The following is a 57,671-nucleotide window of genomic DNA, read 5'->3' on the forward strand; positions in this document are numbered from 1 at the left end:
AATGATTGGTAATAAGAACCTTAATGCCTACATTCTTAAGTTCAAAATCACTAAACAGGATATGGACGCTGTTCAGTTTGTACCGATACCCATTGATAAGTCGTGAACTCATCGAAGGTAATGTGACGACCGAAGCGGCCCACCCCTGATGCTTTTTCACCACCAAAGGCAACGCGCGGCTCATCATTGACACTTTGATCATTAATATGAACCATGCCTGTGCGCCATCCTGCCGCAAACCTTTGTGCTCGGGAGATATCTGCAGAATGCACAGCACCGCTCAATCCAGCATCGGTATCGTTTGCTAAGCGTAAAGCATCAGCATCGCCTTTGTGTGAAATCAAGGTCACTACAGGGCCAAACATTTCTGTACGTGCAGAATAAACGTCATTACTGCCCTTTAGGACATATGGATAAACGAACGCACCGTCACGCTTACCTTCAAGAAGTAACTCAGCACCTTCTTGTACTGCTTGTTGTACGGCCTGCTCAACCCGCACAGCTTCGCGCTCATCAATCAAAGGCCCCACCAACACATCAGGTCTTGATGGGTCACCAACGTTCAGTCCTTTTGTATATTCGACGAACTTTTCGGCAAACGCATCAAAGATAGACTCATGAACAATGATACGGTTCACTGACATACAAATCTGACCACTATGTAAGAAACGACCAAAGACTGCAGAACGTGCCGCATAATCAATATCGGCATCGTCAAGCACTACAAAGGCATTATTGCCACCAAGCTCTAAAATAGAACGCTTAATTTCGCGGCCCGTCATCTCTCCTATGCGCTGACCAACCTCAGTAGATCCAGTGAACGAAATCACACGAGGAATCGGGTGTGTATATAGCGCATCGCCAATCTCAGAGGTTATTGGCACAACCACTGTCAACACACCTGGGGGCAAACCTGCCTCTTCGAAGATTTTGGCCAGCAAGATACCGCCAGTAATGGGTGTGGTAGAGGCAGGCTTTAATAATACGGTGTTGCCACTTGCCAAGGCCGTGACTACTGATCGCATGGCTAAAAACATTGGAAAATTAAAGGGGCCAATAACCGTTACCACACCTACTGGTTTACGAATAATGTGATTTAACTTATTGGGAATGGCTGAGCGTGCAACCGTAGTTTCTAATAAAAACGGGTACTCGGCGGCCACTTTAATAACCCCAATACAGGCATCAATCTCAATATTGGCTTTCATCACGGTAGAACCAGACTCACGCACCAGCAAATCAACCAACTCGTCTCGACGGTTACTCATTACTTTTGCCGCTTGCTCAACAATCTGGCTTACAGCATAAGGGTTGGTATGACGCCAGTCCTGTTGTGCTTGCTCTAGTGCCTCATAAGACTTGTTAATATCATCTAGGCTGGCAGCTTTAAACGTGGCGATATCTTCACCAGTAAACGGATTACTTGTTACGATTTCATGACTCGATGTACCATCACGCCATTCGCCTGCTATGTAATTATGATGTAAATTTGTGTAGTTAGACATATCAATTCCTTGTTAAAAACTATTTATCTAAGGGGTACTACTATTTTCTTACGAATATTCTTTTACATGATGTTGCGTATATCAATACGCGGCATCATGAATAATACGGTGCACTTCAACGATGAGACTTGTAATAGAGCGTGTTATTAACTGTCTGACAAACACTACCCGAGCAGCACAAGTGAGATCGCAGGGAACATCACCAAGATAACCAAACGAATCACATCAGAGACAATGAATGGTGCCACCCCTCGGAACATATCGGACAGCTTAATGTGCGGTGCCATCGCCTTAATCACAAAGATATTCATGCCCATCGGCGGCGTAATCAAACCCAGCTCCACCGTCAATACCGCAATGATGCCAAACCATACCGGATCAAACCCTAACGCTAGAATGATGGGATATACCACAGGTATGGTGATTACCAGCATTGCTAAGGCATCCATGAACAATCCTAATAGGAAGTACATGAACAAGATACAGATCAGTACAATCATTGGACTGACTGCCAACCCACCGATCCAAGATGCCAAGGTATAAGACAAGCGTGAGACTGAGATAAAATACCCTAATGCCTCTGCACCCAGTAGCATAAAGAACACCACTGCAGAGAGTGCTAGTGTCTCAATCAATGACTGCTTGAGTCCATTTAAACGCATACCTTTAGCAAAGGCATAAGCCCATGAGACAAACGCCCCTACTGCGGCGCCTTCTGTTGGAGTAAATAGCCCAAAGAAGATACCAGCAATAATCACAATAAAGATAAAGCTAAACGGTATCAGACCAGTTAGTGACAGTAGCTTGGCTTTCCACGTGGTTTTCTCACCACGTTTCGCTAAATGTGGTTTCCAGCGTACCATCACCATGACGGTGAGTGAGTACATCACCATACCGAGCATACCGGGTAGGAACCCAGCGATAAACATGTCACCCACTGACTGCTGGGTTAAGATGGCATAGACTAGTAGCGCAATACTGGGCGGAATCATAATACCAAGCGTACCGCCAGCGGCTAAGATACCGCAGGCAAAGCCAGGCTGATAACCGTACTTCTCCATTTGCGGTAGCGCCACTTTGGTCATGGTAGAGGCAGTGGCAAGCGATGATCCTGAGATAGAGGCAAAGATACCCGATGAACCAATACCGGCAATACCAAGACTACCCCGTACCCCGCCAAATATGGTTCGGGTGGCTTCAAAGAGTTTACCTGCCATGCCCGAGTGAGTGGCAAACACGCCCATCAGAATAAATAAGGGAATGGCACTAAAGTCATACTTTGCTAAGACATCGACTGGGATGTCTTTGAGCATTTGCAGCGCACCACTGGGGGCTGTGACCGCACCGAAACCGACTAAGCCTACCCCTAACATGGCAAGTGCAACGGGTACTCGTAAGACGACAAGCAGGATCATGACCACTAGGCCAATCGCACCGATGATTTCTGGACTCATGCGCCTGTCTCCTCGGCGTCAAAGAATTCGCCTGTCTTAAAGATGTTGATAGATTCGATCAATGAGCGAATGGCTAGTAGGATGCTTAAGAATGCACTAACGATATAGATAGGCATCATAGATATTCGAAGATCTTGGGTGACTTTGCCATACTCTAAGGCGTCAATGGCGCTCTCGTAGAGTCCCCATGAAAAGACAATGCCGATGACAAAGAAGCCCATCATAAAGATACCCATGAGGTAGCCTTTGATAGACTGTGGCATTTTCTGGGTGAAGACGTCGACGATGATTTGTGAGCGTTCGACAAATGCGGCAAAGGCAGCGAGTAATGCAAATAGCATAAAGTAGGAGACGATCTCTACACTGCCTTTGACGGTAAAGCCAAACTCACCGCCGGTGAGTTTGAATATGTAGCGTGCGACGACGTCGAGCATGGTGGTTAGTACGATGATAATGAGACTCACCCCACCGATAAACTGGCATAATCTAGAGATTAAAACACTGAGCTTGACTAAAAATGTCATATAGCACCTGCCTTGTTATTAGAGGCTGATGCAATCTCATTAGTATCATCATTTATAACAGGCCAAATAGCCTGTATGACTGCTAGAGATAAGTGTTTTTTCATCATGAAATCCCTTCTTGATGGTTAAGCGCTGTACTGATAATAGCGTGTCACGAGTTGTTTTAGGTTATGGCTGTCGCAATGTCGCGCCCGTTTTTGATTGCAATTCATCAAAGGTCAACCCATCAACCATTTCACGTACCACCAACCCTTGCTCAGTGATATCAATCACCGCTAAATCCGTATAAATTCGATTGACACACTTTTCGCCAGTAATAGGGAGATTGAGACTTTCAACGATTTTGGGTTCACCATTTTTGCTAACGTGATCCATAATGACGTAAACTTTTTTGGCCCCAACCGCCAAATCCATCGCTCCGCCAACGGCTGGAATGTCTTTTGGACGACCCAAAAACCAGTTAGCAATATCGCCATTTTTAGCGACTTCAAATGCTCCAAGAACACATAGATCGATATGCCCACCACGAATCATGGCAAAAGAGTCACCATGGTGAAAGTAACTACCACCTTTGAGTAGCGTGATATATTGTTTGCCAGCATTGATCAGGTCGCCATCTCTATCAGCTTCTTCAGGAGCGGGCCCCATGCCTAAAACACCATTTTCACTATGCAAAAAAATGTCTTTATCTTTTGGTAGAAAGTCAGCGACCTTGGTAGGCTGTCCGATGCCCAAGTTGACATACATGCCTTCTTCGATGTCTTGAGCAACACACTTGGCAATCTCATCAACTGAACGTGGAGTATAATTACTCATTATTTATCTCCTTCAATACAAACAACTTCATGCACAAAGATACCTGGTGTAATGATGTGTTCAGGATCCAACGCGCCCAATTCGACTACTTCACTCACTTGAGCAATAGTATGCTTCGATGCTGCCGCCATAATTGGACCAAAATTGCGAGCAGCTTTACGATAGGTTAGGTTGCCCCAACGATCGCCCTGAAAAGCTTTGATAAGGGCAAAATCTGCTTTGATTGGATATTCCAATACATAGTTTACGCCATCGATAGTCCGTGTCTCCTTGCCTTCAGCAAGCAGCGTACCATAAGCGGTCGGCGTATAAATCGCGCCAAGACCACTACCGCCAGCTTGCATACGAGCAGCCAACGTGCCTTGTGGTACCACTTCGAGCTCAATCTTGCCTGAACGATAAAGATCATCAAAAATATACGAGTCATGCTGACGCGGAAACGAACAAATGATTTTGCGCACACAGCCTGATTTTAGTAATAGCGCCAATCCTGTCTCGCCATTACCTGCATTATTACTTACGATTGTTAAATCTTTAGCATTACGCTCAATCAATGCGTCGATCAGCTCTGCTGGCTGACCTGCCAAGCCAAACCCACCTATCAAGATAGTTGCCCCATCATTGATATGATTCATGGCGTCGATGGCAGATTCTGTCACTTTATTTAACATGGAATCATCCTATATAAAAAGTTGAGTAGCTAGGTCTAAATAATTGAAACTCAACTATTTACTCTAGTGCTTCAAACGGTAAGCCCACATAGTTTTCAGCAATCGTTGCTTTTCCAGCATCTGAATGAATAAAGTAATCAAACTCAGCTTGCTGTACCCGAAAATCGAAACGACCTGCACTCTGAAAACGATGTAATAGCATGGTCATCCACCATGAGAAGCGTACGGCTTTCCAAGCGCGTGCCAAGCAGATTTCTTGATAGCGAGGGATCAAGTCTATACGTTCTTCCTCATATATTTTCACAAACAAACGAAACGCTGTTTCTACATCACTAGCGGCTAGGTTCAATCCCTTAGCGCCAGTCGGCGGAACAATATGTGCCGCATCTCCCAATAAGAATACTTTGCCATATTGCATCGTTTCACAAACATAAGAGCGTAGCGGTGCAATGCTCATCTCTATAGCAGGCCCAGTCACTAGTCGTTCAGCCATTTCTGGTGGAATACGGCGTTTTAACTCCGCCCAAAACTTTTCTTCATCCCAGTTTTCGATCTTGTCTGTATCAGGCACTTGGATGTAGTAGCGGCTTCTGGTTGGAGAACGCATCGAGCAAAGTGCAAAGCCACGCTCATGAGCACAGTAGACCAGCTCTTCATTGACTGGTGGCGTGTCACTCATCAACCCTAACCAACCAAACGGATAGACTTTCTCATATTCTTCTAACTTATTAGACGGAATAGACTTACGCGAGACACCATGGAAACCATCACATCCAGCTATGTAATCACAGTCTAGATGGAACGACTCACCGTTATGCTGATAAGTGACGTAAGGTTTGTCTGATTCAATATCGTGTAGCTCAACGTTCTCTGCCTGATAGACAGTGACACCGCCTACTTTTTTACGCGCTTCCATCAAATCTCGAGTGACTTCTGTTTGACCGTATACCACGACATGTTTGCCGCCACTATATTTTTCTAGGTCTATATGATAGTGCTCACCTTGAAAACTAAAGTCAGTGCCAGTATGAACCAGTCCTTCTTTGTCCATTCGCTCACCAGCGCCTGACTCGCGAATCAGATTCACAGTGCCCTGCTCCAAAACACCTGCACGGATACGCCCTAGGACATACTCTCCTGTTTGACGCTCTAAAATAATGTTGTCGATACCCGCTTTGGTCAGTAGTTGACCGAGCAATAAACCTGATGGGCCAGCACCAATGATGGCCACCTGAGTTTTATAATTCATGAAATCCCTCTCATTACTTGATAAATTCCTATTTGCACTACATTTTTATCAATCGCTTCTTTACGAAAGCCATTAGCTATCCGTAAAAGTATTCATTTAAAAATCGAAAAAGACAGTCTCTCCATCACCTTGTAAGTAGATGTCAAATCGGTAGCGAGGTTTGCCATCGCCTTGCTCTTTTTTGGCTATCAATGTTTTTCGACGTTCTGCTGAAGGCACACTGTTCAATATTGGACACTGCTCATTGGCTTCTTGCTCATCATCGAAATAGGCTCTGGTTTGCAGATGTAAATTAATACCACGTGCAAAAATGGCGATATTGACGTGCGGCGCCATGGGCTTACCATAAAAATCCACCTGTCCAGGTTTGACGGTATGGAAATGAAAATCTCCATCTAAAGCACAAGCACTACGTCCAAACCCGCTAAACGGTTCTTTGTTATCAAAGTTACTAATATAATTACCTTGGCTGTCTGCTTGCCATATCTCGATCAATGCATCATGTACCGCTTCGCCATTACCGTCGTATACATGACCGACCAATTCTATGTGCTCACCTTCAGCACCCTCTTTGGCCAAATCTTGCCAAATCTCATCAGATCGTGACTCGAAACCAGCAATTTCTAATGCCAAGCCGATATGTACAAAAGGACCTGACGTTTGAGATGCCGTTTCACGCAACAGACCACTGTCGTCTTGTAATTTGTATTGGCTGTACATGATTTACTCCTCAAAATAGGTTTGTAATGCGCCGCGCACCACGATGTCAAAACGATAGGCCAAACAGTCCATTGGCTTGCTTCTAGTCATATCTAAGCGTGCAATCATTGTTTCAACAGCTTCTGGATCTTTTAGCACTTGTACAATTGGGCAAAGTGGAATAAGCGGATCCCCTTCAAAATACATTTGGGTAATCAGACGCGTAGAGATTGAAGGACCCATGACAGATACATGAATGTGCGCAGGTCGCCAAGTGTTAACCCCATTCGGCCACGGATAAGGCCCTGGACGCACTGTACGGAAACGATAGCGACCTTCAGCATCAGTGATACATCGCCCAACACCGCCAAAGTTAGGATCTAGTGGTGTCAGATAGCCATCTTTTTTGTGACGATATTTACCACCAGCGTTTGCTTGCCACATCTCAACCAACGTATTGGGCACAGGCTTACCGAACTGATCGATTACCTGACCATGCATAATGATACGTTCGCCAATAGGCAGGCCTGCTTGCTCACCATCTGCTCGAAAATTCATCAATAAGTCATTGTCATACTGACCGATTTCTAAACCATCAAATACAGGACCACTACGCTCTGAATCGCTCGCTCTTTGGAGACTGACCAACGCTTGACGCGGTGAACGCGCCACCGAAGTTTTGTAACCTGGTGTGTAGGGTTCTGGCTGCCAAGTGCGATCACGTGATAGAAAAGAGGGGTATTTATGGCTCATTACATTGCTCTCCATTTTTATAAAGCAAACTTTATCAATATCGGGTACTAACTAGCTGCTGTGCTAATTAACTACTGTGCTGACTCATTACTGCCTTAACTGATGGGATTACCCCATCCATTATCTTTGGCTAAAGAAAACGCATGATTGGCCGCTGGTACGCCAGCATAAATCGATACATGCATCAGCACCTGACGTAACTGATCTTCATTGATACCTAAACGATGCGCGGTACGTAAATGCAAGCCCAGCTCACCATCGCGTCCAAGGGCAGCCAATATGGCAGTGGTAATCATGCTTCTTTGTTGCACGGTCAAGCTAGGATCTCCCCACAGCTCTCCCCAAGCATTACGTGTGATGAATTGCTGAAAAGGTCCATCTAATGTTGTGGCATTCTTGGAGGCTTTGGTAACATGGTCTTCACCAAGGATTCGCTTACGTTGTATAAGACCTTGCTCATAACCAATACCCGTCTGCCCAATAGAATCACGCATAGGGTTGTTTTGTATGTACTCGGCTAGCTGTTTGGGCATTTCAACTGCTGGCACGTGCGCCAACCCGTCAAATACGGTTAATTCAGCATCGGTAAAAGCTTCTTGGAGTCCGGCTAGCGTCGCAGGCGGTGTAGAGACATCTTCTCTACCTGCCAGTAAGGCAACCTTGCCTGTATAACTTGCTAAGTGTTCACGATTATCAACTTGCGCAATGGCTTCACAAAGCTTGGCATAGCTCTCATCATCGTTGCGTGATAACTGTACTTGCCATCCAAGTAGTGCATCAGGGTTTTGTTTAATATACGCAGGTGCAAACCAGCGCGGGACAATCCCTTCAGCCATTTGAGCCAAGCCCAAACTGCGAACGTTGGCAGCGCGTTCAGTCCACGCCTCTGCTGTACCAATCACAGCACCTGTGTTGGTGAGCCAAACCTGCTCTAAAGATTCTGGCGAAATTTGGCACAGGCTTTGTCCAATCATGCCGCCAATAGAAGTACCAATGAAACTAAAGCTTTTAATATCTAAAGCGATTGCTAAGCTGAGTACATCATAAGCCAACTGCTCTATCGTCAAATCTACACAGGCAGCGCCACTGCTGCCATGGCCCGGCAAGTCCCAACGTATGCAGCGATAATGACCATGTAGCTCATCACATACTTTGTCCCATACGTTACGGCTCATGCCTAACGGATGCGCCATAAACAATGCTGGCAAGTAGGTTTCACCACTATCTTGATAAGCAATAAGGTGTGTGTCTGTTGTCAAAAATGCCATTATTATTCTCCTGCTCTTGAAACCACCAAGGCAATACCTTGACCAACGCCGATACACATCGTACAAAGTGCGCGGTCCTTTTTGGTACGTTGTAACTCATGAATAGCTGAAATCAGAATACGTGCACCAGAAGCGCCAAGTGGATGACCTAAAGCAATAGAGCCACCTTTAGGATTCAGTCTTGGATCGCGATCCTCTAATCCTAGCTCTCTTGAACAGGCCAGTACTTGGGCAGAAAAAGCTTCGTTGAGCTCGATGATGTCGATATCGTCTAAACTAAGATTAAGACGCTTTAATAGTTTTTGAGTAGCTGGTACCGGACCGATACCCATAATAGTTGGTTCCACGCCAGCAGTTGCCATCCCTTCGATTTTTGCCATTGGTGTTAGACCATATTTTTTTACGGCCGCTTCACTAGCGATTAACATGGCAGCAGCACCATCATTGATGCCAGAAGCATTACCAGCGGTAATCGTCCCTCCTTCGTAGATAGGGCGCAGCTTTTCTAGAGCAGTTATATCGGTATTCGGACGTGGATGCTCGTCTGTATCGACGATCAACGCTTCTTTTTTGCGTCTCTCGATTGTGATAGGAGTAATTTCGGCCGCTAGACGTCCATCATCTTGTGCTTGAGCGGCTTTTTGTTGTGACCATACCGCAAAAGAATCTTGGTCTTCACGAGAGATATTATATTTTTCCGCTAGGTTTTCTGCGGTGCGTGGCATCGCTTCTGTGCCATACATGGCATCCAGTTTTTTATTAATAAAACGCCAACCCATGGTTGTGTCTTGTAACGTTTGACGACGATCATAAGCACCCTCAGGCTTACCGATTACAAATGGTGCGCGGGTCATTGATTCAACACCGCCAGCGAGTGCCAGTTCCATCTCACCACTGACTATCGCCCGAAACGCCGTTCCTACTGCATCGAGGCCTGAGCCACATAGTCGATTAATAGTTGTCGCTGGTACATTTTCTGAGAGGCCTGATAACAAGCCACTCATGCGTGCAACGTTACGATTGTCTTCACCGCTTTGATTGGCACACCCCATAAAGCTGTCTTCTATCGCACTATGGTCAAAGTCAGGTGCATCATCGAGCACTGCCTTTATTACTTGTGCTAATAGATCATCAGGACGAATATCAGCCAATGCGCCGCCATACCGACCTACTGCTGATCTTTTTGGATGACAAATATAGACTGCTGTCATATCTTGCTCCTAGATTATTTAATGATATACTGTATTTGTTCTTAATTAGAATTATTGTTCGTATAGTGAATTAAACTATACGTTTTATTGGCTTTTGTCAACAAGATTTGCTTTTTTTCCAAAATAAAAAACCCACGCTAATTCGTGGGTTTTCATTGCTAAAAATTCTACTAATCTATGTAAGCAAACTGACAAAACATCAGGAAGAACAAGTAGTTTATCTTATCCAGTTAGGATCAATCCGATTCATCAACCGATAGTATGCTGGCCATTCAGGTAGCCTAACTTGGGCACCAGCTTGCGCCTCACCGCCCTCGAACTGCTCTCTGGTTTTAATCATTGCTTCATCACTGGCTTGAAGTAATTTACCACCAGAAGCCATTGCTTTTAGCTGAACCTCACAGCCTTGTATAATTTGGTACATTCGCATGAATGCCCATGACACATCAGGGCCAGTGGTAATAACACCGTGGTTGTTGAGCATGAGCGTGTGATTGTCAATACCAATTGACTCAACAAGTCGCTCTTGTTCTGTTGCATCCAATACAATGCCTTCAAAAGGATGATAACCAATACGGTCATGGAACATATACGCTTCCTGGAATAAAGGTATAAAACCACACTCCAAAGCACTAACTGCCTGTAAATCTGTATTGTGAGTGTGCATCACACAGTGAATATCAGGGCGACCTTTATGGATGGCAGTATGAATGACGTTGCCCGCTTTATTGATCGGAAACGGTGAGTCATCAAGTTTATTACCATCAAAATCTATTTTTACCAGATTTGAGGGGGTGATTTCGCTATATAAAAGCCCGAATGCATTAATCAGTAAATGATCTGTACCCGGAATTCGATATGAGATATGGTTATAAACTTGTGTGGTCCAGCCATAGTAGTCAACCATTCTATAGCATAATGCCAGCTCAATTCTCGCCTGCCACTCATGTTCACTATAGCCAGGCGGCGTTACTATTGATTCAAAAATATCTTTCATTAAGCCATCCTTTTTTATTCTGGTTTTTCGCCCATGACGACTGCCCGATACATCTCTCTTCTGTAACCATCATAGTCATTAAACGCCTGATGCAAGCAGATTCGGTTATCCCACATGATAACCGTATTGTTATACCACTTAAGTCTGCAAACAAAAGACTCTTGGGTCACAAAACCTGCTAAGAAATCCAGTAGAGGACGTGACTCTTCTTCTGTCATACCTTCGATACCGCAGGCATAGGTTTTGTCTACATACAGTGATTTTTCGCCCGATACAGGATGTGTTCTAACCAGCGGATGATAAGATCCTTCAATCATTTTTTGTGTATCGACATCAAGCTCTAAACTACCTAATTCACCAGATTTTCTTTGCTGTGATTGTTTTTCAGCTTGCATAGAGCTCACAACGTGTTTAGCACTCATCCACACTTTAAGAGGGGCTATCATCTCTTTCATTGCTGGACTTAAGCTATTGTATGCGAGTACAGAGTTTGCAAATAAGGTATCACCGCCATATGGAGGCATATCTTTACCATAGTTGATCGCGATTGCAGGCGGGCAGTCTAAAAAAGCGGAATCTGTGTGCCAGCCACTGCCAAACACCATTTTTGTTTCAACAGTTGCTTCTTTGATGACCGGCTGGATGTTCTTATGCCCCTCTACACCTTTGGTATAGGCATCTGTTCCAAAATCACCAAATCTGAGCGTTATATTTTCATGATCCGTAAAAGAGATATCTTGCTCCCTAAAGAAGATAAGCTTATGCCTATACAAGGCCGCTTCGATCTCAGCAAAAGCGTAGTCGCTCACATTACTGAGATCTACGCCTTGTATCTCTGCTCCCATAGCTGCCGCTAAAGGAATAGCGGTAATATGCTTATAGTCTTTTGCGCCATTGTCAAACAGTCCGGTTGGATGTGTAATACTCTTCATAATTTTAATCCTTTAAAATTTTTTGTTGATTTTTATCAACTGTCGAATAGGAGACCAAAAAATACTTTTTTAGAGATAATCCCTTGTCAATCTTGAAAGTCACGCTTAGGCTCACCGCTTACAGCTAGTAAAAGGCTACATATTGGACAATCATTATGATTATCTACAATAATGTTGACTGTATACATGAGGACTACCTGACATTGTTTAAGCTTTACAGCCTGCACTGACCGTTTGTACCTTTTCGTAGATACCATCAGCATCTAAACCTAATGCTTTAACATCACTCAGATATTTCTGAGTGCCTTGCAACAAAGGTCCTTTCCAATCAGGATTATTGAGCGGATCAGGAATGTCAACCATGATATGTCCAGCAGCACGCGCTTCTGCCATATATTTAGCATCTTCTCTATCTGTTACTTCGCCTACCAAATCAGACATCACTCTTCCTGAATTGTCATCTAGGACTTTTTTAAGGTCATCAGGTAAATTCTCATATTTATTTTTGTTCATGGTCACGAGCAATGCTGAATTATAAAAAGGTATGTTGGTGTGTGCTTTAGTTAACTCGACCAGTCTAAAGTCACCCGTTGGCTGCCAAGGAAAGCTGAGGCCATCAATCACGCCACGCTGTAATGAGGTGTAGATATCATTAGCTGGAAGACCCACTGGTGTGCCGCCAGTGGCTTCAATGATATCGCCTGCAATGGCTGATGGTCGACGAATACGCAAGCCCTTCATATCAGAAGGAACACGGATGGGTTCACCAACCGTATGAATTGCAGCCGGTCCTGCGCCCATGAGAAGTAACAAATGCGTATCTTCATATTCATTGGCGATAGTGCCATCGTCATAAAGTGTTTGTAGAATGCAGCCCATTTGGGTGGCAGAATTTGAAAGGCCGGGAAGCTCAGCAATCTGTGTGAGTGGAAAACGACCAGCACTGTAGCCGTGTGCCTGAGAGCCAATATCAATGACGCCTTTAGCAGCAGAATCATACATCACGTCTGGCTTGCTCAGCGTTGCTGATGGATAAATCTCAACCTTTAACTGGCCATTAGATTCCGTCTCAATTTTTTTTGCCCATGGCTCAAAGACTTCAACATGCATCGCAGAGGTTGCAGGCCAAAAGTGTGAGAATCTTAAAACGGTGGTTTCAGTTTCAGAGCTTTGCTCATTTGATTGACTAGAACACCCTACCATGCCTAATGCCAAGGCTATCAGTACGGACATGCTCTTCATTTTGACATTGTCTTTGATTTTCATTTGTATACTTTCCTTGTATATAAACAATACATGAGTCAGCTTGAAGGCGGTCAATGCCAACTGCTCTACCATCCTTGGCGCTGCAGTAATATATTATGAATCTATTAAAGGTAACCTGTCCTTTTAAAGTAAAAAGGCAGATGGCAGCAAATAATTATCTCAATTTTCTTGATAAATATGATATTATTTGTTCTTTATTAGAATTAATGTTCATATTATGAACTTCAATATACTGTCCTTTTACCATGCTGTCAATAATTTATCTTTTAGAAAATACAATTGTTTTGAGTGAGGAAACAGTCATTTTAATCCTAACTCTTGGCTGCTTAGGTTTACTAAAAGACAAAAAAAAGGTTTCCAATGCAATTTTATATAAAGCATTGGAAACCTTTTCATGATGCCCATTCAATCGTGATTTCTATCTACTCACAATGTCGTATAAACTCAGACAGGTGGCAACATTTAGCTCGGCTGACTAGATATAATACGTTTGGATTTTTTCAGCGCAATCACGCAATATGGGCAAAAACTCTTTAATAAGCGTCTCTTTTGACACGCGCATGGCATTGGTACTGATATTGATAGCACCGATGAGTTCATCATTTGATTTATAAACAGGCAGTGCAAGGGATCGCAGCCCAGTATCAAGCTCTTGATCGACAACCACGTATTGCTCGTCATGAGCGGCACTTAACATGTTTTTGAATTGTTCACGATCAATGATACTAAAGGGTGTATACGCGTTTAGCTCGATTTTGTCGACATAATCTTCACGCTCATCTTCGGGCAGGTTAGCCAAGATAGCACGGCCCATAGAGGTGTAAGCGACAGGAAGCCGAGTACCGATAGAGAGCGAAATAGATAGCAGGCGATGCTTTGCAGCAGACCGTGCGATATAAACCACTTCATCATCATCTAGTACGGCAAAGGAACAAGATTCACCCGTTTTTTCGGTCACACGTTCGAGATAGAACTGCACGATGTCGTGATGATGCGCACTACTTAGATAGCTCGAGCCAATACTGAGCGTTTTGGGAGAGAGTTTGAATTGGCGCTTATCCTTATGAACATAGCCTAACGCATGCAGCGTCAGCAGATAGCGCCGCGCTTTTGCTCTGTCCATATTGGTACATTCGGCAACTTCACTCAGCGTCATCGTCGAATGGTTGTCATCAAACGCTCGCAGAACACTTAGTCCACCTGCGAGAGACGTCACGAAATCTGGACTATCAAAGGGTATTTTCTTATCTTGTTTCATAGATATATTATTCATACTTATCAAAGTTAGGGATTCTAAATGAAAATCAATCGATTAATCAATCAGCCTTTTGTACATTCTGATGTTGCCAATTCGTTTTCTGATCGGGCTTTCGTTCAAGCCATGTTAGATTTTGAGTTAACCGTGCTAGAAGTTCGAGAGAAAAATCAGCTTATCCCAAAAAACAACTTTCAACAATCCCGGCAAGCGTTAGCCTTAGAATTGTTTGATATTGACGCCATTGGAAAACAAACGTATTTGGGCGGTAACGCTGCTATTCCTTTCGTGTCACAAGCAAAGTCTTTACTTCCAGCCGATATAAAACCGTTCTTTCATCAAACACTGACCAGTCAGGATGTGATTGATACCGCAATGATGATGATGCTCAAACCGTCATTTAAACGCATTTATCAAGATTTGATTGAGGTATTGGAAGCTTGTGAGGTACTGATTCAAACACATCGTGTAACGCCGATGGCAGGCCGAACGCTACTGCAACAGGCGCTACCTATCACTTTTGGCACCAAAGTATCCCAATGGGCAGCTTCATTGATAGCCATCATACCTAACTTAGCACAATTAGAGCAGTCAGGATTTTACTTACAATGGGGTGGTCCTGTTGGCGTAAGTAATGAAGAAAACGAACATCATAGTCTGCCGCAGCAGGTAGCGGAGTCACTGGGCCTATCAGCTCCTCTACTCCCTTGGCACACCAACAGACAACCTATTCATACCATTGCTTCTACATTAGATGCCTGTGCTGGGGCACTAGAAAATATCGTCGAGGACATTGCTTTGATGTCTCAATCTGAGCTGGGTGAAGTTGCTGAACCGTCCATCGAGGGAATGGGTGGCTCCTCATCGATGCCGCACAAGCGCAACCCTGTCCTATGCGCTTTGATCAAAACAGCCACGTTGCGAATGCATGGACATATGAGTGTGATTAGCAATAGCACAGCCCAGCCTTTTGAGCGCGCATTAGGACAGTGGCATGCTAGCTGGGTTCCTTTGACTGAGGGCACAGCTTTGATGGCAGGTGCTGTATCGTATTTGAAGACACTATTGCAGGGACTACAAGTCTACCCTGAGCGTATGGCGGCCAACCTTGATTTAAATAGCGATGCCTATTTAATCAAAGGCCTAGAAAGATATTTTGAGGCAGACAAAGACAAAATCTATCCGTTAATTAATCAAGCTAGCCAACAAGCCCACAGTCAGCATCAAGGGTTTACAACTACCTTTTTGGCTTTGCTATCAGAGCAATCTATAGGTTTGAGCAATCATGATGCGCTCAAAACAGTTTTATCGCCTTTGACCTACTGCGGTGCAGCGCAAAGACAATGTCAAACTATATTACAAGTTATTGAAGATATCACTTCAGAAATTGGGTTCTACAAGCAATAAAGCAGATTGACAGAAAAGTAAAAACAAGGTATTTTTAATTCACTATACGAACAAAAGTTCTTATTTAGAACAAAACATCGAAAAAGGATTTTATGATGCGAAAGATACTGCCCCTTAGTTTGACGTTAGCCGCTATGATTGGATTGACTGGCTGCTCGCAGTCGAACGAAACCGCAACGGCGAGTACTAAAGAAGTCACCACATTACGTTTTTCACATTTTTGGCCAGCAACGGCAGCCACTCATTCGGAAATCTTTGAGCCTTGGTCCAAAAAAGTCGAAGAGGAATCTGGAGGCCGTATCAAAGTTGAAATATATCCTTCAGCAACTCTTAGCAAACCGGATGCTACTTACGATGCGACTGCCAAAGGTACCGTCGATATAGGCTCTCAGCTACAAGGATATACCAATGGCCGCTTTCCCTTGACCCAAGTGGCAGAACTGCCAGGTCTTTCCAACTCAGCGACTCAGATGAACTGCATGCTACAGACTCTACATGATGACGGGGTGATATCGAGTGAATACGAAGACACTCATTTGTTATTTATGATGGGTACTGGTCCTGGCGGGATGCATACTATTGATAAAGCCATCCGTACACCAGATGACCTAAAAGGGTTGCGTATGCGTCGCCCATCAGCGATTGCTGGAGATATTATTGAATCTGCAGGCGGTACACCAGTAGGTCTACCTGCCACTGATATCTATACATCTCTTCAACGTGGTGTTTTGGATGGGTTAAGTCTGCCGTGGGATGCGACAGGCTCTTTTAGACTGATTGAGCTGACCAATACTCATACCAATATTCCTTTTTACAGCTCTGCCATCATGGTCACCATGAATAAAGATAAATACGAGAGCCTTCCTGACGATCTCAAAAAGGTCATTGATGATAACTCTGGCAAAGTCATGGCTGCGATGGCAGGTAAAGTCTTTGATGCAGAGGACGCAAAATTCATGGCTGAAGCCAAGGCAAAAGGCGACACTATAATAGACATTCCTGATCCATTAAATGACCCACAATGGAAAGGCCCATTAGAAGCGGGTACTAAAAAATACCTAAACGATGTCGCAGCATTAGGTCTAGACCCTCAGGCTGTCTATGAAAAAGCCAAAGAAGCTAGTGCGGCTTGTAAGGTTTAGTGACCTGTAGTTATTTTTTTGTGTTTAGCATCCCATATCTAGCGCCAGATGTTTAACGCTTTGTATGAGTAATCTAACTAGAGTCACCCTATTAGGGTCTCTGAATATTATTCAAAATAGTTAAATATAAGGTACTCTCATCTTAATCGGCATACAAAAGGAATGATCATGACATATCAGTTACCTGACTCTTATATGGCAGCAGTAATTCGCCAGCAAGCAGGACAGTTCCAAATTGAGCAAGTTAAATCCACTTCTATCAGAGACGATGAGGTGCTGGTACGCGTAGTGGCAACAGGTATGTGTCATACTGATATGGTCGCACGTGATCAAGTTTTTCCAGTTCCGCATCCAATAGTTCTAGGTCATGAAGGTTCTGGCGTCATTGAATATGTCGGTGACGCAGTCACAAATATCGAGCCAGGCGATCATGTGGTCATGACCTTTTTAAATTGCAATAAATGCACAGCTTGCTACGAAGGTCATCCTGCTTATTGTGAAAACTTCAATCAGTATAACTTTTCTGGTCAAAGGAATGATGGATCGCACGCCTTGATCGCAGACGATGATACTGAGCTAAATGATCGTTTTTTTGGACAGTCATCATTTGGTGAGTATGCCGTGGCAAATGCTCGTAATGTCATTAAAGTGCGTAAAGATGCACCACTGGAACTACTTGGTCCGTTAGGCTGCGGCATACAAACTGGTGCTGGTACTGTGATGAACGCGCTCAAAGTGACTCCTGGTTCTAGCTTTGTGGCCTGGGGCGGTGGTGCTGTAGGTCTATCAGCCATTATGGCAGCCGCGGCCATAGGCGCAACAACCATCATTTCAATCGATATTGTCCCCTCACGCTTGGAGTTGGCACTTAAATTGGGAGCAACCCATATCATTAACAGTCAAGAAGAAGACACCATCGATCGTATTCAAGAAATTACAGGTGGCGGCGCACAGTTTGCAATGGATTCTACTGGTATTGGTAAACTTGTATCAGACATGATGGTGTCTTTATGTCCACGAGGTATTGGTGCACTTGTTGGAGCATCTAAGCCAGGCACCACAGCGGCACTAGATTTGACAGATATAATGCAAAACTGTAAAAAACTTATTGGTGTGGTTGAAGGTGACAGTGTTCCCAGTATTTTAATACCAGTTCTAGTAGATCTCTATATGGCGGGCAAATTTCCATTTGATCAGTTAGTAACATTTTATGAGCTCAAAGACATTAATCAGGCAGCAGAAGATAGTGAGAAAGGCATCACTCTTAAGCCTATCGTTAGAATGCAGTCAGATGATATTTTTACTACAAGTTGATGAAACAGATTAGATAGTCTTTTTTTATGATTTAAACGCTTTTACTCCATAACAATGTTGTTCATTCCAGAACACTTGAATTAAACTTGGGATAGATGAGCCAATAACTAGTTCTTAGTGAGCTGGTTCAGTTATTCATGTTGGTGAAGTATATTTACTTTATATAGGACAAGGTACGGTAAAACGTGCTATTTAGGCTTGGAAAGCTATAGCTGCACCTAACACGGTCTATTCATCATCGGCTTGCTCAGACAGTTGATTAAAAACCTACCCCTACACTAAATATTTGTATTTTTTATCTGTTTCTCAGCGACAGCAATGTACGAGCCAGAACATAACTGCTTAGGTGATGATGACCTCACTATCGAGGGACTGAAAATCTGATTATAATGAACGTATAAACTTATCTTTAGATATTAAAAATACAAAAGAAAGGTTGTCAACGCTATACCAAATATAGCTTTGGTAACCTTTTTTAATTTGGTTTTTTACTTAGGTGATATTGTTAATATTGGGGTTTGAACCCACGCCGCCTTCTGCGCCAATGACCAGTACTGATAAAGTATTTGTATTTGCATCAGCACTATTGTCACTTGCAGCGCCCTCAACGTTTTCAGAAACAGGTACCTGCAAGTGGTTAAACAGCATCTCCCAAGCAGTGATAATAGCGAGTAGTAATGCAGCCGCCTCAACAAATGATAAAGAAGCTAGCGTGTGCCCAACGATACGCTCATCGACCAACTGGTACTCAGCATTGCTGCGAAATTAGTTCGAACACAGAGCCGCTATCTGTTGCTAAAACAAATTCTTTCAGGTAACGATAGCAGTACTTTTATCGTAGCCAATATATCGATATTACATGAGCTATTTGAGAGACTGAAATATTCAAAGCCCTTAAAGATAGGCTGCATATGACATATAGACCTCTCAGACCTTTAATATTTTTAGGTGAGGTTGTCAATATTGGGGTTTGTTCACAAGCTATGATGGCCTTTGTTATCAAAGTTCTGATTTGATATGATGTTGGGCATTAAATTGCTTATGTGTTAACCGCTCGCCTGCATCCATGGTTAAAGGCTCAACTTCCTTTAAAGAGTGCAAACAACGTTTGGTAAGATCTATATATTGCTGAGTACCATGAGCTTTCCAAGCCAACTCCTTTTCTTCAAGTTCTCTTATCACTTTTGTAGGGCTGCCTAATGCCATGACATTTGGCGGAATGATCATCTTCGCTTTAACGGTACTATTAGCACCAATAATGCTATTTTCACCTACTTCTGCTAAATCTAAAATGACACTATTCATTCCGACTAGTGCATTCTTTCTCACAATGCAGCCGTGTAGAATGGCTGCATGTCCAATATGTCCATACTCTTCAACCACTACTACATGGTTGGGAAAGCCATGTATAATGCAATTATCTTGTATATTGGCGTTTTTTTTGACACGAATACCACCGAAATCAGCACGTAATGACGCAAGTGGACCAACATACACACCTGCTTCAATTACAACATCGCCAATGATCACGGCAGTTGGATGAACATAAGCATCTGGGCTAATAACCGGTATTACACCGTCAATGGCATAGCAAGGCATAGTCGTTTCCTTATCAAGAAATGTCAAAAAAAGTTTAAAGTCATCATTCGCTTAAGTTCCTTCAGCAAACTTTAACCCACCAAAGCGTTTATAAAACTGTGGCCGTGCTGGCGGCATGGTTCCCTCAGCAGTGCGGGCAATGTTAAGAAAAAACTCTTCTGACGAACTAATAATCATTTGGTACACATTACTGGTCAAATTACGCGCGGTCAGTGCCAGCCAATCCGATGGCAATAGTTCTAGAGGTAAATTCGGATCTTTTAATAAGATACGTCGGTACTGGTGAATCAGTAGAATACGAATTTGAAACGCTTGTAGCTGATTAAACTCACCATCTTCGATGAGGCTCAAAACATTACGAAAGTCGTTAATAAATTTATCATAGCGTTGATGCAGCTGCTCGATGGGCCAGTTAACCTCAATCATACGCTTGAGTGTTGGGTATGACTCTTGCCACAATTGCAAGGCTTCGGCACGAAACACTACAACTTCTTCGGTCATATTGAGATTAAATAGTAAGTTTTGCAGCTGCAGTTCATCACAGCTCGGATAGGCCATGAGATTGGTGGTAATATTGGCAAACCCTAACCACTCCAATTCTTTTTTGAGGAGGGTTTTGTTTCCAAGATCAACCGAGCTTAATAACACCAAGTCCCATTTTTGATCCCACTCACCCTGATTTAAACCATAAATTTTTTCATGGGCGGCAGCAAAGCGTTCACGGCTGACTTCGGTAATGCGGTAGTAACTGGTACGCCCGATTTTTTCGGAGCTTAACCAATCATTTTGCACTAAGCGAAACACCGCAGTACGCACCGAGCGTTCGTTAAAACCGAACACATCCATGAGTTGAATTAGACTGGCTAAACTAATAACCCCTCCTCGTTGAAAGATACAATCACCAAAGATTGACATAATTAACGAGGTGCCACTTAATACGTCTTCACAGGTAAGCTCATCAATACATTGTTTTAATTTAGCATTCATATCATTTATTCGTCGTCTAAAAGGCACGCGATAATATCCAAGGGACTATCGTGCGGGGTTAATTGCATTAGGCAGGTACAGCGGCATTGCGTAGGTCAACAACACGTTGAGCTTTACCTTCAGAACGAGGTAACATACCTTGTGGTGAGACTTCTACATGAACGCTGATACCCACCATGGTTTTTATTTTTTGTTTAAGTTTATTGGCCAACTGCATCACTTCGATACCACTGGCATCACTACGTGACTCAACATGGATACATAGGGTGTCTAAGTGACCGTGCTTGAGGATATGGATCTGATAGTTTGGCAGTAATTTTGGTACTTGTAAAATCTGTTCTTCGATCTGCGAGGGAAATACATTAACGCCACGAATGATCAGCATATCATCACTACGGCCAACAATCTTTTCCATACGACGCATCGTTCGTACAGAGCCTGGTAATAAGCGGGTCAGATCTCGGGTACGGTAGCGAATGATAGGCATACCCTCTTTAGTAATGGTGGTAAACACTAATTCGCCCAGCTCGCCGTCTGGTAGTACTTCCCCGGTCTCAGGGTTGATGATTTCTGGGTAAAAATGGTCTTCCCAAATGGTTGCGCCGTCTTTAGATTCTAAGCATTCCATGGCGACACCTGGGCCCATGACTTCTGACAGGCCGTATATATCTAGCGCATCAATACCTAAACGCGTTTCGATTTCTTGGCGCATGGCATTCGTCCACGGTTCAGCCCCAAAAATACCGGTTTTGACAGAGCAGTCTTTGGCTGTACCAAATTTTTTCTCTAATGCTTCAATAATGTTCAAGCAATAAGAAGGGGTAACCATTAATGCGGTTGGTTCAAAGTCATGGATTAGCTGGGCTTGGCGATCAGTTTGGCCACCTGACATTGGGATAACCGTTGCACCTAATCGTTCAACACCATAGTGCGCTCCCAAACCACCAGTGAATAGGCCATAACCGTATGATACTTGGATGGTATCTTTGCTAGTAAGACCAGCCGCACGCAGTGAGCGTGCTACAACATCCGACCAAGTCACGATATCTTGCTTGGTATAACCGACAACGGTAGGTTGGCCAGTAGTACCTGATGATGCATGAACACGGACGATCTGTTCACGTGGGACGCTAAACATACCGAACGGGTAATTGTCGCGCAAATCTGATTTGGTGGTGAATGGGAATTTGGCTAAATCTTCTAATGATTGACAGTCTTCGGGGTGGACACCGACTTGGTCAAATTTCTTCTTATAAACAGGGTTGTTTTCGTATGCGTGTTTGAGTGTTTCTTTCAAACGTTTCAACTGTACGCTACGCAATTCGTCTACTGATGCGGTTTCGATGTGTTCCATAACGTTATGATTCATGTAAAACTCCTTTTCGTAGTCATCCTGACTACATTTCCAATTAAAAAGCTCTGTTAAAGCCGTGATTAGACGTTTTCTATCACCATTGCCACACCTTGACCCACACCCACACACATGGTGCATAACGCATACTTACCGTTACAACGTTTTAATTCTTTCATTGCGGTGATGGCCAAACGTGTACCACTCATTCCTAGAGGATGACCTAGCGCAATGGCTCCACCATTTGGATTGATACGTACGTCATCATCGGTAAGACCCAGTTCGCGAATTACGGCAAGGGATTGCGCGGCGAATGCTTCGTTGAGCTCGATAACATCCATCTGGCTTAATGTTAGTCCGGTTTGCTCAAGTACTTTTAATACTGCAGGCACAGGGCCAATACCCATATAGCGTGGCTCGACACCAGCACTCGCCATACCAACAATACGCGCTTGCGGCGTTAGATTGTGTGCTTGACCAAAGCGTTTGCTACCCATTAGCACACAAGCAGCACCGTCATTGATGCCTGATGCGTTACCCGCAGTCACTGAACCGCCCTCCTTGCGAAATGGGGTTTTGAGACTCGCAAGGGCTTCTAAACTAGCATCTGCACGTGGGTGTTCGTCTTGATCAACAATCACGCTGCCTTTTTTCGTTTTGACTTCAACTGGTAATATCTCTTCGTTAAAGAGACCCGCCTGTTGGGCAGCGGCCGTTTTCTGTTGGCTGCGTAGCGCGAATAGATCTTGGTCTTCGCGGCTGATTTGATATTTCTCAGCCACGTTTTCAGCAGTTTCTGGCATGCTATCAACACCATACGCGGCCTTCATTAATGGGTTAATGAAGCGCCAACCGATGGAGGTGTCAAAAATTTCTGGTGCGCGGTGAAAGGCACTGGTCGGTTTCGATTGTACATAGGGTGCGCGGCTCATGCTCTCGACACCACCAGCCAATACAAACTCGGCCTCACCCGTTTTTACCAAACGTGAGGCGATGCCAATCGAGTCCATACCAGAAGCACAGAGACGATTAACGGTGATAGCAGGCACGTTATCAGGCAAGCCTGCAAGTAAAGTTGCCATACGCGCTACATTACGGTTGTCTTCGCCGGCTTGGTTAGCACAGCCAATGATTACTTCATCAACTTTATCCCATGGCAAGTTTGGGTTTTGATCTTTTAGATGTTGAATAGGCAAAGCTGCCAAATCGTCCGTACGAACACTACTTAAGCCACCGGCATAGCGCCCGATTGGGGTGCGAATAGCGTCATAAATATATACTTGTTGCATTATAGTTTCCCTTACAATAAATCAATAAGTTTAAGCGCTTGCCGTGTGACAGGTGACGGCTTTTTTTACCAAATACAGGCTGGCACGATAACGTTCTTCACCATAAATACGTTGTAAGTTATTGAGCGTCTTAAGCACGGTGTCGTAGCCAAGCATTTGTGCCCATTCAAACGGACCTTTGGGGTAATTTACGCCGTACTTCATGGCCGCATCGATGTCTGCTTCAGAGGCGATGTTGTGTAACACTGCTTCACAGCCTTCGTTAATGAGCATAGCAATGGTACGTAAAACATATAGACCAGGATGGTCGGCAGACCAAATAACATGCACGTCAAGTCGGGCAAAGGCTTGCGTCACCAGCTCACGCTCATCATCATTACAGGCCATCGAGGCAGCCAATACAATAGCGCGGACTTGTGACCAGTCCGCATGCCAGTCCATCAGCATGACTTTGGCATCACCATGGTCAATCTCCACGGATTCACCCAGTGATAAACGAATGCTGACATCACCAATTTCGATACTGTTCTGGTCTGCATCTTCAAGAGTCACTGTGAGGCTATCAGCAGCTTGTAAGCGTTCAACCAAACCTTTGGTATAAAACCAATCACCACGTACAATAATGGTAGGCAGCGCGGCATCGGTTGCTTCAACGGCGGGTAACGCATAGGCAGGGATTGCTGGCGTTTGGCTATAGTCATAGAATCCTTGGCCAGATTTACGGCCAAAGCACCCGGCATCGACCAATTCTTTTTGTACCAACGATGGGCGGTAACGTGGCTCATAGAAGAAAGCCTGGTAGACGCTTTGCGTCACCGAGAAGTTGATATCTTGGCCAATTAAGTCTGTTAGCTCGCATGGCCCCATGGCAAAACGACCTGATTCACGCATGATAAAGTCAAGCTGCGCAGGTGTGGTCGCGTTTTCTTGCAGTGCGCGAAAGCCTTCAGCATAGTATGGACGCGCCACACGGTTAACGATAAAGCCTGGGGTAGACTTGGCGATTACCGGTACCTTTTTCCAAGCACTCATCAAGTTAAACAGGCCATCTGTAATCTCAGTCGCTGTTTGTAAACCGCGAACAATCTCAACAAGTTTCATCACTGGGGCTGGATTAAAGAAGTGTAAGCCTACTACACGCTCAGGGTTTGGTACTGCTGATGCAATCGCTGTAATCGATATTGATGACGTGTTTGATGCAAAAATCGTATCGTTAGCACAAATATCGGCCAATTGGACAAAGATCTGCTGTTTAATATCTTGACGCTCAACAATCGCCTCAACGATTAACTGCACCGCTGCCATCTCATTAATATCTGTAATAATAGATAAATTCTCTAGGGTGCTATCAAATAGCACTTGGGACATCTTGCCTTTTTGGACCCGTTTGGCAAGTTGACTTTCCAGACCCACTAAGGCGGCTTGACTTTTGGCAACATCTACATCAAAGAGATAGGTCGTGTGACCGTGCATGGCGGCCAACTGCGCAATGCCAATCCCCATCGTGCCTGCCCCAATAACGGCAATGGTTGCGTTTGATAAATCCCTCGTTTCCATGATTAACGTCCTTGATAAATTGGGGTGCGTTTTTGCATAAAAGCTTGGACACCTTCTTTATAGTCAGCTGAGCGACCAGCAAGTCGCTGCAAGTCCCGCTCTAAGATTAGCTGATCTTCTAGGCTGTTGTCCGCGGATACATTGATGGCTTTTTTAATGAGGCTGAGGCCATAGGTCGGTTGGCTGGCCAAGTGTTCGGCCAATTTACTGGCTTCGTTACGTAGCGCGTCATCTTCGATCACTTGCCAAATCATGCCCCATGCCATCGCTTGTTCAGCAGATAGCTTATCGCCTAACATGGCTAAGCCCATCGCGCGGGCGTGGCCGACAACGCGTGGTAGGAACCATGTACCGCCTGAATCAGGTACAAGCCCAAGACGACAAAACGCTTGGATAAATGAGGCTGATTTGGCCGCCAATACCAAGTCACACGCCAAAGCGATGTTCGCGCCGGCACCGGCAGCCACGCCATTCACCGCACAGATCACAGGCTTTGGCATATCAGTAATCAGCTTAATCAGTGGATTGTAGTAAGTCTCGATGGATAGGCCCAAATCTGGCGCATCAGCATTCGGGGCAACTGCGCGATCGCCTAAATCTTGACCTGCACAAAAACCGCGACCTTCAGCAGAGAGCACTACAGCGCGAATAGTACTGTCTTTTGACCATGCTTTTAGCACGCTGACCACTTCTTTGTGCATGGTTTCATTAAAGCTATTAAGCTGTTTTGGGCGGTTTAAAGTAAGATAGCCGACGGCATTTTTTTCTTCGACGAGAATCGTTTGATAGTCCATTACATACCTCTAAAAATTGGTTGACGTTTTTCTAAAAATGCACGGATGCCTTCTTGGCGATCTTGGGTGGCGGCAAGCCAAACAAATAGCTGACGTTCTTGCTTAAGTCCTTGGCTCAAGTTCACTTCGTGGATGGTTTTGAGTGACTGTTTGATGGCGCGAATGGCCAAAGGGGCTTGCTTGGCGATTTTGGCCGCCAGATCAAGGGTGTATTGTACGGTCAAATCAGTTGGGCAGACTTGGGTGGTAATTCCATGTTGTTGTGCATTTAATGCACTAATCCTCTCACCTGTCATCGCCCAACGCATGGCAAGCTGCTGACCCACTAGGCGAGCGAGGCGCTGGGTGCCCCCTGCCCCTGGTAGCATGCCCAAGCCAACTTCAGGCAGCGAAAATTGGGCGTTTTCGCCCGTGACCACGATGTCACCATGCAGTACCAGCTCAAAACCGGCACCGAGTGCATAGCCATTAACTGCGATTAATAGCGGCTTGCTAAATTCATCGATTCGCTTCCATAAGGTTGGGCGAATATCAGTTTGTAAGCTAACGGTATCGAGTTGAATAAGTTCGTTAAGATCGGCACCCGCAGCGAAGCATTGAGTATTGCCAGTAATGACGACCGCTTTTATATCGGTATCAGCGTCATAGGCTTGAAGCCGTTCGACAATTTCTTGCAAAGTGGCGTTATTTAGGGCGTTGCGTTTTTCTGGGCGATTTAGCTCAATCAGTGCAACGCCTTCTTTTGGACTGGAGGTTTTAATGTAATTCATCCCTGAATCCTAATAAAAACAATGAAATAGGGGGTTTTGCCAAACCCTACTTTGGATATACAAACGATAAATATCTAAGGTGTTAACGTCTCTCGATTACGCGTCAAAGCTCAATCGTATGTTGGCTGATACAGGTAATGCTTGGCAGCTGAGTACGTAGCCCTTATCTAACTCTTCTTGCTCAAGGCTATAGTTAACGGCCATTTCGACCTCACCTTCAATCACTCTGCATTTACAAGTGGCACACACACCGCCTTTACAGGCATAGGGTAAGTCAGCACCCGCACGTAATGCCGCATCTAAGATGCTGTCATCTTGTTTTGACACTTCAACGATCAGTTCACGTCCGTCCAAAATGATATTGACGCGTTCTTCGCTGCGTTTTTCGATTTGCTGGGCAGTTGGTTTGTTGACAGTCCCCGTATGGAAACGCTCGGTATGGATGTTGTTGCGATCGATACCAAGGTTTGGCAATACGGTCTCAATGGCCTCCATCATTTCTTCTGGGCCACAGGCAAAGCAGTGGTCAACATCAGCACTGATAAGTCGGGCGTCAAACAACTGTTGTAGTTTGTTCGCATCGATACGGCCATTAAAGATCTCGCTGTCACTCATCTCACGTGAGAAAATATTAACCAGTTGTAGGCGCGTTTTAAAACGGTCTTTAAGGTCCATGATTTGCTCAGAGAACATGGTTTGTTTCCATGACCGATTGCCGTATATCAAGGTAAAATTGGCATCTGGTTGGGTACTTAACACCGTTTTGACGATAGATAAAATTGGGGTAATACCACTACCAGCAGCAAAGCTTAGATAGTTTTGACCACCAGCTTTAGCAGCTTTTTGAAAGAAAACTCCTTGGGGTGGCATAACTTCTAGAGTATGGCCTACTTTTAGATGTTCGTTTGCCCAAGTAGAAAATTGTCCTTGATCAATCTTCTTGATGGCAATGCTCATGTCTTCTTGCACATCACTACAGATTGAGTAGCAACGACGGATTTCGCCATTATCTGTCATGTGACGGATGGTCAAATGTTGACCTGGTTGGTATTTAAAGGCTGCCGCATCTTCCGAAGCAAGGTCAAATGCAATGCAAATCGCTTGCTCAGTTTGTGGCTGGATAGACTTGATAGTTAGTGGCAAAAATTGACTCATGCGAAAATCCTTCTTTCATTTTGCTTAGTTAGTGAGCTGACTGTCACGTGCGATCTCGCGACTACCCCTATCTTAGATGCATTTAAAATAATCAAACGGTTCAAGGCAATCGAGGCACTTATACAACGCCTTGCACGCAGTTGAACCAAATTCGCTAATCAGTTGGGTTTTTTGACTGCGACAATGAGGACAGGTCACACCATCAGTTAGCGCCACGTGGCTACCACAGCTGTGTGAATCGCCTTGCGGCGGTGCAATGCCATATTCTTGCAGCTTTTGCTTACCTGCCTCACTCATCCAGTCGGTCGTCCAAGCTTCAGACAAGTCAATCACCACCTTTACAGGGGTCAGCCCACGTTCGGTAAACGTATTGGTAATCTCATCTTTTAGCATATCGGTTGCTGGACAGCCGCTATAGGTTGGTGTTAAACGCACCACAATTTCGTTATCTGCGTTGATATCAACGCCCCGAATCATGCCTAAGTCAAGCACGGTCAAAACAGGTACTTCTGGATCATGAACCTCATTAAGAGCTTTCCAACAGGCATCTGTGACTTGTGGAATTAACCGCATACTATGACTCCTTGTCGTGTATGTTTACCAATTCATATTTGGGTAAGTACGTTGCATGTACTGTAATTCTGCCAAAATATAACCCAAGTGTTCGGTATGAGCGCCTTGCTTCGCACCACGGCGGTATGCGCCAATCTCAGGCAAAGTTAAGTTCAAATGTGCCAATCCACTTTCAATCTGCGCTAACCATTCAGCTTTTAGAAGATCGAGTTTCGGTAAGACGCCATTATCAACTAAGGCTTGTTCGTCAGTGGTGAGTTCAAACAATTCAGCAGTAAAGCGCCATAGGTTGTTCAGCGCTTGTTGCGTTTTGTGGTGTGCCTCATCGGTGCCTAGGCTTAAGCGTTCCATCCATGCATGTGAGAAACGTAAGTGATATTTTGCTTCTTTTAATGACTTGACACCAAAGGCTGCAATATCTACGTGGCTGCTTTGGCTTAACGCGTCAAGTAATAATACATGGTAATGATCCATCAACCATTGACGTACCATCGTTTGGGCAAAATCTACATTGGGCTGTTCACATAGCAATAGGTTGCGATATTCACGTTCGGTACGTAAAAAAGCCAAGTTGTCTTCATCACGGCCCAAGTCTTCGATTTGTCCAGCTAGACTCAGCACCGTACGGGATTGACCCAATAAGTCTAAACCGATATTGGACAAAGCAATATCAAGCTCAAGCTCAGGGGCATGTCCACACCATTCAGACAATCGGTGCGATAGAATCAATTGGCTATCACCAACATGAAGTAAGAATTGTGTTAACGCTTGGTTATTCATCGATTATCTCCTATCTTAAATATGCTCAATACCGTCTGGAATTTGATAGAAGGTAGGATGACGATATACCTTGTCGAGTGATGGCTCAAAAAACTCTGGCTTTTCCTCAGGTTGCGATGAGGTAATCAGCTCTGACTTCACTATCCAAATGCTCACACCTTCATTACGACGAGTGTAGACATCACGTGCGTTTTGCAGAGCAATTTCATCATCTGGCGCGCGCAAGCTACCAACATGACGATGACTTAAACCTTGTTTGCTACGGATAAAAACTTCGTAAAGTGACCAGTTGTTTTTGCTTTCCATGGCTAATTTTCCTTTAAAAAATATTAAGCGGCTTTTTGAGTATTGGCGTGTTGTTTCTGTGCATAGACAGCAGCAGAATCACGAACCCATTTACCCTCTTCCCAAGCTTTACGTCGGGCTTCGATACGCTCATGATTACACGGGCCTTTACCAGCAATCACGGCAAAGAGTTCATCCCAGTTGATTTCACCGAATTCATAGTTGCCCGTTTCTTCGTTAAACGTCAAATCTTTGTCAGGAATAGTTAAACCAAGTTGTAACACCTGTGAGACGGTATTATTCACGAATTTTTGGCGCAACTCATCGTTACTAAATAGTTTGATTTTCCAATCCATGCTAAGAGCACTGTTGGGTGAATTATCATCATTTGGACCGAACATCATCAGCACTGGCCACCAGAAGCGATCGACTGCATCTTGTGCCATGGCTTTTTGTTCAGGTGTACCATTCGCCAATACCATCATGGCTTCGAAGCCTTGGCGTTGGTGGAAACTTTCTTCTTTACAGATACGAACCATGGCGCGAGCATATGGACCATATGACGTCCGGCAAAGCGCCACTTGGTTAACGATAGCGGCGCCGTCAACCAACCAGCCAATAGCAGCGATGTCAGCCCACGTTAGAGTTGGGTAGTTAAATATTGATGAGTATTTCATGCGGCCGGCAACGAGTTTGTCCATCATATCGTCACGATCTGCGCCTAGGGTTTCAGCTGCACTGTATAGATACAATCCATGACCTGCCTCATCTTGAACTTTGGCCAACAATACGGCTTTACGCTTGAGTGTTGGTGCACGCGTAATCCAATTACCCTCAGGTAACATACCAACCACTTCTGAATGCGCATGCTGACCAATCTGGCGTATGAGCGTTTTACGATAAGCATCTGGCATCCAATCTTTTGGCTCAATTGAAATGTCCTTTTCAATTTTGCTGTCAAATAATTCTACTTGCGTGTTCATTTGATACCTCGTCCTTAACAAGTGTTTGTGTTAACTAATCTAAAGCGATACTATTTTAAAATCAACATCTATTTTCATGTATCGTTTTATTTTTTAGCTGTATTATTAATAAGATGTTGTTTTATATAGATATTTATAATAATAAATTTTTAAAAAAATATTAATAATTATAAACATGCTTGACTTTTCAGCGATTTAAATACAGATTATGACACGTTAAGTTTTTATTTTTATCTATAATGTATCGTAAAAGGAGTTGTTATATGTCAGACATTAAAACGTTAAGCTCACTCGTCCTCAGTAAAGCCTACGTTGCACAAAGCGATTTTCGCACTGTGCATCATGCGGTTACCGGCGAACCAATTTATCAAGTCAGTAGCGCTGGTATCGATACCAAAAAAGTAGTTGAATACGCTAAAGAATATGGCTCAGCGCTTGCAAACTGGACATTCCACCAACGCGCTAATGCACTGAAATTGGTCGCACAATATCTACTTCAACGTAAAGAAGATTTTTATGCATTGGCCACGGCAACTGGTGCGACACGCAAAGATGCCTGGGTCGATGTTGAAGGAGGTATCGGTACCTTATTTGCATATTCGAGCCTCGTGCGCCGTGAGCTCAGCGATGAGACTGCCTTAGTTGAAGATGCTTGGATTCCTCTATCAAAAAATGGTACGTTTGGCGCTCAGCATATCTTGAGCCCGAAAACGGGCGTGGCCATTCATATTGATGCGTTTAACTTCCCTATCTGGGGCATGTTAGAAAAAGTCGCACCGACTCTATTAGCTGGTGTCCCTTGTATCGTCAAGCCTGCAACCGAAGGCGCTGAGCTGACTCATGCCGTGGTAGCCGCGATTCATGAAAGCGGTCTATTGCCAGAGGGTTCATTGCAGCTGATATGTGGACAAACCTATGACTTGTTTGACCATCTAAATCCCCAAGACACCATTACCTTCACAGGTTCTGCAGTAACGGGTCAAAAACTACGAGCCCATCCACACTTGAACGCCCATTCAATTCCTTTCACCATGGAAGCCGATTCGGTGAACAGTGCCATTTTAAGCCCAGCTGCCAACGATGAAACTATCGATTTGTTTGTACGCGAAGTCTTCCGCGAAATTACTATCAAAGCTGGACAAAAATGTACTGCGATTCGTCGCGCGTTTGTTCCTGCCGCCTTGCTAGAAACAGCGCAAACTCGCCTAGTTGAAAAACTACAAAAAGTCGTGGTCGGTGACCCAAACCGTGAAAACGTGACCATGGGTACATTAGCTAGCGTGAAGCAAAAACTTGACGTCGCAGAAAAAGTCGAGCAACTGAGCCAAGAAGCCGAAGTGGTATTCGGTAGTCACTTACGTGAAGATTTCACTTTACAAGTAGACGACGCAGAAAAATCAGCCTGTTACCCACCAACCGTGTTGGTCTGTAATAACCCAAGCCAAGCCGAAAATATCCATCGCATCGAAGCATTTGGTCCAGTTGTCACCCTAATGCCATACGGCGACCTAGATGAACTTGGTGCACTTGTAGCACGTGGTGAAGGTAGCTTAGTTGCCTCTATCGTGCGCAATGCAGACGAAAACATCGAAGCCTTATTGAAAAAAATTGCCCCTTGGCATGGCCGTGTACATATCCTAGATAGCGAAAGTGCTCGTGAAAGTACGGGTCATGGTTCACCTCTCCCATTACTTGTACACGGTGGCCCAGGCCGTGCCGGTGGTGGTGAAGAACTTGGTGGTCTGCGAGCCGTTAAACACTACATGCAACGTACTGCCATCCAAGGCTCGCCCAATGCCTTGACCCAAGTCGGTCACAGCTGGACAGCTGGTGCACAAGTGTTCGAAGATCGTGTCCATCCGTTCAAAAAATCATTCGATGAACTTCGTATTGGAGAGCGTCTATTGACCGCACGTCGTACAGTGACTGAGGCAGATATCGTTAACTTTGGCTGCTTAAGTGGTGACCACTTTTACGCTCATATGGACAAAATTGCGGCGGCAGATTCGTTCTTTGGTGAGCGTGTCGCCCATGGTTACTTTATCGTATCAGCGGCCGCTGGCTTGTTTGTTGACGCATCACCTGGTCCAGTCATCGCTAACTACGGTATGGAAAACCTACGCTTCGTTGAGCCTGTCAAGATTGGTGACACCATTCAAGTTGAATTAACTTGTAAACAAAAGACGCCAAAGGCACAACGCGACCCAGCGGAAAAAGCTCATGGCGTTGTAGTATGGGACATCAAAGTTAAGAACCAACGCAACGACTTGGTCGCAACTTACGACATCTTGACCTTAGTTGAGCGTAAGGCTTGATACCTATATGGATCTGCAAAAAAGGAGTCGTCATGACTCCTTTTTTGCAACTAAAGCAAACTTTATTAATAAAACATATTGACGTCAGGTTGTAGAATAGCTAAATTATAAAACCAAGTGATACATAATTTTATTTTTAATAAATAAAAAGTATCATTAATTTATATTAGATAATGTTTGGCTAGGATAGCTAAGCTGTCGAGTCGTTTCTAGGACAATATATAGACAAGGAGTCACTAATGACAACCACCACCGCAATGGCTGAAAACGCCTCGCTTGCTATACATCAGGATAAAAAAGTACTCACTGCCACCCTAGTTGGTACTGCGATTGAATGGTATGATTTTTTCATCTATGCACAAGCCGCAAGTCTCATATTTGCTCCCCTGTTTTTCGCTGAAGTCAGCAAATCAAACCCTATGCTCGCCCAAATCATCGCTTTTGCGACCGTTGGTATCTCATTTCTATTTCGCCCATTAGGCGCAATCGTATGTGGTCGCTTGGGTGACAAGTACGGTCGCAAGATGGTATTGGTAACGACCCTGATTTTGATGGGTGCGTCAACGACCTTAATAGGCTTCTTGCCGACTTATGCGCAGATTGGTGTATTAGCACCCTTGGCTTTGGTATTTTTACGTATTATCCAAGGCTTTTCTGCAGGTGGTGAATGGGGCGGTGCGGCATTGTTATCTGTCGAGCATGCACCCCTTGATAAACGCTCACTATTTGGGGCTTACCCACAGATTGGCGTGCCCATCGGTATGATTTTAGCGACTGGTGTCCTGCTGCTCTTAAATTTGATTTTGGGTAAAGAAGCCTACCTCGAGTGGGGTTGGCGCATTCCATTTATATTATCGATTGCATTAATCATCGTGGGCACCTTTATCCGTCGTTCGGTTAAAGAGTCACCAGTGTTTGAAGCCATGCATCGTCGTAAAGCAGAAGCCTCTGCACCATTGTCATTGTTATTCAAAGATCACACACCAACAGTTCTTAAAGCGGCTTTAATCTTTATGGGAGTGAATGCAGGTGGTTATATTCTCATCGCTTTTATGGTGGGTTACGGTCAAAAAGCCTTAGGACTTAGCCCTACTTTAACCATGCTAATCGTAGTGGCGGCTGCTTTCTCTTGGTTAGTATCAACCCTTTGGGGCGGCATGTTAGGTGATAAGATTGGTCGTCTAAAGATTTTTAAATTAGGCTATATCTTATTGTCGTTATGGTCGATTCCAATGTGGTTTTTGATTGATACCAAATCTCCCATTTTATTTATGCTAGCACTAGTGGTTTGGGCTATTCCCCTAGGTTTTACTTATGGTCCATTATCAGCCCTATTTGCTGAAATGTTCCCTGCAAAAGTACGTTTTTCAGGGGTGTCCATCAGCTATGCATTAGGTTCCATTATTGGTGGTGCGTTCGCTCCGATGATTGCGCAATGGATTATGGCAACTTATCAACAGTCATGGATGATTGGGTTGTATATTACTATCGTCTCATTAATTTCACTATTCACACTTTACACGATTAAAAAAGACCCACAAGGCGTTGATCTATCTCTCTAAATAAATTTAGAGAGATAGTGGAAAATGTCACCATGTAAATGGTATAAAAATTTTATCAGCATACGAAAAAAAATCAGCCCCACCTTACCTTTAACGGTTAAAAAGCTGACTAACTATTGAAATACCGAAGTGTCGTGATTGAAAAATACCAAACGCAAGCCCTCAATCAGCAGGTTTAAGCCTAAAACGAACAAACTGACTTGAGGGCGAGTGTTTGACTTTAGCTTGCGTTTTAAAGGTTTGTTTTTAGTAGCTTAAAGATACCTATTAGTGTCTTTATAATCTCAAATATATTATCTTGCTTTGTCTATCTCCCTCTTTCATTTCCTCAACATACTTTCTGATACAAAACCTTAATTCAAGCTATAACCTATTAGAAGGCACATACACCAATGCAGTGGCATCCAAAATGTCAGGTCACATTCCCATATGCCATGGATTTATTTTACTGTGATGAGTCGAAAAATCCATGCATGCTATTCTTTGTATAGCATAGAAGGCTGAGGCATGAAATTCACTTTCCCTAAGCCTTGTTATCAATACCGCGGTTTGGTCAATAAGAATTTTGGCAGCATTAATTATGATAAACAACTACTTTCAAGATAACATTGAAAGTGTTTCTTGAGTTAAGCCTCTACCTCTACTATAACTAGCTATATATAATCGTTTTAAAGCAGTCGATTAACTAACGATATCTTTTGACTTGATAAAGTTTAACATTGGTGGTTAAAAATAATTCTATTATGGCTAGATTAACCATCGTTGCTAATATCATGGCCAAACCAAATCGAAACGGTCAAAACAGAATTGATAAAACTTATTGGTGTTACTCGCACTAAAAAAGTGTGTATCAATTACGACTTACATCAAGATAATAAAAATCCTGCTCATTTTATATTCTACGAAAATTGGGCGTCATACACTCAATATTATGCTTGAGTACCTATACACATCAATAAATACAGGAGATTCAAATGAAATATGCAAAGTCACTACTGGCTATAAGTGCTGCACTGATATTAGGCACAGCTCATGCCAACAATATTGAAGTCGTTGCGCAAATAGATGATACTCGCCCTGGTAATATCACGGTAACTCAACAAGGACGAACATTTTTGTCCATGCAGCCCCTAGACAACCCTGAATACCGTGTGGTTGAATTGATGAGTGATGGCTCAACTAAACCTTTTCCAAACGTAGACTGGGCTGACGGTCCAGATAAAGGAGATGTTGGATTTGCTTCAGTTATTGGTATCGAAAGCACTCCAGATGGAGTGGTTTGGATTCTAGATATGGGTAGCAAAAATTCGCCTGCTCAAATCGTAGCTTGGGATACCTTAAATAACAGACTCTTCAAACGCATTGAGATCGATAGTGATGCTACTGTAGACAATTCGTTCTTACAAGATTTTGTTATCGATACTAAGCGCAATAAAATATACATAGCTGATACTAGTCTCGGCAATTTGTCAGGAGCACCTGCGCCTGCCTTTGTAGTTGTTGACTTAGGCACAGGTAACTCTCGCCGTGTTCTTCAAGCAAATAAAGCACTTTTAGCACCTGAGCATGACCTTATTATTGATGGGTCATTAATGGCAACTAAGCGTGAAAATGGTAATTCTGATGCAATTTACCTAAGTTTAAACCCAATCACTATGGATGCCCAAAATGAATGGGTATATTTCGGCACAGTGAATGGTAGTGTAATTTACCGCTTGCCTGCCTCATCACTTGCCAATGATAATTTGACAGATAGCCAACTGAGTAAAACCATAGAGTTTTATGGTGAAAAACGTCCTAGTGATGGGATGATTATGGCGGATAATGGAGATATCTACGTTGGAGATATTGAAAAAAATGCCATCAGTATCGTGACTAAAGATGGCTTTAAGACCTTTGCTCAAGATGACAATCTACTATCATGGGCTGATGGGTTTTCAATTCAAAATGGCTACTTATACATCACTCAAAACTCACTACATCTTAACCCTGCGTTAAATCAAGGTGAAGAGGGCTCTGTGAAGCCATACCATATCTTACGCATAAAGTTGAATCAATAATTGGGGGGGGTACTTCTAACTTCAACGGCTAATCAATACCTTTTTCTTTAAGCAGATGCATGCTTGAATACTTAAGCTTAGCTATACTGAAGGAATGGTAGAAGTAAACTTGATAAACTAATGAACTTTGATAGAAACAAAAAAGGTTGCCGACACTATATATAATATAGCGCTAGCAACCTTTTTTTATTTAGTACTTTACTTAGATAATGTACCTAATATTAGGAATTTTCATACCTAACTTCTAACCTAGAAAGAAGTCCGGCGATAGTTACGATATTCAGGTAACCAAAAGTTCGCTTTTAATCGGCGTTGTAAATTCTCCGATGTGATAGGTAGTGCTAGCTTATCTTGAGCCGCTTGCAATGCCACTGCATACGCTATTTTTTCACTGATCTCTCTGATAACTTTGATCGGCGGTAAGATGGCACCAGGTGCTTTTTCGTATTCCATTGATATATCTGCAAGGGCTTGGCTTGCTGCCGTTAGCATATTATCGCTGATACCTGTCGCACGTGCTGCTAAAACACCTAGACCAATACCAGGGAAAATATAGCTGTTATTACACTGAGAAACCTCAAAAGACTGACCGTTATAAGTGGTATGAGGAAACGGACTACCCGTCGCCACAATTGCCTTACCTTTACTCCAATTCATGACTTCTTGCGGCGTTGCTTCCACACGAGACGTTGGATTTGAAAGTGGTAGTACAATTGGGTGTTCAGTATTAGCACATAGCGACTCGATCACTTCTTGGGTGAACAGACCTTTTTGTCCGCTAACACCAAATAATACGGTGATTTTTGCTTGTTTAACCACTTGCGCTAAACCAAGCTTCTTACTTTTATCCCAGCTGGCAATAGCTGATTCCTTTTGTACTAATGGTTCTTGGAATTTTTGCAGCTCTGTCATGCCATCTGTTAGCAAGCCATAACGGTCAACCATGAATACTTGACTACGAGCTTGCTCTTCAGTCAATCCTTCACGCTGCATTTGGCGAATAATATGCTCAGCAATACCGCAACCTGCAGATCCTGCGCCTAAAAATGCGATATTCTGTTGGCTAAGTTTTTGACCTTTATTTAGACACGCTGCAATCAGAGTACCAACCGATACCGCAGCAGTCCCTTGAATATCATCATTAAAGCAGCATAGCTGATCACGATATTTATTCAATAACGGGGTCGCGTTTTCCTGAGCAAAATCTTCAAATTGCAATAACACCTCTGGCCAACGGCGCTTAACAGCTTGAATAAATAAATCCACAAATTCATTATATTCATCGCCAGAGATGCGCGGATTTCTCCAGCCCATATACATAGGATCATCAAGCAACTGTTGGTTATTGGTGCCGACATCCAGCAAAATAGGTAGACAGTAAGCTGGGCTAATACCACCACACGCCGTGTATAAAGACAACTTACCGATTGGAATTCCCATACCGCCAATGCCCTGATCCCCTAGGCCCAATATACGTTCACCGTCAGTAACAACGATCACTTTGACGTTTTGTTTGGTGGCATTTTGTAGCATATCGTCGATTTTGTGACGCTCAGGATATGAGATAAACAAACCACGTTTACGACGATAAATTTGCGAGAATTTTTCACACGCCTGACCAACGGTTGGGGTATAAATGAGCGGCATGACTTCTTCGATATGCTGCTCAATTAAATGATGAAATAAGGTTTCATTGGTATCTTGGATGTTACGCAAGTAAATATGCTTATCCATAGCATCAGTGAATGAGCTAAGTTGATGATAAGCACGTAATGATTGCTCCTCAATCGTTTCAATATTATGAGGTAATAGCCCCGTTAAATTAAAGCTACTACGTTCTTCTGATGAAAAAGCACTACCTTTATTCAATAAAGGTGTCTCTAAAAGAGCGGGTCCAGCAACAGGAATATATAAAGGACGCTTGTTTGACATAATGTAATCTTCTTATTAAAGGCATATGAGTGAAAGCCATACTGAGTGAAAGCTATGCTAGTGCTGCATTATACATAGCATCGACTGGTATTTAACAATAGATAACAAAATCATTTTGAATAAATGTGCTTCTGAACTCGAGGCTGCTGATACATTTACCGAGAAATAATAAAAAAGCACTACCAATCGGCAGTGCTTCTGAGGATGTATTGAACAATTTATAATAGACAAACACTGAACTATTTAGCTACTGATAAATAATCAGCCCAATGCCAATTTTAAATATCAGTTATAAACAACACGAGCAATTGCGTTTGGTTTTCGACATTTTACCAATACCCGGATTAAAGGTATTGGTTGGGTCTAAGCTTGCATAAAAGTTCTGCAAATCAGGTTCCGCTTCGTATAAGTGTCCGACATTATGCTCAGCAGGATACTTGGCTCCGCGTGCGCTCAGTAGCTCTAACATCATCTTTTTAACAAGATGGGCATCACTACCCTTCTTCAGAATATAATCTTGATGAAATACATAACAAAAGAAGTGCCCGTAATAGAGTTTCTTCTCCAAATGCTGTTCAATTTCTTCAGGTAGCGTTTCGAGCCATTCTAATTCGTTACGTGGTATGGCAATATCTAATGCCAATATCTCGCCGACGTCTTTTTCATGTATGACTTCATACCTTAGTGCGGCACCTGCAGCGGCAAAGCGATGTAAAAAGGCGCTTTCTGATTCTTCTTGACTACATTCAAAATAGTTACCCGTATTTGAAGCGTCGAAAAACACCTTCAGAAAATCCTGTGCTTCAGCTATACCTTCATCACTCATTTTTAAGATGAGATGATGCTCATATTGGTCGCGATACTCTAGCATTCGCTTCGGTAAATGCTTTGGAAATATATTGGCGACGAACTGCATGACTTTGTCAGTGAAATGCTTTGGCATCCATGGCCATTTATGGAATTTTGCATCCATAGCGCCTTTGATAGAAAATAGTCTAGGTAAGGCGTTGGTACCGAGATGCTTAATACTCAGGAACGTGTCTTTTCCGTATTTAGCAGATACATCAAATATATCACGATGCATATACTCACCCACTTCAGGGATATTATCGAAGTTTGATAATATCTGTCTTCTGAGCTGTGCAAGCTCACTCACACTATTGGTACCTATGTAGAAGGTTTTCTCTCTTGCAGCGGTTGGATAGGTATCAAGACGTACTGCAAATACCGCTAGCTTGCCAGCGCAGCCGCTTGCTTCATACAGTCTTCGCTTATCCGCATTAAAACGACTTGGCGTGCTTGCATCAACATCTTTTACTCTGGCGATGTACTCTTTGTCAGATGCGAGCTTGCCAGTGTCAGATAATGCTCTTTTATCAAAATTACCTGTTTGCAGGTTAGTGAGTATTTCTTCTGGGGTATCTCCTAACTCTACATCTAGGTGATTAACCAGCACTAGCTGACCGTGCTTGTCTATTTGGGCAAACAATGCCAGCTCGGTATAAGCAGGACCTCTTTTAACCAGAGCCCCACCAGAATTATTAGAGACACCGCCAATAATTGACGCACCCAACGTCGATGAACCGATGACCGAGTGAGGCGCTCTATTTACGGCTTTAAGCTGACTTTGCAACTGGTGCAACGTGGCGCCAGGTAAGCTAATCACTTGCTCGTTATCATTCACCAAATACAACTGATTCATTGCAAGGGTGTTAATCACAACCACTGGTCTATCATAGTCGTTACCGCTCGGGGTTGAGCCTTCCGTCAGTCCCGTTTTTGCTGCTTGCATGATAATAATGCAGTCGCCTTCCACACATATTTCTAGACTACGCCAAATCTCCAGCAGCGTTTGCGGAAACAAAACAGCCAAAGCACTGCCGCCGCCAGAACGCCACCCCATTCTATAGTGTTCGTTTTTTTCTGGATCAGCCTGTACATTGCCGGCTCCCAGTAAATGGGTTAGCTTGTCTAACACTTGCTCAGGATGGAGTGTGTCTTGGTCTTGATGCGCTATATTTGATGAGGAAAGGTTTGATGAAGCTCTATTTAATGACGGCATATGACGCTCTTTATTTAGTGATTGTGTGTCACTCATGATGCTAAAGGCCCTTGAAAACCAAAGAGGTAAATGGCAGCCATGACGATAATCCCGCAGAACAACACATAATAGATGGTAGGTAAAATAGTACGTCTAAGTGTGGCGCCCTCCATACCGAGTAGGCCCACCGTTGCCGATGCAGCCACCACATTATGTACTGCAATCATATTACCAGCAGCGGCACCAACTGCTTGAGCCGCGATGATTAGAGAAGGTGAAATATGTAAGCTCATGGCGGCTTCGTATTGGAATTGACTGAACATCATGTTGGATACGGTATTAGAGCCCGCGATAAAAGCACCTAACGCACCAATGGTTGCACTGATTAAGGGGAAAACACTACCAAAAGTACCCGCAAACAACTCTGCGCTGGCGACAGGCATACTCGCCACATCTGATAAGTTTACGCCTGAATTAATAAAAATTCTAACCATTGGAATCGTAAAAATAAGGACAAATCCGGCCCCTAGTACAGTTTTACCTGATTCTTTAAAGGCATTGTTTAGTGCATTGACAGGTTTGTTCGTTTGAAAGGCCGCAGCAACCAAGGCGCTGATTAATAACAAGCCGCCTGGTAAGTATAAAGGACTAAAACTGGCACTGATATCTGCCTCACTTAAAATCGAGGTTAGGTCTACTGTCGCGCTGTTCAGCAAAGACTGAAAGCCTGTTAATACTCTAGAACACACCAATAAAAGGGCAACTAACAAATAAGGGAACCATGCCATGACCGTGGACATCTTTTTATCACTCAACGCAGGAGTGATATCTTCTTTGCTGACTACTAGCTTACCAAGCCATTCACTTGGCCAGCTTTTTTTCGGTTCAAAATCCCATGTGGTTTTTGGTACTAAAAATCCACGTTTTGCCGCATTAACAACGATAGTGATACTGACCAAACCGCCGACCAAGGATGGAAACTCTGGCCCTAAAAAGACACCTGTTAGGGTATAAGGGACTGTGAATGCTAAACCCGCAAAAATAGCAAATGGCCAAATAGCGAAGCCTTCTCTCCAGCTTTTGTTTTTCCCAAAAAAGCGCGTGAGCATCATCACCATAAAAAGTGGCATAAATGTACCAATGACACCGTGCATAATGGCTACTTGGCTGGTAATCAATTGTAAAAAGTCGCCCCACTCTAGTCCTTGTTGTGCCAGTTGGGCGCTAATGGCTACTGTATCTAACCCCTTATTTACTCCAATAACGATAGGCGTACCGACTGCACCAAATGACACAGGCGTACTTTGTATCATCATCCCCATCAACACAGCACCCAGCGCTGGAAATCCTATCGCGACGAGTAAAGGTGCTGCAATAGCGGCAGCTGTACCAAAACCAGCAGCCCCCTCAAGAAAGCAGCCAAAGCACCATGCAATAATAATGGCTTGCACCCGCCTATCTGGCGATACATTGGTAAACCCAGCACGGATAACGGCGATGGCGCCAGTATGCTTCAACGTATTCAGTAAAAAAATAGCCCCAAATACGATCCACAATACTGAGACGGTAATGACCATCCCTTGAATGATCGATGAAGACACGCGATTAAGCGTCATATCCCATACAAAGAGGGCAAGCGTGGCAGTAACCGCCAGAACGATTGGCATGGTTCTTTTGGCTGACCATTGCAAGCCTATCAAAAAAATACCACAGAGAACGATTGGCAGTAATGCCAACAGTCCATATATTGTTTGATTCAAAATCATAGTCCTTTTTTTATCGTGTAATCTTCCTTGAACAACTTCATTTAAGCATTTGTTTTTATAACTTCACGCTGTCGGTCAGACGAAGCCGAAAACAATCTCTGTCAGCGACATGATTAATAGAATGATTAAATGGTCAAATGCTCAAAATTCCCTAAAATATTCTACGCCTTGTCGATACATTGATATATTGCATCAAAGGACAATGTTATTTTCTTTTTTTGCTATAATCTAAAACGTATTGTACCAATTGGGGAACAAGTATGGGCAAAGCTGACGATATGGTTTTATTCGTCCAGGTGGTTGATGAAGGGTCATTTTCTCGGGTCGCTGAAAAGCTGTCATTAACGAATTCAGTGGTAAGTAAACGCATTGCAAGATTAGAAGAAAGCTTAAATGCACAGCTGCTTTATAGGACAACCAGAAAGTTAAGCTTAACCGATGCAGGAAGGACGCTTTATAACAAAGCTAAAATCGCTAAATTTGCCTTTCAGGAAGCTGAAAATGCCGTTACAGGCTATGGTGAGGACATGAAAGGCAACATACGTATAACCATGCCAGCGGTCTCTGCAAATCTAATATTGAGCGAATCCATTGCCGAATTCTGTAAACAACACCCAGAAATATCAGTAGATTTACAGATTACCAATCGATTGGTTGATTTGATAGAAGAAGGATTTGATCTGGCGATAAGGACAGCAGAGCTTGAAGACTCATCACTCATTGCAAGACGTCTTATAGATAGCCAGTGGGTCATATGTGCAACACCAGACTATTTAGAACGACACGGTACACCTCAAACCCCTGAACAATTACGGAGTCATGAGTGTTTGGTCTATAAGTTTGATCATACGGCAAATGGTATATGGCCGCTATATATAGATGGCACGGAGCAACTGCTTCCTGTACAGGGTCGGTTTCATAGCAATCATCTTAATGCGATTAAACAAGCGACTCTCAGCGACCTAGGTATCGCCTTTTTACCACAAGCACTTGTTTATGAAGAAATGCAGCAAAACACGCTCATTCAGATTTTGCAGCGCTTTACACGAAAGAAAATGGGGATGTATGCGGTTTACCCCAAGGCACGGCAACCGGACCAAAAGTTGAAACTGCTTGTAGCGCATCTGCGAGAATCATTACATCAAAAACAGGCTTACTACTGCTAAGTAATAAGCCTGTTTTTCATATGAATAAGCAAAGATGGATAAGAGTGTTTGACGATAAAGGCTGACCAATCTAAATAAAATTCTATAATCCATTGACTGTGTAGCGTACGATAACTTCATTATCGAGTACTACATTGGTTGACCAAATGAATTCAGCATCTGCTTTTTCATTATCAAAAATATCTACGAAATTGGTATAAGCTGATTTGTTGTCTACTCCAATGGTTTGATTACTATAAGTGGTAGCGTTCGGCCAACTAGAGTCATCAAAGTCTGCTTGTTGCCAGTTGGTAGGCAATTCCCAGTGCAGACCATAATCTGCCGAACTATCTTGCACATTGCCAGTGGTCACACAATTAATAGATAGGCGCTCGCTACCTGACTCACTAACACAGGACAAGTCTCTAATCGGCGCGGTATAAAAGGTCTGTGCTTTCCAGTTTTCATCGGTCTTGGCGATGATGTTGTTATCTTCATCTTTGATCACAGCGACTAGACCACCATCTCCTGCATGAAATTCTGAGCCATTATTACTCTCTGAACCAATGCCTAAGTTTTCTTCCCAATCTACCAAATGCATAGCAACGGTAAACGGTGCTTTTGCTTTGAAACGTACAATGTTTGAATTGAACTGAGTAAACGGTACATTGTCACGTCCGACGGCTACGCCATTTACGTACATCTCAAAATAATTATCTGCAAAGACGTAAGCGGTATACACTTCGCCATCTGCATCTATTTCAATGATGTCTGAGCCATCGAGTTGATCTAACGCTTCACTGGCGGTGCGATAGTCGTTGCCCATACAAGGGTTGTTTAAGTCGGATGCCACTGGGAAGTCTGTATTGAGTAAATTGGTCGCTGCTGGTACTGTCCACGATTTACCGTCAGTTGACTGAATACTACCGATGTTGGTTTGGCGACCACGGTCACATTCATAGGCGTTTGTCACGTCAGTCTGAGCAACACCTTGGGTTAAGCTAGCGGTACCAGTATAGCTGCTGGCATCTACACTACTATTTACTGATGCTGTCGTTTGCTCATTGGCATCGGTAGCTGCTGAGTCTATTTGAGTTTGGCTACACGCCGCTAGCAATACAGCAGATATTGTCGTGGTTAGCAAAGCAGGTATTAAAATAGGTTTCATTAGGATTCCTTAGCATTATATAAGATGGTCTAAAACTCAGCTTATTTGTCTCTATAACTGATCATTATCATTAGATTTACATTATTTTTTCTGTGTATCATCAGAGCGTTTATAAGTCTGTACAGTCGTACCCTCTGGATCAATAAACTCAAAAGTATAAGTATCTTTAGTCGCTTCAGTAGCACCCCAACCATAGTTAAGTTTATGCTCTTGACCGTCATGGGTATACGTTAGACTATATTGAGTCGGGCTTATAATTTTGTAATCTGTGATCTCAGCTCCGCGCAAAGGCGTTAGCGCTGGACGAACGCCGTGCGTATGCGCTTGTGGTGCAATCTCATTTTCTGGCGCTGTCGTATCTGGGTTTATAGTGACCTTACCGCGCAAACCGGCAATTAAATACGGAAACTCTGAAGTAGCATGGTATTCATAACTACCGTCTTCATTGAATTTGCCTAAATATTCATCAAGCTCATCATCCGTTTCACCATAGACAGGAAAGCCGTCTAGTGCATAAGCAATGGGCTTACCTTCACCAACTTGTGACTGTAGATGGGTTGGTGCAAGATGATAGTGGTAATCATCAACGCGTCCAGAATGCCCGCCCCAATTGTCTAACTCTCCGAATGCTTTGGCGTCCTCATCCCGATTGTTTAATGGGTTGAATATAGGAATGCCATTGGCTGCAATAGCGATAGCCCCTTTCATAAAATTATCTTTGGCCATTAGAGGCTCATCGGCAAGCTCAGGCTGTAAAGGAATGACCCAACTGTTCTCATTGGTATAATCCTGGTCGATAGGTACTTGCTGTTGCCAACTGGTGATACCTGTCATCATTTTGTGGCTTGGGATACCATTTGATTCGACATACAGATATTTATCATCATGATGAGTACTGACGTTATCGAATGAGCCAAATACTGACGTCATAAAATCAATATCATTGGCTGGTACTGACAAATGAGCAACCGCCTCTTTCGTCTTTTCACCGATATTTTGGGCCGTCTCAGTACTGCTACAAGCCACAAGCAAAGCAGCTGAACCCAATACACCAAAAACTGAATAAGCTACTTTTGAGGTTCGGTTTTTTTTGCGGCGTATATTCAAAACATAGAACAAAACTAAACCACTCGCTAAGATCAAGCCACCCAACAGGTAGAAGAATAAGACAGAGCGTGTGTCACTGTTATCCGTCATGACAGACGTTGCCGCATCAGCTTTATTTAGTGCCGTTCCATTATCGTTAGAGGTAACAGTAGTATCGCTTGGATTTTGGATAGCCGTTAATTGATTACTACTTACTAGATTGTCAATCATTGCTAGCTGATTGATCGCTTGAATATGGGCGTTTTTTTCCAAAATATAGGTTTGATCATTGGCTGAAAAGTCCGACAAATCAAAAGAGAGCAACTGATGGTGACTGTCGGTCAGATAAACCATGTCGTTTTCTAATTTAATGAAATCCGCAGCGACACTAGGCTGGCCGGTGATCTGCCATTCTTTGGCAGGCAGAGTATGTGCACTAGGATCATGGGCGTAGGCAGAGGTCAGTGATGAAACTTGTATGGCAGTGACCATAGCAAGCAAGCTGAAAGCTCGAGCCGTTTTTATAAGGCTCATAACACGCTCTCGTTTGGATTGATATTTGAAAGTTAGTAATGGTCAGATGGATATGCGTATACGCACCTGTCTAAATGTCGTGGCTACTTGTCGTTACTCACTCAAAAAATTATGATTACAAAATAATAGATCTATTATATTGAGAAGATAATATCAATTTTTACTTTAGATAAGCTTTAATAAATGTTAAGCCATATTGCGTTTTTTACTAAGGAAATTACATAGACTATACCTTCACCTGATCTACTATCATCAATCGTGATGCAACGTACGGCGATAACTAGCAGTGTTCTTATATAAGAAAGCGTCGTGCAAAATCAAAAACGCATCCCACTGTCTTCTAAACACTGCAACGGATTTTTATCAGACGCACAAGGTTGGATTTTTTTGAGTTCATCAAGCGATAGATATTCAAAATAATTGGTCAGTGCAACACGAGCATCGGGGTCATCTATAAAATAGCCGTCATCATATATTTTATTTTTCCAGCTTGGATTTACTCGATACAAATAAGACTTATAATCTATATTGGCTAATGCCTCGTCAGGGAGCTGATCAAAAGGGCCATCGTAATAGTTATTTTTATAAACATTATTGGCATTAACGCCTACTAATATGGCAAATTTTTCCATAGGCAAGTACACAAATTGAGTCCTAGCACCCACTTTGAGCACCTCGCTAAAAGGATAGTAAGACTCATCATCTCTGGATAAAGGATTAATATAATAAAAGTTATTGGTAGTAGGATGAAATGCCAAATAGAGTGTGACTCCCGAATCATCCATCATGGGTAGGTTGACTTCAAAACCTTGACTCTCAAGCGTCTTTACAAAATCAGCATCCGGCTCTATCTGATTAATCTCAAGGTTTTTTTTAATATTTTTGAAAGTTAACTGATATAAGTTAGGTTGATGCTCTTTCAGGCTAAATATATCTGATGACTTATATAGTTTATGATGCGTTTTAAACTCACCTCGTTCTTTGCCGGCTATGTCATAAAAATATATAAAGGATAAGCTGCCTTGCTGTCTTAACTTATGACCCACCAACATATTGCCTTTTATTAAGTTGCCCTGATGGTAAAAGTTAAAATAATAATAGCCCTCTGAAGGGTAAATAGTGAGGGTATCGTCAGTCTGTGATAACACGTATGCAAAAACGTCATCTACATTATCAATATCAAGCTCAGTATCCTGATACAGCTCATTGATCATTTTCTCGTTAGTATTTAGGGCATTGGCTTGAGCAGAATACAAAAAAAGCAGACTCACCAGTAGGTAACAAAAGGTTTTCATGAATACTCTCCAAAATGTGGCTTAGTACATAAAAAATGACAGCTAAATTTTTAACTGTCACTTTGTTCTACTCCTAGATAGCACATATAGCATTGTTCAATTATTTTGCTAGTTTCATGGACTCAAGTTCAACGTTTTCGTCATTGATCCCTACTTTAGTAGTAATACAGTTATGTTTTTTTATAGTTTTACCAAATAGATGACCTGCGCTTTGCGCCAGCTCTTCTTCACCACTCGTAAATTCACGTGCTTTAAAAATCTTAAATGATTTTTTGGTCCAATGTGACTCAGACTTGCCCCAGCGATGTCCTTGCGATTTAGTCTCTGTCATTTGGCTTTCCATAAAGGCGCCACAAACATCACCATAGCTTTTTTCAATCATGTTATTTTCTTCAGCAAATTTAGTAAGAGCTACTTGCGAGGCGGTTTCCTCCATCGGTGCACTCACTTTAACGGTACTACGTTTACGCTTATGCTTAGGTTCTCTATTCGTTGTGCTCCAGTTGTGGTTTCTGATACTCACGTCACTATTCTCAGTTAAAGTAATACCATTTTTGGCACCTGCCATATCATCGGCGGCATGGCTGAGCCCTACTAAAGACATGCTCAGTGTCAGAATCGTTATTTGCTTATAAATATTCATAATATACATCCTTGTGTAAAAGTATTTAATATCAATAAATCACTATGAACAGCTGAAACTACTGTAAGCAGCTACGTTAAATTTACCTTCAAATGATCCATATGACGGACTATCTGCCCGAGTCTCTTTAGGGTCTTGATTGACTCTTAAAGTCTTCGATAGCTTCAAGAGCTTTGTCTTTTCTCCTTTGCCAAGGCCATCTGAAACCTTGTTCTTTATCAATTTCAACATCATTTGAATTATTGATGGCACTTGATTTATTATCTGTCGGTACTTTTTCTTTTTGCTGCATACTTGAGGATGTAGCGTCCTTGACACTCATCATTGAGGTTTCAGAGATACGTAAGTTTTGGGAGTCAACGTCTTCAGCATAAGCGATAGCAGCTAACAGTAAAATGCAGATACTGGTTAAGATGGCTTTCCATAATTTCATCGTGGTAGTCCTTTATAGTTAATGAACTAACAGCACTTTGGACGCTCAGGTGTCGCTACTTCTTTGTTCTTCTTCTGCCAAGGCCAGCGCCACGTTCTTTCTTTGTCCACTTCTACATCGCTGCCGTCTTGAATGGCGTTCGATTTTTCGCCCATATGATCATTATCATTGTGCATTTTCATGGTTGCTGGTGCTGCTTCATTGACGCTCATCATTGAGGTTTCAGAGATACGTAAGTTTTGAGTATTAACGTCTTCAGCATAAGCGATGGTGGCTAACGGTAAGATACAGATGCTGGCAAGTACAGCTTTTGCTAATTTCATAGTTATCGTCCTTTATGGTTGCTTAACTCCGATACGTGAGATTAAAAATCCATATAGCCAATTAATTTAATTAGATAAACTAACCAAATTAATTAGTATAACTAGGTATAGCAGAAATATTCATCATTTTCTATGAATATATTTCATATGATAAATATAAATAGCCTACCTAAAGCTAGCTAAAAAAACGATACGATAATCTTTTCCATTAATAATCATTCACTTTTTACCTATCAATAGTACTTGTATCAATGCCTTTTTATCTTGCTATAAATCAGACCATTGCTATTAGCTGCTCAAATGACACAATTTATAAATTGTAGATTTTTAATAAATAACAAGGACAATCTCACTAAGTAAAATATATTACAATTGTAGCGATAACGTTAAGACTGAAATTTTGTTTTGCAATTTAATATAGCTTTAACTATGATTACTTTCTTACGGGAAGCTAACGATAGGTAACAATATGCAAATTAATAAATTATATACGGGCCTCGCATTGGCCAGTGCCCTAGTACTTACAGGATGTGGCGGAGATAGTGACGGTCAGTACGTCGCAAGCAATGGAGACGATGGTGGTCCTATCGTTAATAATGAACTGAGCTATACAGTCTTTGACTCTTTTACCGATGTGAACGATGGAGAGTACAAAAATGCATGGGGTAAGCTCGCTTATAGACTTAGCAATAGCGGCTTAATGCAGACAATATCTACTATTGTAGGAAGCTCACCTACTGCATATCAGGATAGCGTAGGTGATGTCTCTGAATTAGAGTTTTACGCTGGCCAAAATTTGTTCATTGCGGTTCCTGAGGATTTTGATAGTCAGTTTTATAACATTAGCTTTGTTGATAGTGATACGTTCAAGCTAAATATTCGTTCAGGAAATGCTTCCGTCAATTCAACTTATGACATTATAACCCTTGACCTTGAAGGCGTAGGCAAACAGCCATTCAATGCTAAAACAGGTATTGACACTGAGTTATCTTCTTTTCCTAGCAGTGTTAACCCTGTTTTTCCGAGCGGCTCTCAATGTTATATATTCCTAGAGACACCTAATCAAAATTTCTATACCTTTTCTGAAGACGAAGATGAAGGTAGCATGACTATAGATGAGTGGATTGCTAACGAGAAAACGTATAACACTGTCAACAATCTTGTCAAAGAAAACATCGGAATCGACAACGAGCTACCAGCTGCTCGGTATACTGATGAAGATGGCGAGATCGTGGCAGCTGTCAGATACAACGGCTTGATATATGATGCTTTCTATAATCAAAGCGGAGTCCAAGAAAATTTCAATACTAACCCTGACATCGAAGAAGTTTATTGTAGTCTGTACAATGACGTCGCGGCTAATTTCTTAGAAACACAAATCAAAGCCAACTACTAAAAATAGTTTTTGCCAAAAAACTATCATGAGTTTTGCTTATAAAATAGAATAAAAAATAGCGCCTACAATGGGCGCTTTTTTTATATTTGATCACTAAAATCAAACTCAAGCAAAGGGAAAGTCACTGGCTAATCACTTGATCATAAAAGTACTCAATAGCTTATAAGCGTTCTATATGTTGGTCTTTATATAGAGTCTGACATCGCTGAATTTTTAGCACTATATAAACCTTGACCCGAATTAAGACAGTATTAACTTTCCTTGACCTGAATATGCCTACTTTCAAAAGATATCATACGATACAGTTAGTAAATCAAGGATGATCATGCCCTCGCTGCTATAGTCAAAGCATATATAACGAGCTGTTAGTCACTTAGATAACATTCTTTATATGCTCTTGGCGTCATCCCAAACCAACTCTTAAAAGCACCGAAAAACTGACTATTAGAATGATAACCAAGTAAAAATGCCGTATCTGTAGCTGATAACCTCTGCTCTATTAAGTATTTATAAGCTAACTTTTTTCGAACTTCCAATAGCAACGTTTTAAAAGAAGTACCCTCTTCTCTTAGACGCCTTTGCAAGCTACTAACACTCATATTGAGCACCTGAGCAACTTGCTCACGAGTCGGCTCATGCAGACCCATGATTGTTATGAGTATATGCTGACAACGTTGTGTATAGCTGGTATCGGTGAAGTTCTTATCAAGCATATGATGCAAAGGGTTGATAAAAAATGTACTTCCTACAGTGTTTTTTGTGTGTTCCGATGAGTAGTAACTGTGATCAGCCCTATCGATTCGATACGTTAAACTATTGACTGTTTTAGACATTTCTGCTGAAACACCTAAGAACTGTTTATATAGCTCAAACCCTTGGGAAGATTGCCGATGCGCCAGAGTAAGTTCTACAGGTTTGAGTGAGCTAAATGTCGAGATAATTTTATAAACGGAAAAAATAATGCCATCAATTTGATGTTTATTAACCTGTTCAGGCACGCTTGGATTGAACTCAAGACGGATTAAATCTTTTCTCTCAAATAAATGAACCTCGATTGATTCAGTCATGACTTTGAAGTAACGCGAAATCAAACGGCAGAGAACAATAAGAGGAATATCAATATTGGCATTTATTAGAGGAGTGATACATTGGCTTATTCCCTTATAAAAAGGAAGAGACTCAATCTCGATATAGTTGAAAACTTTTAGCCCTATATAATCATCTTGGAAGAAATAGGTAGCCAAATTGAACTCATTCGTGACGACAGCTAGTGGCATTCTATCGCCTTCAAAATCATCGAGATCACTAAATTGTGACATGATTTTGGGTATATCAGATGAGCGATTTATCTGTATTAGATACGTTGCTACGGCTTTTCTATAACAGAGCGCTGTCAGCTTATGAACCGTATATTCATTGAGTTCCATAGATTTACTCTGTGTTGAATTTGACTTGATTTAAAACTGCCGTTCACTTTTTGGAGTGTATTTAGCATCACGGTTAAAACACTTCTAAGTGATAGTAGGTTATACAAAAGTACATGAATGAGAAATATTGATCAGTTTTATCAGTGTTTTGACTGTTTGACCCGTTAGACTATATATCTAACTTTAGCAAAAAAAGCCTAGTAGTAGCTAGGATAATCCAAGGAAGGAGTTAACTAATCATGGAATTTGATTATATTATCGTTGGTGGTGGATCTGCAGGATCCGTGTTGGCAAGTCGATTAAGTGAAGATCCTCAAGTCACAGTGTGCCTTTTAGAGTCAGGGGGTGATGGCAAAGATCTAGTAGTACGTTTACCTGCGGCAGTTATTGCCCAAATGAGAGACAAGCCAATTAAGATAAACAACTGGTGTCTCAGTACTGTGCCCCAAAAGCACCTAAACAATCGTATTGGATATCAGCCTCGTGGCAAGTGCTTAGGTGGCTCATCAGCTATTAATGCGATGGTTTATACCCGTGGTAGTGCAAAAGATTATGACCGTTGGGCTGATGAGGGCTGTGACGGTTGGGATTACGATTCACTCTTACCATATTTCAAAAAGGCAGAAAACAATGTCCGCGGTGCAAATCATTTTCATGGTGACAGTGGACCGTTAAACGTTGCCGACCCTCTTAGCCCTCGGCCTATTACTAATGCTTTTGTCGATGCATGCATTGCGAATGGCTTAGATAGAAATGACGACTTCAATGGTGATAAGCAGGATGGAGCTGGCCTTTACCAATTAACTCATTTCCATGGTGAAAAACAAGGGCAGCGTTGTTCAGCTGCTGCCGCCTACCTACACCCTGTAGAAGACAGACCCAACCTAACTATTATTACAGGTGCCATTGCTTCTCACGTTCTTATAGAGAACGGAGTAGCATCAGGAATGGTTTACCTCAAAGATAATCAAGAAAATACTATTAAGGCCAATGCAGAAGTCATTCTGTGTGCTGGTGCTTTCGGCTCTCCAAAGATTTTGATGCTATCAGGCATTGGTCCTAAAGAAGAGTTAGAAAAGCACGGTATTCGTGTTGTCTATGACTCTCCTAATGTTGGTGAAAATCTCCAAGATCACCTTGATGTTGTGTTTGACTATGAGGTAAACACAAAAGACGTATTTGGCGTAGGTTTTGCTGGCGGCATCAGCCTTATGAAAGGAGCTCGTGATTGGAGAAAAGATGGGACTGGACTGCTATCAACCAATTTTGCTGAAGGGGCTGCTTTTTTTAGTGCCACAAATGCCACACCTAAAGACTGGCCAGATACTCAGCTTCACTTTGTTATTTCTAGAGTCATCGATCATGGCCGTCAAGTTAAGTGGGGATATGCGGTATCTATTCATAGCTGTTATCTCAGACCTGAAAGCCGTGGCACCGTAAAGCTCGCGTCCTCTGACCCAAATGCCGCGCCACTAATTGATCCCAACTATTTAGACCATCCAAAAGATGTGGAAATGATGGTGGCAGGTGCTCAACGTACGCGCGAAATCATGCAAGAACAACCTATTGCCAAATATATTACTAAAGACTATGCAGCTTCCGCACTGGATAAAGACGGCTTGTTAGGTTATATCCGCAACAAGTCAGACACTATATATCATCCGGTAGGCACGTGTAGGATGGGCTCAGATGCTGAATCCGTGGTGGATCTAGATCTTAAAGTAAGAGGTGTAATCGGACTACGTGTTGTGGACGCCTCTATTATGCCTCACCTTAATAGTGCAAATACTAACGCTCCGACGATAGCCATTGCAGAAAAAATCGCTCAGGAAATAAAGATGGAGCGTTTTCATCTAAGCCACGGTAGCACAAGTATTGAAACCAAAGATTCCGTTAAATTAAATGAAAACATGCCCGACATGGTAGTGGCTAAGGGCCATGTAAGCGTTGCGTATTGAATTGATAGTGACTACTGCAATAGTACTACCAGATTAATATCTCAATTACGCAAAATCCTAGGAGTATGATTATATGCCATCCTCCTAGGATAATTTTATAAAATATTTCAAGGATGAAAACGATGGATAGCACTCAAATTGATAACAGCTCTTCAGTAAGTAGCTCACCCGCAATCATTACCAACAAGAAAGATCTACAAGCCCAGTTTTTGAGACTGCAAAAACTGAGTCGCAAAGGACCTATAACTGACTGGGATACTAGAAAATCTCAACTTGAAACTCTTGAAACCTTATTAAGTAAAAATAAGGATAAACTTACTAGTGCCATCAATGCAGATTTTGGTCAACGTAGTGAAGGTGAAACTAAGTTTGCCGAATTATTTTCAAGTTTTACAAGCATTAGTCATGCAAAGAAACATGGTGAGTCTTGGATGAAAGCTCGAAAGGCGCCTGTTTCAGCTGTTTACTTGCCAGCTCGTAATGAAATAGAACCACAACCATTGGGCGTAGTGGGTATCATGGTCCCTTGGAACTATCCACTATATTTAGCAATTGGTCCAATGATAGATGCTATTACAGCGGGAAACCGTATTATGGTCAAAATGAGTGAAGCTGCGCCAAAATTTGCTCAGGCATTTGCTGAAGCGATTGAAAAACATTTCTCACCAGAGATGGTAAATGTTGTTGTAGGTGATGTTGATATCGCGGTGGCTTTTAGTGAGCTTCCTTTCGATCATTTGATTTATACCGGCTCTACAGAAGTAGGCAAAAAAGTCATGGCAGCAGCGGCTCCGAATCTAACGCCAGTTACTCTTGAGCTTGGTGGTAAATCTCCGGTGATTGTACTAGATGATGCCAACTTAGAAAGTGCCGTAAATAGAATTATGACGGGTAAAGCGCTAAATGCTGGACAAACTTGTATAGCACCTGACTATGTACTGTTAAATCGCAAGTATCATGAGCAGTTTACTAGTCTAGCCAAGAAATGGATGCAAAAGCATTACCCAAAAATCACGACAAACAAGGACTATACCCATATTATCAATAGTGCTCAGTTTGTTAGAGTTCAAAAGTATCTAGACGAAATACCGAAAGAGAAAGTTCACCATACAACTGAAGTGAAACCAGATATCAACTCACGCTTAATGCCTCCTATTATCGTAACTGAACCTACATTAGATAGTGCATTAATGCAAAATGAAATATTTGCACCAGTACTACCACTCATACATTATGAAGAGTTAGATGAAGCTATCTCATTTATCAATGAACGCCCTAGACCATTAGCGTTATATATATTCGGAAATTCAGAAAAGAATATTAAGCGTATTCGTTCCCATACGGTATCTGGCGGTGTCTGTATTAATGAGATTGTATTACATGCCCTGCAGCATGAATTGCCTTTTGGCGGGGTTGGACATTCCGGTATAGGAGCTTACCACGGTAAGATTGGCTTTGAACGCTTTAGTCATATGAAACCTATTTTAGTCCAGCCCAAAATAAATGCTATGAATTTATTACAACCTCCATATGGAGTTGTCTTTAATAAATTTATGTCTATGTTTATCAAATAGATACCTGAACTCACATGTATCTTTTAATAATAATTACTGCTAATATCTCAAAGAACCATTAATGCATCTCGCTTCGATGGATTTACAGACGTTATAAGTTTATGTCGATGCACATAAAAAAATCACCCTAACTTGAATGTTTAGGATGATTTTTTTGGTTTGAGATACTCTTTTAAAGTGCATTGTATTATAGTCTTACCGCTGTCGTCACTCATTTTTAACTCAACCAATCAGTAACTGCTTGTTTAAAACTAGGGCGTGCCATAATTATATTTTTCCAGCGCTCAAAGTGTGCATACTGCGCAAAAGGATAGCCTGCTCTACCTAAAACAACCAATTGCGGAATCCAAGTAATATCCGCCAATGAAAAGGTGTCGCCAACTAGCCAATCATGATCTTTGAGACGCACGTCCATTTTTGCAAAACAGTCGTCAAGAACTGCGGTTGCCTTATCAATATCCTCTTGACTAAAACCATGTGTGCTACGATGCTCATGAAACGCTAACAGTGCTTTGTCGTAAGTTTGGTTTTTGCGGTATTCTATTAGCTCTTCTTCGCTAAGACCCGTGGCACCTAATTTATAATACATATAAGTTTTTATGGACAGATGATTATCTTTTGCCATATGCATCCAATCATACATGGCCTGCATTTCAGCTTCACTATCAGGACGCAACGAATTGGGTTTATAGGTGGTGTCTAAATAATCAATGATATCGGTCGAATCAATAATAACCACACCCTCATCTACCAAGGTTGGTACCACACCATTAGGATTGATTCCTAGATATTCCTTGCTACGCTGTTCACCTTTGGATAGATCAATAAGATGGCTTGTCCACTCTAGCTGCTTCTCCGCTAATGCAATCCTTACGCGCATGGCACAGTTGGAAAATGGCGCGTGATACAAGTGTAAACCTTCGAATTTGGTAACGGGTTTATTTCTAGGCGTAATAACAGGCATAATAGTCTTCCTTACATTTTGCATTACATCAAAGAGCGTTCAAATAATATCTAGTTTGAGTATGCGCGGTCTTATTAATTATTAAAGTACTCAGTCCAACTCATATGTTCGCGCCCCACTACCTTGGCAAAATCGCTTTGGTTGTGCATAGCATCTATTGCTATCTGCTCATAAATACCAGCGATCACTGTACCGATAAACTCGCCTAGTTCATCAATACGGTCTTGTTTGAACGCCTCCACGGTCATATAGCGATAACTAAGCGTTGTACCAAACCTGTCATTCAAGTACTGAGTGAGCTGCTGCTGGGTAATGGATTCACCATTTAAATTATAAGTATTGGCATCGTGCTTAGCATTGATTAGCATTTGGCTATAAGCGACCGCCAATTCTTCATGAGTGGTATAGCCACACTTGCCCTCACCTGCACAGTTAGCAATCTTACCCTGCACCTTATAGCTATCGATATAATCCACATCAGGCTCGATATAGATACCATTACGGCCTATCACCCAATTGAGACCACTATCTTTGATATCTTGTTCTGTTTGCTGATTACTCTTCACAATCGGCGCAAACGCAGTTTGAGTACTAGAACCCTGAATACTGGTATACACGATTTTTTTCACACTATGTTTTTTCGCAGACTCAATGACATTGCGGTGCTGATCAATACGCTTAGCAGTCTCATCCATACTAGACACCAGTAAAACGCTATCTATACCTTGTAATGAGTTCTCAAGCTGTTGTACATCATCATAATCACCTGCTCTGACCTCGATGCCATACTGCTTAGTCAAAAACTCAGCTTTGGCAGGAGTGCGTGCCAGCGCCACGATGTCTGTTTCGGCATGCGCCTGTAGTAGGTTCTCAATAATGGCAGACCCTAGTTTTCCATTAGCGGCTGTAACTGCGATTTTCATAGTGCACCTCTTTGATTCGCTTAACTAGAATGAAAGTCGATTAGGGTCTATCTATTGACCCTAATCGAGCTACTGGTTTGCAACTGATTGAAATTGCTGTTTATTTCAAACTAATCTACTAAGGTATAACGATTCATTGCCATCGTCTTTAAATCTATACTGCCCATAAATTCAGCTGCCATAGGTGTTTTAGTAAAACTTGTCATGGAAGCATCCGCATCCGCTAACGTTTCCCAATGCACCACAACCACCCATTCGCCGTTTTCGCCCATTGCTGACTCACGAGACACAAAGCCCTTTTGTTTTGCCACATGATTGACTTCAACGCTGTGATCAAGAACGGCAAAGTCATCGTAGGAAATACTTGGTTTAAGTTTGAAAGAGGCAATCTCAATCACTTTGGCGTTTGATACTACGTCAGCACCTTGATGATGGCTATTATACTGTGTATGCTTTTGAGCTTGATGAGCAGGTTGTAAGTTGTTGCAAGCGGTCAATGCAAATGTACTAATAACAACAGTGGTTAATAAAGCAGCTTTT

The 57,671-nt window shown here is 42.6% G+C and carries 50 protein-coding genes and 1 pseudogene (1 of these 51 cut by a window edge); 11 read left to right on the plus strand and 40 right to left on the minus strand.

Annotated features, from left to right (window positions below; genetic code table 11):
* Positions 1 to 50 precede the first annotated feature (50 nt).
* From JMX96_RS10790 to JMX96_RS10855, 14 genes are all read right to left on the minus strand, one after another.
* Positions 51 to 1,505 (minus strand): aldehyde dehydrogenase family protein, encoded by a 1,455-nt coding sequence (locus JMX96_RS10790; protein WP_201569007.1) that lies wholly within the window; start codon positions 1,503 to 1,505, stop codon positions 51 to 53.
* A gap of 164 nt (positions 1,506 to 1,669) precedes the next feature.
* Entirely contained in the window at positions 1,670 to 2,959 is a 1,290-nt protein-coding gene (locus JMX96_RS10795) for a TRAP transporter large permease (RefSeq protein ID WP_201569008.1), read from the minus strand.
* On the minus strand, positions 2,956 to 3,483 hold the full coding sequence (locus tag JMX96_RS10800; protein ID WP_201569009.1) for a TRAP transporter small permease: 528 nt from the start codon (positions 3,481 to 3,483) through the stop codon (positions 2,956 to 2,958). Before JMX96_RS10800 ends, JMX96_RS10795 begins: the two co-directional genes overlap by 4 nt.
* 168 nt (positions 3,484 to 3,651) lie before the next feature.
* Positions 3,652 to 4,299, minus strand: coding sequence for a 3-oxoacid CoA-transferase subunit B (locus tag JMX96_RS10805; RefSeq protein WP_114701978.1), 648 nt, complete (start codon positions 4,297 to 4,299; stop codon positions 3,652 to 3,654).
* On the minus strand, positions 4,299 to 4,970 hold the full coding sequence (locus JMX96_RS10810; RefSeq protein WP_201569010.1) for a 3-oxoacid CoA-transferase subunit A: 672 nt from the start codon (positions 4,968 to 4,970) through the stop codon (positions 4,299 to 4,301). Before JMX96_RS10810 ends, JMX96_RS10805 begins: the two co-directional genes overlap by 1 nt.
* A gap of 58 nt (positions 4,971 to 5,028) precedes the next feature.
* Positions 5,029 to 6,219 (minus strand): 4-hydroxybenzoate 3-monooxygenase, encoded by a 1,191-nt coding sequence (gene pobA, locus JMX96_RS10815; RefSeq protein WP_201569011.1) that lies wholly within the window; start codon positions 6,217 to 6,219, stop codon positions 5,029 to 5,031.
* Positions 6,220 to 6,315: 96 nt separating this feature from the next.
* Positions 6,316 to 6,939: a protocatechuate 3,4-dioxygenase subunit alpha gene (pcaG, locus tag JMX96_RS10820; protein WP_201569012.1), complete on the minus strand. Its 624-nt coding sequence runs from the start codon at positions 6,937 to 6,939 to the stop codon at positions 6,316 to 6,318.
* Between the two features lie 3 nt (positions 6,940 to 6,942).
* Entirely contained in the window at positions 6,943 to 7,671 is a 729-nt protein-coding gene (gene pcaH, locus JMX96_RS10825; RefSeq protein ID WP_201569013.1) for a protocatechuate 3,4-dioxygenase subunit beta, read from the minus strand.
* A 95-nt stretch (positions 7,672 to 7,766) separates the two neighbouring features.
* Positions 7,767 to 8,939 carry an alpha/beta fold hydrolase gene (locus tag JMX96_RS10830; protein WP_201569014.1) on the minus strand — a complete coding sequence of 391 codons (1,173 nt, stop codon included), beginning with the start codon at positions 8,937 to 8,939 and terminating at the stop codon, positions 7,767 to 7,769.
* 2 nt (positions 8,940 to 8,941) lie between these two features.
* Entirely contained in the window at positions 8,942 to 10,150 is a 1,209-nt protein-coding gene (pcaF, locus tag JMX96_RS10835) for a 3-oxoadipyl-CoA thiolase (protein WP_201569015.1), read from the minus strand.
* 217 nt (positions 10,151 to 10,367) lie between these two features.
* The gene (locus JMX96_RS10840) at positions 10,368 to 11,147 is read right to left on the minus strand and encodes a class II aldolase/adducin family protein (RefSeq protein WP_201569016.1); all 780 of its coding nucleotides are present in this window, start codon (positions 11,145 to 11,147) and stop codon (positions 10,368 to 10,370) included.
* Between the two features lie 14 nt (positions 11,148 to 11,161).
* Entirely contained in the window at positions 11,162 to 12,079 is a 918-nt protein-coding gene (locus JMX96_RS10845; protein WP_201569017.1) for a TauD/TfdA dioxygenase family protein, read from the minus strand.
* Between the two features lie 207 nt (positions 12,080 to 12,286).
* Complete coding sequence (locus tag JMX96_RS10850) at positions 12,287 to 13,345, minus strand: TRAP transporter substrate-binding protein (protein ID WP_227677027.1); 1,059 nt, start codon at positions 13,343 to 13,345, stop codon at positions 12,287 to 12,289.
* Between the two features lie 475 nt (positions 13,346 to 13,820).
* A complete protein-coding gene (locus JMX96_RS10855) occupies positions 13,821 to 14,618 on the minus strand; it encodes an IclR family transcriptional regulator C-terminal domain-containing protein (protein ID WP_227677028.1) in 798 nt (265 codons plus the stop codon).
* Positions 14,619 to 14,642: 24 nt separating this feature from the next.
* On the opposite strand from JMX96_RS10855, the gene JMX96_RS10860 reads away from it, so the two are divergent.
* From JMX96_RS10860 to JMX96_RS10870, 3 genes are all read left to right on the plus strand, one after another.
* The gene (locus tag JMX96_RS10860) at positions 14,643 to 16,007 is read left to right on the plus strand and encodes a lyase family protein (protein ID WP_201569018.1); all 1,365 of its coding nucleotides are present in this window, start codon (positions 14,643 to 14,645) and stop codon (positions 16,005 to 16,007) included.
* A 95-nt stretch (positions 16,008 to 16,102) separates the two neighbouring features.
* Positions 16,103 to 17,149: a TRAP transporter substrate-binding protein gene (dctP, locus tag JMX96_RS10865; protein ID WP_201569119.1), complete on the plus strand. Its 1,047-nt coding sequence runs from the start codon at positions 16,103 to 16,105 to the stop codon at positions 17,147 to 17,149.
* Between the two features lie 168 nt (positions 17,150 to 17,317).
* A complete protein-coding gene (locus tag JMX96_RS10870) occupies positions 17,318 to 18,463 on the plus strand; it encodes an NAD(P)-dependent alcohol dehydrogenase (RefSeq protein ID WP_227677029.1) in 1,146 nt (381 codons plus the stop codon).
* 519 nt (positions 18,464 to 18,982) lie between these two features.
* On the opposite strand, the pseudogene JMX96_RS13745 reads toward JMX96_RS10870, so the two are convergent.
* The 13 genes and pseudogenes from JMX96_RS13745 to paaA all read right to left on the minus strand — a co-directional run.
* Positions 18,983 to 19,222 (minus strand): annotated as a pseudogene (locus tag JMX96_RS13745) (hypothetical protein); the annotation flags it as partial.
* Positions 19,223 to 19,462: 240 nt separating this feature from the next.
* Positions 19,463 to 20,062, minus strand: a complete 600-nt coding sequence (locus JMX96_RS10880; protein WP_201569020.1) for a gamma carbonic anhydrase family protein — start codon at positions 20,060 to 20,062, stop codon at positions 19,463 to 19,465.
* 51 nt (positions 20,063 to 20,113) lie between these two features.
* Positions 20,114 to 21,049, minus strand: coding sequence for a PaaX family transcriptional regulator C-terminal domain-containing protein (locus JMX96_RS10885; RefSeq protein ID WP_201569021.1), 936 nt, complete (start codon positions 21,047 to 21,049; stop codon positions 20,114 to 20,116).
* A 67-nt stretch (positions 21,050 to 21,116) separates the two neighbouring features.
* Complete coding sequence (paaK, locus tag JMX96_RS10890; protein WP_201569022.1) at positions 21,117 to 22,418, minus strand: phenylacetate--CoA ligase PaaK; 1,302 nt, start codon at positions 22,416 to 22,418, stop codon at positions 21,117 to 21,119.
* 65 nt (positions 22,419 to 22,483) lie between these two features.
* Positions 22,484 to 23,689 carry a 3-oxoadipyl-CoA thiolase gene (pcaF, locus tag JMX96_RS10895; protein ID WP_201569023.1) on the minus strand — a complete coding sequence of 402 codons (1,206 nt, stop codon included), beginning with the start codon at positions 23,687 to 23,689 and terminating at the stop codon, positions 22,484 to 22,486.
* A gap of 30 nt (positions 23,690 to 23,719) precedes the next feature.
* Entirely contained in the window at positions 23,720 to 25,246 is a 1,527-nt protein-coding gene (locus tag JMX96_RS10900; RefSeq protein ID WP_201569024.1) for a 3-hydroxyacyl-CoA dehydrogenase, read from the minus strand.
* A 2-nt stretch (positions 25,247 to 25,248) separates the two neighbouring features.
* Positions 25,249 to 26,040: a 2-(1,2-epoxy-1,2-dihydrophenyl)acetyl-CoA isomerase PaaG gene (gene paaG, locus JMX96_RS10905; protein WP_201569025.1), complete on the minus strand. Its 792-nt coding sequence runs from the start codon at positions 26,038 to 26,040 to the stop codon at positions 25,249 to 25,251.
* A complete protein-coding gene (locus JMX96_RS10910) occupies positions 26,040 to 26,810 on the minus strand; it encodes an enoyl-CoA hydratase-related protein (RefSeq protein ID WP_201569026.1) in 771 nt (256 codons plus the stop codon). Before JMX96_RS10910 ends, paaG begins: the two co-directional genes overlap by 1 nt.
* A 96-nt stretch (positions 26,811 to 26,906) precedes the next feature.
* Positions 26,907 to 27,965, minus strand: coding sequence for a 1,2-phenylacetyl-CoA epoxidase subunit PaaE (paaE, locus tag JMX96_RS10915; RefSeq protein WP_201569027.1), 1,059 nt, complete (start codon positions 27,963 to 27,965; stop codon positions 26,907 to 26,909).
* A gap of 72 nt (positions 27,966 to 28,037) precedes the next feature.
* Positions 28,038 to 28,538: a 1,2-phenylacetyl-CoA epoxidase subunit PaaD gene (gene paaD, locus JMX96_RS10920; RefSeq protein ID WP_201569028.1), complete on the minus strand. Its 501-nt coding sequence runs from the start codon at positions 28,536 to 28,538 to the stop codon at positions 28,038 to 28,040.
* A gap of 24 nt (positions 28,539 to 28,562) precedes the next feature.
* Positions 28,563 to 29,318 (minus strand): 1,2-phenylacetyl-CoA epoxidase subunit PaaC, encoded by a 756-nt coding sequence (gene paaC, locus JMX96_RS10925; RefSeq protein ID WP_201569029.1) that lies wholly within the window; start codon positions 29,316 to 29,318, stop codon positions 28,563 to 28,565.
* A 15-nt stretch (positions 29,319 to 29,333) separates the two neighbouring features.
* Positions 29,334 to 29,624: a 1,2-phenylacetyl-CoA epoxidase subunit PaaB gene (gene paaB / locus JMX96_RS10930; RefSeq protein ID WP_201569030.1), complete on the minus strand. Its 291-nt coding sequence runs from the start codon at positions 29,622 to 29,624 to the stop codon at positions 29,334 to 29,336.
* A 23-nt stretch (positions 29,625 to 29,647) separates the two neighbouring features.
* Complete coding sequence (gene paaA, locus JMX96_RS10935) at positions 29,648 to 30,586, minus strand: 1,2-phenylacetyl-CoA epoxidase subunit PaaA (protein WP_201569031.1); 939 nt, start codon at positions 30,584 to 30,586, stop codon at positions 29,648 to 29,650.
* A 263-nt stretch (positions 30,587 to 30,849) separates the two neighbouring features.
* Between paaA and paaZ the strand changes: the two genes are divergently transcribed.
* The 4 genes from paaZ (at position 30,850) to JMX96_RS10955 (ending at position 36,523) form a co-directional block, all read left to right on the plus strand.
* Complete coding sequence (gene paaZ, locus JMX96_RS10940) at positions 30,850 to 32,901, plus strand: phenylacetic acid degradation bifunctional protein PaaZ (protein ID WP_227677030.1); 2,052 nt, start codon at positions 30,850 to 30,852, stop codon at positions 32,899 to 32,901.
* Between the two features lie 239 nt (positions 32,902 to 33,140).
* A complete protein-coding gene (locus tag JMX96_RS10945; RefSeq protein WP_201569033.1) occupies positions 33,141 to 34,463 on the plus strand; it encodes an MFS transporter in 1,323 nt (440 codons plus the stop codon).
* A 762-nt stretch (positions 34,464 to 35,225) separates the two neighbouring features.
* Complete coding sequence (locus JMX96_RS13750; protein ID WP_413786744.1) at positions 35,226 to 35,402, plus strand: putative quinol monooxygenase; 177 nt, start codon at positions 35,226 to 35,228, stop codon at positions 35,400 to 35,402.
* 35 nt (positions 35,403 to 35,437) lie between these two features.
* Positions 35,438 to 36,523, plus strand: coding sequence for an L-dopachrome tautomerase-related protein (locus JMX96_RS10955; protein WP_201569035.1), 1,086 nt, complete (start codon positions 35,438 to 35,440; stop codon positions 36,521 to 36,523).
* A gap of 249 nt (positions 36,524 to 36,772) precedes the next feature.
* Here JMX96_RS10955 and JMX96_RS10960 read toward each other — a convergent pair whose 3' ends face one another.
* The 3 genes from JMX96_RS10960 to JMX96_RS10970 all read right to left on the minus strand — a co-directional run bounded on the left by JMX96_RS10960 (position 36,773) and on the right by JMX96_RS10970 (position 42,256).
* Complete coding sequence (locus tag JMX96_RS10960) at positions 36,773 to 38,455, minus strand: NAD-dependent malic enzyme (RefSeq protein ID WP_101205849.1); 1,683 nt, start codon at positions 38,453 to 38,455, stop codon at positions 36,773 to 36,775.
* A gap of 289 nt (positions 38,456 to 38,744) precedes the next feature.
* Complete coding sequence (gene dld / locus JMX96_RS10965; protein WP_227677031.1) at positions 38,745 to 40,553, minus strand: D-lactate dehydrogenase; 1,809 nt, start codon at positions 40,551 to 40,553, stop codon at positions 38,745 to 38,747.
* Complete coding sequence (locus JMX96_RS10970; protein ID WP_227677032.1) at positions 40,550 to 42,256, minus strand: L-lactate permease; 1,707 nt, start codon at positions 42,254 to 42,256, stop codon at positions 40,550 to 40,552. The genes dld and JMX96_RS10970 overlap by 4 nt, the downstream gene beginning before the upstream one ends.
* Before the next feature lie 266 nt (positions 42,257 to 42,522).
* Here JMX96_RS10970 and JMX96_RS10975 point away from each other — a divergent pair, with 266 nt between their 5' ends.
* Positions 42,523 to 43,428, plus strand: a complete 906-nt coding sequence (locus tag JMX96_RS10975; RefSeq protein ID WP_201569037.1) for a LysR family transcriptional regulator — start codon at positions 42,523 to 42,525, stop codon at positions 43,426 to 43,428.
* An 82-nt stretch (positions 43,429 to 43,510) separates the two neighbouring features.
* Here the strand turns inward: JMX96_RS10975 and JMX96_RS10980 are convergent, their stop codons facing one another.
* The 6 genes from JMX96_RS10980 to JMX96_RS11005 form a co-directional block, all read right to left on the minus strand.
* Positions 43,511 to 44,575 (minus strand): hypothetical protein, encoded by a 1,065-nt coding sequence (locus tag JMX96_RS10980; protein WP_201569038.1) that lies wholly within the window; start codon positions 44,573 to 44,575, stop codon positions 43,511 to 43,513.
* Between the two features lie 81 nt (positions 44,576 to 44,656).
* Positions 44,657 to 46,195 carry a YHYH protein gene (locus JMX96_RS10985; RefSeq protein ID WP_201569039.1) on the minus strand — a complete coding sequence of 513 codons (1,539 nt, stop codon included), beginning with the start codon at positions 46,193 to 46,195 and terminating at the stop codon, positions 44,657 to 44,659.
* 317 nt (positions 46,196 to 46,512) lie between these two features.
* The gene (locus JMX96_RS10990) at positions 46,513 to 47,409 is read right to left on the minus strand and encodes a hypothetical protein (protein WP_201569040.1); all 897 of its coding nucleotides are present in this window, start codon (positions 47,407 to 47,409) and stop codon (positions 46,513 to 46,515) included.
* A gap of 181 nt (positions 47,410 to 47,590) precedes the next feature.
* Entirely contained in the window at positions 47,591 to 48,133 is a 543-nt protein-coding gene (locus JMX96_RS10995; protein ID WP_201569041.1) for a hypothetical protein, read from the minus strand.
* Positions 48,134 to 48,260: 127 nt separating this feature from the next.
* Positions 48,261 to 48,566, minus strand: a complete 306-nt coding sequence (locus JMX96_RS11000) for a hypothetical protein (RefSeq protein WP_201569042.1) — start codon at positions 48,564 to 48,566, stop codon at positions 48,261 to 48,263.
* Between the two features lie 26 nt (positions 48,567 to 48,592).
* A complete protein-coding gene (locus JMX96_RS11005) occupies positions 48,593 to 48,889 on the minus strand; it encodes a hypothetical protein (protein ID WP_201569043.1) in 297 nt (98 codons plus the stop codon).
* 469 nt (positions 48,890 to 49,358) lie between these two features.
* Here JMX96_RS11005 and JMX96_RS11010 point away from each other — a divergent pair, with 469 nt between their 5' ends.
* Positions 49,359 to 50,285, plus strand: a complete 927-nt coding sequence (locus JMX96_RS11010) for a hypothetical protein (protein ID WP_201569044.1) — start codon at positions 49,359 to 49,361, stop codon at positions 50,283 to 50,285.
* A 365-nt stretch (positions 50,286 to 50,650) separates the two neighbouring features.
* Here JMX96_RS11010 and JMX96_RS11015 read toward each other — a convergent pair whose 3' ends face one another.
* Positions 50,651 to 51,712: a helix-turn-helix transcriptional regulator gene (locus JMX96_RS11015; RefSeq protein WP_201569045.1), complete on the minus strand. Its 1,062-nt coding sequence runs from the start codon at positions 51,710 to 51,712 to the stop codon at positions 50,651 to 50,653.
* Positions 51,713 to 51,951: 239 nt separating this feature from the next.
* On the opposite strand from JMX96_RS11015, the gene JMX96_RS11020 reads away from it, so the two are divergent.
* Both JMX96_RS11020 and JMX96_RS11025 read left to right on the plus strand, forming a co-directional pair.
* Positions 51,952 to 53,670 (plus strand): GMC family oxidoreductase, encoded by a 1,719-nt coding sequence (locus JMX96_RS11020; protein WP_201569046.1) that lies wholly within the window; start codon positions 51,952 to 51,954, stop codon positions 53,668 to 53,670.
* A gap of 122 nt (positions 53,671 to 53,792) precedes the next feature.
* On the plus strand, positions 53,793 to 55,244 hold the full coding sequence (locus tag JMX96_RS11025) for a coniferyl aldehyde dehydrogenase (protein WP_227677033.1): 1,452 nt from the start codon (positions 53,793 to 53,795) through the stop codon (positions 55,242 to 55,244).
* Positions 55,245 to 55,461: 217 nt separating this feature from the next.
* On the opposite strand, the gene JMX96_RS11030 is transcribed toward JMX96_RS11025, so the two are convergent.
* The 3 genes from JMX96_RS11030 to JMX96_RS11040 all read right to left on the minus strand — a co-directional run.
* Complete coding sequence (locus JMX96_RS11030) at positions 55,462 to 56,208, minus strand: glutathione S-transferase family protein (protein ID WP_201569048.1); 747 nt, start codon at positions 56,206 to 56,208, stop codon at positions 55,462 to 55,464.
* A 74-nt stretch (positions 56,209 to 56,282) separates the two neighbouring features.
* Positions 56,283 to 57,131 (minus strand): NAD(P)H-binding protein, encoded by an 849-nt coding sequence (locus tag JMX96_RS11035; protein WP_201569049.1) that lies wholly within the window; start codon positions 57,129 to 57,131, stop codon positions 56,283 to 56,285.
* Between the two features lie 110 nt (positions 57,132 to 57,241).
* Positions 57,242 to 57,671, minus strand: partial view of an antibiotic biosynthesis monooxygenase family protein gene (locus tag JMX96_RS11040; RefSeq protein ID WP_201569050.1) — the 3' portion only. 53 nt of this gene lie beyond the right edge of the window; 430 of the gene's 483 nt are visible here — the last part of the coding sequence; its start codon lies off the right edge, out of view — the gene reads right to left on this strand; the stop codon is at positions 57,242 to 57,244.

This window comes from Psychrobacter sp. JCM 18900, assembly GCF_904846625.1.
Lineage (GTDB): Bacteria > Pseudomonadota > Gammaproteobacteria > Pseudomonadales > Moraxellaceae > Psychrobacter.

What these genes read in the sequence shown, in the direction of transcription:
- JMX96_RS10790 (WP_201569007.1), bottom strand. Translation starts at nt 1,505, where the DNA reads ATGTCTAACTACACAAATTTACATCATAATTACATAGCAGGCGAATGG.
- JMX96_RS10795 (WP_201569008.1), bottom strand. Translation starts at nt 2,959, where the DNA reads ATGAGTCCAGAAATCATCGGTGCGATTGGCCTAGTGGTCATGATCCTG.
- JMX96_RS10800 (WP_201569009.1), bottom strand. Translation starts at nt 3,483, where the DNA reads ATGACATTTTTAGTCAAGCTCAGTGTTTTAATCTCTAGATTATGCCAG.
- JMX96_RS10805 (WP_114701978.1), bottom strand. Translation starts at nt 4,299, where the DNA reads ATGAGTAATTATACTCCACGTTCAGTTGATGAGATTGCCAAGTGTGTT.
- JMX96_RS10810 (WP_201569010.1), bottom strand. Translation starts at nt 4,970, where the DNA reads ATGTTAAATAAAGTGACAGAATCTGCCATCGACGCCATGAATCATATC.
- pobA (WP_201569011.1), bottom strand. Translation starts at nt 6,219, where the DNA reads ATGAATTATAAAACTCAGGTGGCCATCATTGGTGCTGGCCCATCAGGT.
- pcaG (WP_201569012.1), bottom strand. Translation starts at nt 6,939, where the DNA reads ATGTACAGCCAATACAAATTACAAGACGACAGTGGTCTGTTGCGTGAA.
- pcaH (WP_201569013.1), bottom strand. Translation starts at nt 7,671, where the DNA reads ATGAGCCATAAATACCCCTCTTTTCTATCACGTGATCGCACTTGGCAG.
- JMX96_RS10830 (WP_201569014.1), bottom strand. Translation starts at nt 8,939, where the DNA reads ATGGCATTTTTGACAACAGACACACACCTTATTGCTTATCAAGATAGT.
- pcaF (WP_201569015.1), bottom strand. Translation starts at nt 10,150, where the DNA reads ATGACAGCAGTCTATATTTGTCATCCAAAAAGATCAGCAGTAGGTCGG.
- JMX96_RS10840 (WP_201569016.1), bottom strand. Translation starts at nt 11,147, where the DNA reads ATGAAAGATATTTTTGAATCAATAGTAACGCCGCCTGGCTATAGTGAA.
- JMX96_RS10845 (WP_201569017.1), bottom strand. Translation starts at nt 12,079, where the DNA reads ATGAAGAGTATTACACATCCAACCGGACTGTTTGACAATGGCGCAAAA.
- JMX96_RS10850 (WP_227677027.1), bottom strand. Translation starts at nt 13,345, where the DNA reads ATGAAAATCAAAGACAATGTCAAAATGAAGAGCATGTCCGTACTGATA.
- JMX96_RS10855 (WP_227677028.1), bottom strand. Translation starts at nt 14,618, where the DNA reads ATGAATAATATATCTATGAAACAAGATAAGAAAATACCCTTTGATAGT.
- JMX96_RS10860 (WP_201569018.1), top strand. Translation starts at nt 14,643, where the DNA reads ATGAAAATCAATCGATTAATCAATCAGCCTTTTGTACATTCTGATGTT.
- dctP (WP_201569119.1), top strand. Translation starts at nt 16,103, where the DNA reads ATGCGAAAGATACTGCCCCTTAGTTTGACGTTAGCCGCTATGATTGGA.
- JMX96_RS10870 (WP_227677029.1), top strand. Translation starts at nt 17,318, where the DNA reads ATGACATATCAGTTACCTGACTCTTATATGGCAGCAGTAATTCGCCAG.
- JMX96_RS10880 (WP_201569020.1), bottom strand. Translation starts at nt 20,062, where the DNA reads ATGCCTTGCTATGCCATTGACGGTGTAATACCGGTTATTAGCCCAGAT.
- JMX96_RS10885 (WP_201569021.1), bottom strand. Translation starts at nt 21,049, where the DNA reads ATGAATGCTAAATTAAAACAATGTATTGATGAGCTTACCTGTGAAGAC.
- paaK (WP_201569022.1), bottom strand. Translation starts at nt 22,418, where the DNA reads ATGAATCATAACGTTATGGAACACATCGAAACCGCATCAGTAGACGAA.
- pcaF (WP_201569023.1), bottom strand. Translation starts at nt 23,689, where the DNA reads ATGCAACAAGTATATATTTATGACGCTATTCGCACCCCAATCGGGCGC.
- JMX96_RS10900 (WP_201569024.1), bottom strand. Translation starts at nt 25,246, where the DNA reads ATGGAAACGAGGGATTTATCAAACGCAACCATTGCCGTTATTGGGGCA.
- paaG (WP_201569025.1), bottom strand. Translation starts at nt 26,040, where the DNA reads ATGGACTATCAAACGATTCTCGTCGAAGAAAAAAATGCCGTCGGCTAT.
- JMX96_RS10910 (WP_201569026.1), bottom strand. Translation starts at nt 26,810, where the DNA reads ATGAATTACATTAAAACCTCCAGTCCAAAAGAAGGCGTTGCACTGATT.
- paaE (WP_201569027.1), bottom strand. Translation starts at nt 27,965, where the DNA reads ATGAGTCAATTTTTGCCACTAACTATCAAGTCTATCCAGCCACAAACT.
- paaD (WP_201569028.1), bottom strand. Translation starts at nt 28,538, where the DNA reads ATGCGGTTAATTCCACAAGTCACAGATGCCTGTTGGAAAGCTCTTAAT.
- paaC (WP_201569029.1), bottom strand. Translation starts at nt 29,318, where the DNA reads ATGAATAACCAAGCGTTAACACAATTCTTACTTCATGTTGGTGATAGC.
- paaB (WP_201569030.1), bottom strand. Translation starts at nt 29,624, where the DNA reads ATGGAAAGCAAAAACAACTGGTCACTTTACGAAGTTTTTATCCGTAGC.
- paaA (WP_201569031.1), bottom strand. Translation starts at nt 30,586, where the DNA reads ATGAACACGCAAGTAGAATTATTTGACAGCAAAATTGAAAAGGACATT.
- paaZ (WP_227677030.1), top strand. Translation starts at nt 30,850, where the DNA reads ATGTCAGACATTAAAACGTTAAGCTCACTCGTCCTCAGTAAAGCCTAC.
- JMX96_RS10945 (WP_201569033.1), top strand. Translation starts at nt 33,141, where the DNA reads ATGACAACCACCACCGCAATGGCTGAAAACGCCTCGCTTGCTATACAT.
- JMX96_RS10955 (WP_201569035.1), top strand. Translation starts at nt 35,438, where the DNA reads ATGAAATATGCAAAGTCACTACTGGCTATAAGTGCTGCACTGATATTA.
- JMX96_RS10960 (WP_101205849.1), bottom strand. Translation starts at nt 38,455, where the DNA reads ATGTCAAACAAGCGTCCTTTATATATTCCTGTTGCTGGACCCGCTCTT.
- dld (WP_227677031.1), bottom strand. Translation starts at nt 40,553, where the DNA reads ATGAGTGACACACAATCACTAAATAAAGAGCGTCATATGCCGTCATTA.
- JMX96_RS10975 (WP_201569037.1), top strand. Translation starts at nt 42,523, where the DNA reads ATGGGCAAAGCTGACGATATGGTTTTATTCGTCCAGGTGGTTGATGAA.
- JMX96_RS10980 (WP_201569038.1), bottom strand. Translation starts at nt 44,575, where the DNA reads ATGAAACCTATTTTAATACCTGCTTTGCTAACCACGACAATATCTGCT.
- JMX96_RS10985 (WP_201569039.1), bottom strand. Translation starts at nt 46,195, where the DNA reads ATGAGCCTTATAAAAACGGCTCGAGCTTTCAGCTTGCTTGCTATGGTC.
- JMX96_RS10990 (WP_201569040.1), bottom strand. Translation starts at nt 47,409, where the DNA reads ATGATCAATGAGCTGTATCAGGATACTGAGCTTGATATTGATAATGTA.
- JMX96_RS10995 (WP_201569041.1), bottom strand. Translation starts at nt 48,133, where the DNA reads ATGAATATTTATAAGCAAATAACGATTCTGACACTGAGCATGTCTTTA.
- JMX96_RS11000 (WP_201569042.1), bottom strand. Translation starts at nt 48,566, where the DNA reads ATGAAATTATGGAAAGCCATCTTAACCAGTATCTGCATTTTACTGTTA.
- JMX96_RS11005 (WP_201569043.1), bottom strand. Translation starts at nt 48,889, where the DNA reads ATGAAATTAGCAAAAGCTGTACTTGCCAGCATCTGTATCTTACCGTTA.
- JMX96_RS11010 (WP_201569044.1), top strand. Translation starts at nt 49,359, where the DNA reads ATGCAAATTAATAAATTATATACGGGCCTCGCATTGGCCAGTGCCCTA.
- JMX96_RS11015 (WP_201569045.1), bottom strand. Translation starts at nt 51,712, where the DNA reads ATGGAACTCAATGAATATACGGTTCATAAGCTGACAGCGCTCTGTTAT.
- JMX96_RS11020 (WP_201569046.1), top strand. Translation starts at nt 51,952, where the DNA reads ATGGAATTTGATTATATTATCGTTGGTGGTGGATCTGCAGGATCCGTG.
- JMX96_RS11025 (WP_227677033.1), top strand. Translation starts at nt 53,793, where the DNA reads ATGGATAGCACTCAAATTGATAACAGCTCTTCAGTAAGTAGCTCACCC.
- JMX96_RS11030 (WP_201569048.1), bottom strand. Translation starts at nt 56,208, where the DNA reads ATGCCTGTTATTACGCCTAGAAATAAACCCGTTACCAAATTCGAAGGT.
- JMX96_RS11035 (WP_201569049.1), bottom strand. Translation starts at nt 57,131, where the DNA reads ATGAAAATCGCAGTTACAGCCGCTAATGGAAAACTAGGGTCTGCCATT.